General features: G+C 63.4%; 59 protein-coding genes (2 of these 59 running past the window's edge). 45 read left to right on the top strand and 14 right to left on the bottom strand.

Going from position 1 to position 54,519, the window contains the following annotated elements; translation table 11 throughout:
• Positions 1 to 336: the 3' end of a HAMP domain-containing methyl-accepting chemotaxis protein gene (locus tag H163_RS23515; RefSeq protein ID WP_019962789.1), read on the top strand. Its footprint begins 1,668 nt before the window's first position; only the last 336 of its 2,004 coding nucleotides appear in the window; its start codon lies beyond the left edge, outside the window; it ends in the stop codon at positions 334 to 336.
• Between the two features lie 61 nt (positions 337 to 397).
• Here H163_RS23515 and H163_RS0101605 read toward each other — a convergent pair whose 3' ends face one another.
• Complete coding sequence (locus H163_RS0101605) at positions 398 to 2,209, bottom strand: ABC-F family ATP-binding cassette domain-containing protein (protein ID WP_019962788.1); 1,812 nt, start codon at positions 2,207 to 2,209, stop codon at positions 398 to 400.
• A 406-nt stretch (positions 2,210 to 2,615) separates the two neighbouring features.
• Between H163_RS0101605 and H163_RS0101600 the strand changes: the two genes are divergently transcribed.
• The 4 genes from H163_RS0101600 to H163_RS0101585 all read left to right on the top strand — a co-directional run bounded on the left by H163_RS0101600 (position 2,616) and on the right by H163_RS0101585 (position 8,019).
• On the top strand, positions 2,616 to 4,202 hold the full coding sequence (locus H163_RS0101600; RefSeq protein ID WP_019962787.1) for a peptide ABC transporter substrate-binding protein: 1,587 nt from the start codon (positions 2,616 to 2,618) through the stop codon (positions 4,200 to 4,202).
• 129 nt (positions 4,203 to 4,331) lie between these two features.
• Positions 4,332 to 5,255 (top strand): oligopeptide ABC transporter permease OppB, encoded by a 924-nt coding sequence (oppB, locus tag H163_RS0101595; protein WP_019962786.1) that lies wholly within the window; start codon positions 4,332 to 4,334, stop codon positions 5,253 to 5,255.
• Between the two features lie 9 nt (positions 5,256 to 5,264).
• A complete protein-coding gene (locus H163_RS0101590) occupies positions 5,265 to 6,392 on the top strand; it encodes an ABC transporter permease subunit (protein WP_019962785.1) in 1,128 nt (375 codons plus the stop codon).
• A 1-nt stretch (position 6,393) separates the two neighbouring features.
• Complete coding sequence (locus H163_RS0101585; RefSeq protein ID WP_019962784.1) at positions 6,394 to 8,019, top strand: ABC transporter ATP-binding protein; 1,626 nt, start codon at positions 6,394 to 6,396, stop codon at positions 8,017 to 8,019.
• Positions 8,020 to 8,087: 68 nt separating this feature from the next.
• Here the strand turns inward: H163_RS0101585 and H163_RS0101580 are convergent, their stop codons facing one another.
• The gene (locus H163_RS0101580; protein ID WP_040677938.1) at positions 8,088 to 8,942 is read right to left on the bottom strand and encodes an SDR family oxidoreductase; all 855 of its coding nucleotides are present in this window, start codon (positions 8,940 to 8,942) and stop codon (positions 8,088 to 8,090) included.
• 216 nt (positions 8,943 to 9,158) lie between these two features.
• Here H163_RS0101580 and H163_RS0101575 point away from each other — a divergent pair, with 216 nt between their 5' ends.
• Positions 9,159 to 9,554, top strand: coding sequence for a winged helix-turn-helix transcriptional regulator (locus tag H163_RS0101575; RefSeq protein WP_019962782.1), 396 nt, complete (start codon positions 9,159 to 9,161; stop codon positions 9,552 to 9,554).
• Between the two features lie 164 nt (positions 9,555 to 9,718).
• A complete protein-coding gene (locus H163_RS23510) occupies positions 9,719 to 10,072 on the top strand; it encodes an NHLP leader peptide family RiPP precursor (protein WP_019962781.1) in 354 nt (117 codons plus the stop codon).
• 10 nt (positions 10,073 to 10,082) lie between these two features.
• Here H163_RS23510 and H163_RS21930 read toward each other — a convergent pair whose 3' ends face one another.
• Positions 10,083 to 10,664, bottom strand: a complete 582-nt coding sequence (locus H163_RS21930) for a thermonuclease family protein (RefSeq protein WP_147290402.1) — start codon at positions 10,662 to 10,664, stop codon at positions 10,083 to 10,085.
• A 473-nt stretch (positions 10,665 to 11,137) separates the two neighbouring features.
• On the opposite strand from H163_RS21930, the gene H163_RS0101560 reads away from it, so the two are divergent.
• From H163_RS0101560 to H163_RS21925, 12 genes are all read left to right on the top strand, one after another.
• Positions 11,138 to 11,740, top strand: coding sequence for a superoxide dismutase (locus H163_RS0101560; RefSeq protein ID WP_019962779.1), 603 nt, complete (start codon positions 11,138 to 11,140; stop codon positions 11,738 to 11,740).
• Between the two features lie 66 nt (positions 11,741 to 11,806).
• Positions 11,807 to 12,241: a DUF1284 domain-containing protein gene (locus H163_RS0101555; protein WP_019962778.1), complete on the top strand. Its 435-nt coding sequence runs from the start codon at positions 11,807 to 11,809 to the stop codon at positions 12,239 to 12,241.
• Between the two features lie 402 nt (positions 12,242 to 12,643).
• Positions 12,644 to 15,022, top strand: coding sequence for a putative monovalent cation/H+ antiporter subunit A (locus H163_RS0101550; RefSeq protein ID WP_019962777.1), 2,379 nt, complete (start codon positions 12,644 to 12,646; stop codon positions 15,020 to 15,022).
• The gene (locus H163_RS0101545; protein ID WP_019962776.1) at positions 15,022 to 15,441 is read left to right on the top strand and encodes a Na+/H+ antiporter subunit B; all 420 of its coding nucleotides are present in this window, start codon (positions 15,022 to 15,024) and stop codon (positions 15,439 to 15,441) included. Before H163_RS0101550 ends, H163_RS0101545 begins: the two co-directional genes overlap by 1 nt.
• Positions 15,441 to 15,818 (top strand): Na+/H+ antiporter subunit C, encoded by a 378-nt coding sequence (locus tag H163_RS0101540; RefSeq protein WP_019962775.1) that lies wholly within the window; start codon positions 15,441 to 15,443, stop codon positions 15,816 to 15,818. Before H163_RS0101545 ends, H163_RS0101540 begins: the two co-directional genes overlap by 1 nt.
• A gap of 3 nt (positions 15,819 to 15,821) precedes the next feature.
• Positions 15,822 to 17,426 carry a Na+/H+ antiporter subunit D gene (locus H163_RS0101535; RefSeq protein WP_026355334.1) on the top strand — a complete coding sequence of 535 codons (1,605 nt, stop codon included), beginning with the start codon at positions 15,822 to 15,824 and terminating at the stop codon, positions 17,424 to 17,426.
• Positions 17,423 to 17,899 (top strand): Na+/H+ antiporter subunit E, encoded by a 477-nt coding sequence (locus tag H163_RS0101530; protein ID WP_019962773.1) that lies wholly within the window; start codon positions 17,423 to 17,425, stop codon positions 17,897 to 17,899. Before H163_RS0101535 ends, H163_RS0101530 begins: the two co-directional genes overlap by 4 nt.
• Complete coding sequence (locus H163_RS0101525) at positions 17,896 to 18,252, top strand: cation:proton antiporter (protein WP_019962772.1); 357 nt, start codon at positions 17,896 to 17,898, stop codon at positions 18,250 to 18,252. Before H163_RS0101530 ends, H163_RS0101525 begins: the two co-directional genes overlap by 4 nt.
• A complete protein-coding gene (mnhG, locus tag H163_RS0101520) occupies positions 18,249 to 18,608 on the top strand; it encodes a monovalent cation/H(+) antiporter subunit G (RefSeq protein WP_019962771.1) in 360 nt (119 codons plus the stop codon). Before H163_RS0101525 ends, mnhG begins: the two co-directional genes overlap by 4 nt.
• Positions 18,609 to 19,056: 448 nt before the next feature.
• Complete coding sequence (locus tag H163_RS0101515; protein ID WP_019962770.1) at positions 19,057 to 19,473, top strand: Ros/MucR family transcriptional regulator; 417 nt, start codon at positions 19,057 to 19,059, stop codon at positions 19,471 to 19,473.
• Positions 19,474 to 20,289: 816 nt separating this feature from the next.
• Complete coding sequence (locus H163_RS0101510; protein ID WP_019962769.1) at positions 20,290 to 20,616, top strand: helix-turn-helix domain-containing protein; 327 nt, start codon at positions 20,290 to 20,292, stop codon at positions 20,614 to 20,616.
• Positions 20,613 to 21,455, top strand: a complete 843-nt coding sequence (locus H163_RS21925; RefSeq protein ID WP_019962768.1) for a DUF6456 domain-containing protein — start codon at positions 20,613 to 20,615, stop codon at positions 21,453 to 21,455. Before H163_RS0101510 ends, H163_RS21925 begins: the two co-directional genes overlap by 4 nt.
• Here the strand turns inward: H163_RS21925 and H163_RS0101495 are convergent.
• Together H163_RS0101495 and H163_RS0101485 are read right to left on the bottom strand one after the other, a co-directional pair.
• Positions 21,418 to 21,849 (bottom strand): SufE family protein, encoded by a 432-nt coding sequence (locus H163_RS0101495; protein ID WP_026355333.1) that lies wholly within the window; start codon positions 21,847 to 21,849, stop codon positions 21,418 to 21,420. The two genes, H163_RS21925 and H163_RS0101495, sit on opposite strands and share 38 nt — an antisense overlap.
• 264 nt (positions 21,850 to 22,113) lie before the next feature.
• Positions 22,114 to 22,596: a DUF5330 domain-containing protein gene (locus tag H163_RS0101485; RefSeq protein ID WP_019962766.1), complete on the bottom strand. Its 483-nt coding sequence runs from the start codon at positions 22,594 to 22,596 to the stop codon at positions 22,114 to 22,116.
• Between the two features lie 332 nt (positions 22,597 to 22,928).
• Between H163_RS0101485 and H163_RS0101480 the strand changes: the two genes are divergently transcribed.
• From H163_RS0101480 to H163_RS0101470, 3 genes are read left to right on the top strand one after another with little or no spacing between them, the layout of a single operon-like run.
• Positions 22,929 to 24,674, top strand: coding sequence for a sensor histidine kinase (locus H163_RS0101480; protein ID WP_019962765.1), 1,746 nt, complete (start codon positions 22,929 to 22,931; stop codon positions 24,672 to 24,674).
• Positions 24,675 to 24,704: 30 nt separating this feature from the next.
• On the top strand, positions 24,705 to 25,604 hold the full coding sequence (locus tag H163_RS24655) for a peptidoglycan-binding domain-containing protein (RefSeq protein WP_019962764.1): 900 nt from the start codon (positions 24,705 to 24,707) through the stop codon (positions 25,602 to 25,604).
• Between the two features lie 42 nt (positions 25,605 to 25,646).
• On the top strand, positions 25,647 to 25,994 hold the full coding sequence (locus H163_RS0101470) for a DUF1491 family protein (protein ID WP_115336543.1): 348 nt from the start codon (positions 25,647 to 25,649) through the stop codon (positions 25,992 to 25,994).
• Between the two features lie 39 nt (positions 25,995 to 26,033).
• On the opposite strand, the gene H163_RS0101465 is transcribed toward H163_RS0101470, so the two are convergent.
• Positions 26,034 to 26,927 (bottom strand): DMT family transporter, encoded by an 894-nt coding sequence (locus tag H163_RS0101465; RefSeq protein ID WP_019962762.1) that lies wholly within the window; start codon positions 26,925 to 26,927, stop codon positions 26,034 to 26,036.
• 118 nt (positions 26,928 to 27,045) lie between these two features.
• Between H163_RS0101465 and H163_RS0101460 the strand changes: the two genes are divergently transcribed.
• Complete coding sequence (locus H163_RS0101460) at positions 27,046 to 27,900, top strand: helix-turn-helix transcriptional regulator (protein ID WP_019962761.1); 855 nt, start codon at positions 27,046 to 27,048, stop codon at positions 27,898 to 27,900.
• Positions 27,901 to 27,915: 15 nt separating this feature from the next.
• On the opposite strand, the gene H163_RS0101455 is transcribed toward H163_RS0101460, so the two are convergent.
• Positions 27,916 to 29,091: a DUF2336 domain-containing protein gene (locus H163_RS0101455; protein WP_019962760.1), complete on the bottom strand. Its 1,176-nt coding sequence runs from the start codon at positions 29,089 to 29,091 to the stop codon at positions 27,916 to 27,918.
• 193 nt (positions 29,092 to 29,284) lie between these two features.
• On the opposite strand from H163_RS0101455, the gene H163_RS0101450 reads away from it, so the two are divergent.
• The gene (locus tag H163_RS0101450) at positions 29,285 to 29,482 is read left to right on the top strand and encodes a hypothetical protein (RefSeq protein ID WP_026355331.1); all 198 of its coding nucleotides are present in this window, start codon (positions 29,285 to 29,287) and stop codon (positions 29,480 to 29,482) included.
• A 45-nt stretch (positions 29,483 to 29,527) separates the two neighbouring features.
• The gene (locus H163_RS0101445) at positions 29,528 to 30,400 is read left to right on the top strand and encodes a hypothetical protein (RefSeq protein WP_026355330.1); all 873 of its coding nucleotides are present in this window, start codon (positions 29,528 to 29,530) and stop codon (positions 30,398 to 30,400) included.
• A gap of 22 nt (positions 30,401 to 30,422) precedes the next feature.
• Here H163_RS0101445 and H163_RS0101440 read toward each other — a convergent pair whose 3' ends face one another.
• From H163_RS0101440 to H163_RS0101430, 3 genes are all read right to left on the bottom strand, one after another.
• Positions 30,423 to 30,983, bottom strand: coding sequence for a DUF1254 domain-containing protein (locus tag H163_RS0101440; protein ID WP_040677759.1), 561 nt, complete (start codon positions 30,981 to 30,983; stop codon positions 30,423 to 30,425).
• Positions 30,984 to 31,051: 68 nt separating this feature from the next.
• Entirely contained in the window at positions 31,052 to 31,714 is a 663-nt protein-coding gene (locus H163_RS0101435) for a DUF1214 domain-containing protein (protein WP_019962756.1), read from the bottom strand.
• Entirely contained in the window at positions 31,711 to 33,807 is a 2,097-nt protein-coding gene (locus H163_RS0101430; RefSeq protein WP_081625955.1) for a transglycosylase domain-containing protein, read from the bottom strand. Before H163_RS0101430 ends, H163_RS0101435 begins: the two co-directional genes overlap by 4 nt.
• 324 nt (positions 33,808 to 34,131) lie before the next feature.
• Here H163_RS0101430 and H163_RS0101425 point away from each other — a divergent pair, with 324 nt between their 5' ends.
• On the top strand, positions 34,132 to 34,635 hold the full coding sequence (locus H163_RS0101425) for a YcgN family cysteine cluster protein (RefSeq protein ID WP_019962754.1): 504 nt from the start codon (positions 34,132 to 34,134) through the stop codon (positions 34,633 to 34,635).
• A 46-nt stretch (positions 34,636 to 34,681) separates the two neighbouring features.
• On the opposite strand, the gene H163_RS0101420 is transcribed toward H163_RS0101425, so the two are convergent.
• From H163_RS0101420 to H163_RS21920, 3 genes are all read right to left on the bottom strand, one after another.
• Positions 34,682 to 35,299, bottom strand: coding sequence for an alpha/beta hydrolase (locus H163_RS0101420; RefSeq protein ID WP_019962753.1), 618 nt, complete (start codon positions 35,297 to 35,299; stop codon positions 34,682 to 34,684).
• Between the two features lie 104 nt (positions 35,300 to 35,403).
• Complete coding sequence (locus tag H163_RS0101415) at positions 35,404 to 36,336, bottom strand: VOC family protein (RefSeq protein ID WP_019962752.1); 933 nt, start codon at positions 36,334 to 36,336, stop codon at positions 35,404 to 35,406.
• A 136-nt stretch (positions 36,337 to 36,472) separates the two neighbouring features.
• Positions 36,473 to 36,958: a DUF3833 family protein gene (locus H163_RS21920; RefSeq protein WP_081625937.1), complete on the bottom strand. Its 486-nt coding sequence runs from the start codon at positions 36,956 to 36,958 to the stop codon at positions 36,473 to 36,475.
• 283 nt (positions 36,959 to 37,241) lie between these two features.
• On the opposite strand from H163_RS21920, the gene H163_RS0101405 reads away from it, so the two are divergent.
• The 14 genes from H163_RS0101405 to H163_RS0101335 all read left to right on the top strand — a co-directional run bounded on the left by H163_RS0101405 (position 37,242) and on the right by H163_RS0101335 (position 47,619).
• The gene (locus H163_RS0101405; RefSeq protein WP_019962750.1) at positions 37,242 to 38,717 is read left to right on the top strand and encodes a methyl-accepting chemotaxis protein; all 1,476 of its coding nucleotides are present in this window, start codon (positions 37,242 to 37,244) and stop codon (positions 38,715 to 38,717) included.
• Positions 38,718 to 39,219: 502 nt separating this feature from the next.
• Positions 39,220 to 39,783 (top strand): hypothetical protein, encoded by a 564-nt coding sequence (locus H163_RS23505; protein ID WP_019962749.1) that lies wholly within the window; start codon positions 39,220 to 39,222, stop codon positions 39,781 to 39,783.
• Positions 39,764 to 41,008 (top strand): DNA-packaging protein, encoded by a 1,245-nt coding sequence (locus H163_RS0101395; protein ID WP_040677926.1) that lies wholly within the window; start codon positions 39,764 to 39,766, stop codon positions 41,006 to 41,008. The genes H163_RS23505 and H163_RS0101395 overlap by 20 nt, the downstream gene beginning before the upstream one ends.
• 87 nt (positions 41,009 to 41,095) lie before the next feature.
• A complete protein-coding gene (locus H163_RS0101390) occupies positions 41,096 to 42,289 on the top strand; it encodes a phage portal protein (RefSeq protein WP_019962747.1) in 1,194 nt (397 codons plus the stop codon).
• Entirely contained in the window at positions 42,286 to 42,480 is a 195-nt protein-coding gene (locus tag H163_RS0101385; protein ID WP_019962746.1) for a hypothetical protein, read from the top strand. Before H163_RS0101390 ends, H163_RS0101385 begins: the two co-directional genes overlap by 4 nt.
• Positions 42,481 to 42,812: 332 nt before the next feature.
• A complete protein-coding gene (locus H163_RS0101380) occupies positions 42,813 to 43,301 on the top strand; it encodes an HK97 family phage prohead protease (RefSeq protein WP_019962745.1) in 489 nt (162 codons plus the stop codon).
• A gap of 11 nt (positions 43,302 to 43,312) precedes the next feature.
• On the top strand, positions 43,313 to 44,599 hold the full coding sequence (locus tag H163_RS0101375; protein ID WP_244296063.1) for a phage major capsid protein: 1,287 nt from the start codon (positions 43,313 to 43,315) through the stop codon (positions 44,597 to 44,599).
• Between the two features lie 111 nt (positions 44,600 to 44,710).
• The gene (locus H163_RS0101370) at positions 44,711 to 45,277 is read left to right on the top strand and encodes a head-tail connector protein (protein ID WP_026355326.1); all 567 of its coding nucleotides are present in this window, start codon (positions 44,711 to 44,713) and stop codon (positions 45,275 to 45,277) included.
• Positions 45,274 to 45,597, top strand: coding sequence for a phage head closure protein (locus H163_RS21910; RefSeq protein WP_019962742.1), 324 nt, complete (start codon positions 45,274 to 45,276; stop codon positions 45,595 to 45,597). The genes H163_RS0101370 and H163_RS21910 overlap by 4 nt, the downstream gene beginning before the upstream one ends.
• A complete protein-coding gene (locus tag H163_RS23500; protein ID WP_019962741.1) occupies positions 45,594 to 46,001 on the top strand; it encodes a DUF3168 domain-containing protein in 408 nt (135 codons plus the stop codon). Before H163_RS21910 ends, H163_RS23500 begins: the two co-directional genes overlap by 4 nt.
• A gap of 31 nt (positions 46,002 to 46,032) precedes the next feature.
• Entirely contained in the window at positions 46,033 to 46,446 is a 414-nt protein-coding gene (locus H163_RS0101350) for a phage major tail protein, TP901-1 family (protein ID WP_019962740.1), read from the top strand.
• Positions 46,447 to 46,460: 14 nt separating this feature from the next.
• The gene (locus H163_RS0101345) at positions 46,461 to 46,811 is read left to right on the top strand and encodes a gene transfer agent family protein (protein ID WP_019962739.1); all 351 of its coding nucleotides are present in this window, start codon (positions 46,461 to 46,463) and stop codon (positions 46,809 to 46,811) included.
• An 8-nt stretch (positions 46,812 to 46,819) separates the two neighbouring features.
• Positions 46,820 to 47,056: a phage tail assembly chaperone gene (locus tag H163_RS23875; RefSeq protein WP_244296065.1), complete on the top strand. Its 237-nt coding sequence runs from the start codon at positions 46,820 to 46,822 to the stop codon at positions 47,054 to 47,056.
• Positions 47,038 to 47,619 (top strand): phage tail tape measure protein, encoded by a 582-nt coding sequence (locus H163_RS0101335; protein WP_019962737.1) that lies wholly within the window; start codon positions 47,038 to 47,040, stop codon positions 47,617 to 47,619. The genes H163_RS23875 and H163_RS0101335 overlap by 19 nt, the downstream gene beginning before the upstream one ends.
• A 102-nt stretch (positions 47,620 to 47,721) precedes the next feature.
• On the opposite strand, the gene H163_RS0101330 is transcribed toward H163_RS0101335, so the two are convergent.
• A complete protein-coding gene (locus tag H163_RS0101330) occupies positions 47,722 to 47,958 on the bottom strand; it encodes an HP1242/YdcH family protein (RefSeq protein WP_019962736.1) in 237 nt (78 codons plus the stop codon).
• 93 nt (positions 47,959 to 48,051) lie between these two features.
• Between H163_RS0101330 and H163_RS0101320 the strand changes: the two genes are divergently transcribed.
• The 5 genes in view from H163_RS0101320 to H163_RS0101300 are tightly spaced (at most 58 nt apart) and all read left to right on the top strand, a layout consistent with a single transcriptional unit that may run on beyond the window.
• Entirely contained in the window at positions 48,052 to 48,684 is a 633-nt protein-coding gene (locus H163_RS0101320; RefSeq protein WP_026355324.1) for a DUF2460 domain-containing protein, read from the top strand.
• A gap of 58 nt (positions 48,685 to 48,742) precedes the next feature.
• The gene (locus H163_RS0101315; protein WP_019962734.1) at positions 48,743 to 49,636 is read left to right on the top strand and encodes a DUF2163 domain-containing protein; all 894 of its coding nucleotides are present in this window, start codon (positions 48,743 to 48,745) and stop codon (positions 49,634 to 49,636) included.
• On the top strand, positions 49,626 to 50,081 hold the full coding sequence (locus H163_RS0101310; protein WP_019962733.1) for an NlpC/P60 family protein: 456 nt from the start codon (positions 49,626 to 49,628) through the stop codon (positions 50,079 to 50,081). The genes H163_RS0101315 and H163_RS0101310 overlap by 11 nt, the downstream gene beginning before the upstream one ends.
• On the top strand, positions 50,069 to 53,935 hold the full coding sequence (locus tag H163_RS0101305; RefSeq protein ID WP_019962732.1) for a baseplate multidomain protein megatron: 3,867 nt from the start codon (positions 50,069 to 50,071) through the stop codon (positions 53,933 to 53,935). Before H163_RS0101310 ends, H163_RS0101305 begins: the two co-directional genes overlap by 13 nt.
• Positions 53,928 to 54,519: the 5' portion of a DUF2793 domain-containing protein gene (locus H163_RS0101300; RefSeq protein WP_019962731.1), read on the top strand. It continues 134 nt past the right edge of the window; 592 of the gene's 726 nt are visible here — the first part of the coding sequence; its start codon is at positions 53,928 to 53,930; its stop codon lies off the right edge, out of view. Before H163_RS0101305 ends, H163_RS0101300 begins: the two co-directional genes overlap by 8 nt.

The raw sequence follows: 54,519 nt of genomic DNA, 5'->3' as shown, positions 1-54,519 counted from the left end.
GGCCAGATTGCCGAGATCCAGTCCGCGACCAATGCCTCGGTGGATGCGATCGAGAATGTCGGTGAAACCATCGCCAAGCTGAACGGCATCGCCTCGACGATTGCCGCTGCGGTGGAAGAGCAGAACGCAGCCACTTCGGAAATCGCCCGCAACGTGCAGCAGGCCTCGGCCGGCACGGTGGAAGTCTCCTCCAACATCACCGGCGTCAGCCGCGCGGCGGAAGAGACCGGGGCTGCCGCATCGCAGGTTCTGGGCTCGGCCGGTGGCCTTGCCAAGGACGCGGAGACGCTGAAGATGGAAGTCACCCGCTTCATCGCACAGGTGCGCGCGGCGTAAGTCTCAGGCGATCACGTCAAACAGCAAAGGCCGGGCAGCAATGCCCGGCCTTTGTGTCTTCTCAGCCTTCGGCTTCCTCGCGCAGCATTTCCAGTTCCAGCCACTGCTCTTCGGCCGCATCCCTTTCGCCAGTGAGGCGGGTGATTTCGGCGGAGAGCTTGGCGAAACGGTCCGGGTTCTTTGCGTAGAGGTTCGGATCGGCCATCTCGGCCTGCAGCTTTTCCAGCTTCTTCGTCAGGCTGTCGACAGTCTCCGGCAGGGTCTTGAGGAGATGCAGCTGGGTGAAGGAGAGCTTCACCTTTGACGAGGATTTGGCTTCGGTGGCAGCCGGGGCAGGGGCTTTTTCGGCCTTTGCTGCTTTCTCGGCCTTGCGGGCGGTCACGCCATCGCCGCGCTGTGCCACCATGTCGGAATAGCCGCCGGCATATTCCTGCCACTTGCCGTTGCCTTCCGAGACAATCACAGACGTGGCAACGCGGTCGAGGAAGTCACGGTCGTGCGAGACGAGGAGCACGGTGCCTTCGTAGTCGCTCAGCAGTTCCTGCAGGAGATCCAGCGTCTCAAGGTCGAGATCGTTGGTCGGCTCGTCGAGCACCATCAGATTGGACGGGCTGGCGAGGGCACGGGCAAGCATGGCACGGGCGCGCTCGCCGCCAGACAGGACACCGACCGGTGTGCGGGCCTGTTCGGGAGCGAAGAGGAAGTCCTTCATGTAGGACATGACGTGCTTCGTCTCGGTGCCCAGAACCACCGTATCGCCGCGCCCGCCGGTGAGGACGGTGGCCAGCGTGTCGAGCGGGTTGAGGTTCTCGCGCTTCTGGTCGAGGGTGACCATCTGCAGGTTGGTGCCAAGGCGCAAGGTGCCGCTGTCCGGCTCCAGCTCCCCGGTCAGCATCTTGAGAAGCGTGGTCTTGCCGGCACCATTGGCGCCGATGAGGCCGATGCGGTCGCCGCGCTGGACGCGGCTGGAGAAGTTCGAGACGATGGAGCGCTCGCCATATCCCTTGGAAATGGACTTGGCCTCGATCACCAGCTTGCCGGATGTCTCGCCTTCGGTGGCTGCCAGCTTGGCGGTGCCCTGCGGGCCACGGTGGTTGCGGGCCTTGTCGCGCAGGTCTGCCAGCTCGCGCACGCGGCGCATGTTGCGCTTGCGCCGGGCGGTGACGCCGTAGCGCATCCAGTGCTCTTCGCGCTTGATCTGCTGGGCGAGCTTCTGCTGGTCGCGTTCTTCCTGCTCGAAAAGCTCGTCGCGCCAGGCCTCGAAATGCTCGAAGCCCCGCTCCATCCGCCGCGACGTGCCCCGGTCGATCCAGACGGTGGCGCGGGAGAGATTCTCGAGGAAGCGCCGGTCGTGTGAAATGAGAACGATGGCAGATTTGAGGCTCTTCAGCTCCGTTTCCAGCCACTCGATGGCCGGAAGGTCAAGATGGTTGGTCGGCTCGTCGAGGAGAAGGATGTCCGGCTCCGGCGCCAGCGTGCGGGCGAGGGCCGCACGGCGTGCTTCACCGCCGGACAGGCTATTCGGGTTTTCCGTGCCGGTGAGGCCAAGGACTTCCAGCAGGTAGGGCGCGCGGTACGGATCATCACCGGGAGCAAGGCCTGCGGTCACATAGTCGAGCACCGTTTCATAGGCAGACAGATCCGGTTCCTGCGGCAGGTAACGGATGGTGCGGCCGGGCTGCACGAAAATCTCGCCGTTGTCGGCCTCGATCATGCCGGCTGCAATCTTCAGCAGGGTGGACTTGCCCGAACCGTTGCGCCCGACAAGGCAGAGCCGGTCGCCTTCCGAAACGCTGAGTTCGGCTCCGGTCAGGAGAGGTGTGGCGCCGAAAGTGAGATGAATGTCACGCAGGATGAGAAGCGGAGGGGCCATGTGGTCCTGTCAAACGTCGAGTGCCGGAACGCTGCCGGTTGATGGCGGCGTGAAAATACGGCGCAGAGGAACGCCATCTTGGCCCGCCATGCAAGAGGGAAACGGTCCAGGGGGCGAATCTCTGCCTTAAACCCAAGGTGTACCGTGAAAGGGTGCCCAAACGGCAGAAAACTGCCGGTAATGACCTGCTTTGAATGTAGGCATGGCGATTGTTTGAGCGGAATGCATAAATTTTCAGAGGGGGAAAAATTTTTCGGATGACTGGCGCTGCCGAAAAGAATCCGTTTTTTTACCCTCCTGCAACCTAGGTTCCCCTGTGGCAGGGTTGAACAGGGTGGGGCTGCATGGGAACGTGCCACCGCACCGGCACCAGGTGCTCTTCAAGTGTTGAAGAGGGGAGACTAAAATGTTCAAGTCCGCAAGGATGACTGCGCTCGCCGCCGCGCTTCTGGCTGCAACCTCCTTCTCTGCCATGGCGGAGATGGTCTATCACCGTGGCAATTCCGCTGATCCGGAAACGCTGGATCAGCACAAGACCTCGACGGTCTATGAAGGCAACATCATGCGCGACCTTTACGAGGGTCTTGTTGCCTACAGCGCTGCCGGCAAGATCATCCCGGGCGTTGCAGAGAGCTGGACCCAGTCTGAAGATGGCAAGACCTTCACATTCAAGCTGCGCGACAACGCCAAGTGGTCGAACGGCGATCCGGTCACGGCTGGCGATTTCGTGTTTTCGCTCCGCCGTATCATGAACCCGGAGACGGGCGCGAAATACGCGACCATCCTCTATCCGATCCTGAATGCCGAGGCGATCAACAAGGGCGAGAAGCAGGGTGAAGAGCTGGGTGTGAAGGCGGTTGATGACCACACGCTGGAAATCACGCTCGCTCAGGCGACACCTTACTTCGTCGATCTGCTGGCCCACCAGACCGGCCTGCCGGTGCATCCGGCCAGCGTCGAGAAGTTCGGCACCGACTTCGTGAAGGCAGGCAACATGGTGTCGAATGGCGCCTATACGCTGGCCGAGTTCACGCCGAACGCCCAGATCAAGATGGTGAAGAACCCGAACTTCCACGATGCTGCCAATGTGGCGATCGACACGGTGTTCTACTACCCGACGGAAGACCGTGGCGCGGCACTGCGCCGGTTCCAGGCGGGTGAACTGCATTCCAACGACGACGTGCCGACCGAGCAGATGGCTTTCATCAAGAAGGAACTGGCTGATCAGTTCAAGCCCGCTCCCTATCTGGGCACCTACTATTACGCCCTCAACATGAAGGATGAGGCGCTGGCCAAGCCGGAAGTGCGTCAGGCGCTGTCAATGGCCATCGACCGCGAGTTCCTTGCGGACGAGATCTGGGGCGGTACGATGATCGCGGGCTATTCGCTGGTTCCTCCGGGTATCAACAATTATGGCGAGCCGGCCTACGCGGACTACAAGGATCTGCCGCAGATCGACCGCGAAGAGAAGGCCATCGAGCTGATGAAGCAGGCGGGTTATGGCCCGGACAAGCCGCTGAAGCTGACGATCAACTACAACACCTCCGAGAACCACAAGAACACGGCTGTTGCCATTGCCGACATGTGGAAGCCGCTGGGTGTGGAAGTTTCGCTGGTGAACACGGACACCGCGACCCACTACGCCATGCTGCGTGACAAGAAGGACTTCGACGTCGCCCGTGCCGGCTGGATCGGCGACTATTCCGATCCGCAGAATTTCCTGTTCCTGGTTGAGTCCGGCAACGCCGGCTTCAACTACGCGAACTACGACAATCCGGACTATGACAAGCTGATGGACGAGGCTGCCGCCACGACGGACCTCGAAAAGCGCGCTGCCATCCTCAAGGAGGCAGAGACCATCTTCATGCGCGATCTGCCTTTCATCCCGATGCTCTACTATGCGTCCAAGAACCTCGTCTCGCCGAAGCTGAAGGGCTTCGAGACGAACCTCATGGATGTGCATCCGACCCGCTGGATGAGCATTTCCGAGTAAGACAGGACAAAGGCCAGCTGCAGTTCCCGCAAGGGGGGGCAGCTGGCCGCTTTGCGTCATGACGGGCGCTGCCCTGCAGCTTCAAGGCTGCCGGGCAGCGTTTCCCGCTGGCGAAGGAAAGGTCTGGGCATGTTGCGTTACGTGCTTGAACGGCTGCTGGGAGCAATCCCGACGCTCTTTTTCATTGTTACGATCTCCTTCTTCCTGATCCGCATCGCGCCGGGCGGGCCCTTCGATCTGGAGCGGCCGCTGGAAGCCAAGGTGATGGAGAACCTCAACCGGATCTATCATCTGAATGAACCGCTCTGGAACCAGTACCTGATCTATCTGAAGAATATCGCGGTTCTGGATTTCGGCCCCAGCTTCTACTTCCGTGATTTTTCGATCAACGAGCTGTTTGCAGCCAGTCTGCCGATCTCCATCCAGCTTGGCCTGAGCGCGCTGGTGCTGGCGCTGATCGTTGGCGGTGTGCTGGGTGTGATTGCGGCGCTGCGTCAGAACCACGGCCTTGATTATTCCGTGATGGCAGCCGCAACGCTGGGGGTGACCATTCCGAACTTCGTGGTGGCACCGGTGCTGCAGCTGGTGCTGGGCGTCAACTTCGGCTGGCTGCCGGTCGGAGGATGGGCGGCTGGCAACTACGTCTATGCAATCCTGCCCGTGGTGACACTGGCGCTGCCGCAGATTGCCGTGGTGGCGCGCCTGACGCGCGGCTCGATGATCGAGGCGCTGCGCTCCAACCATGTGCGCACGGCGCGGGCCTATGGACTGTCGGCCTATACGGTCATCGTGGTGCATGCCCTGCGCGGGGCACTGCTGCCGGTGGTTTCCTATCTCGGGCCGGCCGCCGCTGCGCTGCTGACCGGATCGGTGGTGGTGGAAACCATCTTCGGCATTCCCGGCATTGGCCGCTACTTCGTGCAAGGGGCACTCAACCGCGACTACACGCTCGTCATGGGCACCGTGGTCATCGTTGCCTGCTTCGTCATTCTTTTCAATCTCGTCGTGGATCTGCTCTATGCACTGCTTGATCCGCGCGTGCGTTTCGACTGAGGACCAGCCATGAGCCTGACTTCCTCTGCAAGCGGACCGCAGCCGGTGAAAGGCCGCTCCCTGTGGGATGACGCGCGTGACCGGCTGAAGGCCAACCGGGCGGCGGTTGCCAGCATGATCGTGCTGGCCGTGGTCACCCTTGTTTCCATCATCGGGCCTTATCTGTCGCCGCATGGCTTCGATCAGGTCTACCGTGACTTCGTGAAAGTGCCCGCGAGCCTTCAGTCCTATCCGCTGCCTGAACAGGTGGAGCCGGGGCTGATGAGCGTGCTGCGCCGGGCGCGGCTTCAAGCCGAGAACTATCAGCGGGATGGGGACACGGTGAGCGTGCGGCTGATCTCCTCGCGCGAGATCGATCCGCGCTCGGTGCAGTATGTGGACCGCAGCGATTACTTCCAGAATGCCCGTCTTGAGGACATGGCCGCCGATGGCAAGTCGGTGACGCTGAAGGCGGACGTGCGCAAGCTGCATTTCTACTTCGGCACGGACGCCAATGGCCGCGACCTGATGACCCGCACGATGATCGCAGGCCGCGTATCAATGACCATCGGCCTGCTGGCAACTGTGGTGGCCATCTCCATCGGCGTCATCTATGGCGCAACCTCCGGCTATCTGGGCGGCCGGGTGGACCAGGTGATGATGCGCATCGTCGATGTGCTCTATTCGCTGCCGTTCATCTTCTTCGTCATCATGCTGGTGGTGTTCTTCGGCCGGAACTTCGTGCTGATGTTCATTGCCGTGGGCGCGGTGGAGTGGCTGGACATGGCCCGCATCGTGCGCGGGCAGACGCTGACCATCAAGCGGCAGGAATATGTGCAGGCGGCCGAAGCCATGGGCGTTGGCAATGCCGGCATCCTGCGCCGCCATGTCATCCCCAACACGCTGGGGCCGGTGGTGGTCTACATGACGCTGCTGGTGCCGAAGGTGATCCTGCTGGAGAGTTTCCTCTCCTTCCTCGGCCTTGGCGTCCAGGAGCCGATGACGAGCTGGGGCGTGCTGATTTCGGAAGGCGCGCGCAACCTGCAGGGCGGCGTCTGGCTGCTGGTGTTCCCCTCGATCTTCCTGACCTCGACGCTGTTTGCGCTGAATTTCATCGGCGATGGCCTGCGCGATGCGCTTGATCCGAAGGACCGCTGACATGACGGGATCTGAGAACCAGAACGAAGCGGTGCTGAAGATCGAAGGCCTGACGGTCAACTTCCGCACCAACACAGGAATGGTCGAGGCCGTGCGGGGTGTCGACATCCACGTCAACCGCGGCGAAACGGTCGCCATCGTGGGCGAAAGCGGCTCGGGCAAGAGCCAGACCATGATGGCGGCCATGGGGCTGCTGGCGTCCAACGGCATCACCGGCGGGCGTGTGCTCTACCGGGACCGCAACATCCTCGGCCTGAAGACCGGCGAGTTGAACCAGGTGCGCGGCAAGAAGATCACCATGATCTTCCAGGAGCCGATGACCTCGCTTGATCCGCTCTACACCATCTCCCGCCAGCTATGCGAGCCGATGGTGGAGAATGGCGGCCTGAGCTGGGCCAAGGCGAAGGCGCGGGCGCTGGAGCTGCTCAAGCTCGTCAACATCCCCGAGCCTGAGCGCAAGCTGAAGTCCTATCCGTATGAGCTGTCCGGCGGGCAGCGCCAGCGCGTGATGATCGCCATGGCGCTGGCCAATGACCCGGACGTGCTGATCGCCGACGAGCCGACCACTGCGCTGGATGTGACGACGCAGGCGCAGATCCTCGATCTTCTTGCGGATCTGCAGAAGCGGCTGGGCATGGCGGTGGTGTTCATTACCCATGACCTGGGCATCGTGCGGCGGATTGCGGACCGCGTTTATGTGATGCGCAAGGGCGAGGTGGTGGAAGAGGGCGCTACGGCAAAGATCTTTGACACCCCCGCCCACGACTACACCCGCATGCTGCTGGACGCAGAGCCGGAAGGCACCAAGGCACCGGTAGATGCTTCGGCGCCGGTGGTGATCGAGGGGCAGAAGGTGTCGGTCGAGTTCGCCCTTGGCGGCGGGCTGCTGACGAAGCCTTTCATCCTGAAGGCGGTGAACGACATTTCGCTGACCGTGCGCAAGGGGCAGACGCTTGGCATCGTGGGCGAGAGCGGCTCGGGCAAATCGACGCTGGGCCGGGCGCTGCTGGGGCTGATGCCTTCTGATGGGCGTGTGTTCTTCAACGGCACGCGCATCTCGGACAAGAGCAAGGCGCAGATGCGGCCGCTGCGCAAGCATATGCAGCTGGTGTTCCAGGACCCGTTCGGCTCGCTGAGCCCGCGCATGACCGTGGGCCAGATCATCACCGAAGGGCTGCTGGTGCATGAGCCGGGCCTGAGCGCGGCCGAGCGCGATCGCAGGGCCTGTCAGGCACTGGAAGAGGTGTCACTCGATCCGGTGATGCGCAACCGCTATCCGCACGAGTTCTCCGGCGGCCAGCGCCAGCGTATCGCCATCGCCCGCGCCATGGTGCTGAAGCCGGATCTGATGGTGCTGGACGAGCCCACATCGGCGCTGGACCGGACGATCCAGAAGCAGATCGTGACGCTGCTGCGCGACCTGCAGAGTGCCCATGGTCTGACCTATCTGTTCATCAGCCATGATCTGGCGGTGGTGCGGGCCATGTCGGACACGGTGATGGTGATGCAGCACGGCAAGATCGTCGAGGCAGGGCCTGCGGCAGACGTGTTCGAGGCGCCGCGCGAGGAGTATACGCGCCGTCTGATTGCCGCAGCCATGCTGCCAACGGCGCATGCGGCTGTGTGATTGGCAAAGACAGGACCGCTCCCGGTGATTGCCGGGAGCGGTCCTGCAGCATGAAAGGCGGTTGGGGGTTATCCCTTCACGGCCTCTGCGACCATGACGGACAGCGGCGTTGTCGGCCGGCCTGTCAGGCTGGACAGGGTCTTGCTGTTGTCTTCCAGATCGCCTTTGGCGGTGCAGGTGTCGCAGTCGGCCAGAATGGCGGCAAAGCCTTCCGGCAGGCCGACCTGCACGAGAACGTCCTTGTAGGCTGCTTCCGGGAGATTGGTGTAGGTGACCGGCTTGCCGGAGGCGCGGGACAGCTCGGCGGCGTAGTCGGCCTTGCTGAAGGAGGTGTCGCCGGCCAGCTCATAGATGGTGCCGGACGGGGCGCCCTGGCGCAGGACCTCAGCGGCAGCCGCGGCATAGTCGGCGCGGGCTGCGCCGGAAATGCGGCCTTCTCCCGAGGCGCCAACGACACCATGGGCGATTTCGGCCTGCACGGCGGACAGGTAGTTCTCGATGTACCAGCCGTTACGCAGCAGAACATAATCGAGGCCCGATGCCTCGAGCATGTCTTCCGTAGCCTTGTGCTCACCGGCGAGGATCATGCCGGACTGCTGGGCGCGCAGGACACTGGTGTAGAGGACGAGGCCTACACCGGCTGCCTTCGCAGCCTCGATGACGGCCTTGTGCTGCGGCACGCGCTGGCCGACTTCGCTGCCGGAGATGAGCAGGAGACGGTCCACACCGGCAAGCGCCGGTGCGAGGGTTTCGGGCCTGGAATAGTCGAAGGCAGCCACTTCGGCGCCGCGTGCGGCAAGATCGGCAACCTTTTCCGGGGACCGGACGAGCAGGCGCAGCGAGGCTGCCGGTTCGGTGGCAAGCAGGGCTTCGGCAACGAGGCGGCCAAGCTGGCCGGAAGCGCCGGTGATGGCGAATTTCATATGCGGCTCCATCTGTTGAAGCGCTCCGGCGGGATCACCGGAGCGGTGCAATGGGGCAGATATGCGCTATGTACTTTCTTTTGGAAAGTACATACAATTTGGTAAGTTAGTGGAAGGGCGTGTCTGCCGGATGTGCTTTTCAGGAGAAAAGATATGGAAAACAGCGGGTTGGATAGAGATGAAAAAATCTCTTCCGAAGCCGGGTGTGTGGATGTCATGCCGGATCTGGTCACGGGGCAGCCGCTTTCGGAGCTGATGCGCCGGGGCGCACTGTTCAGCGTGGCCTGTCCGTCGCGGGAAATTCTCAATCACCTGACCAGCCGCTGGGGTGTGCTGATCCTGCTGGCGCTGCTGGAGGGCACGCACCGCTTCAGCGAGTTGCGCCGCAAGGTGGGCGGTGTAAGCGAGAAGATGCTGGCGCAGACGCTGCAGCAGCTGGAGGGAGATTGCATGATCGACCGGGTATCGCTGCCCGTGGTGCCGCCGCATGTGGAATACAGCCTGACGCCGCTGGGCCGCGAGGCAGCGGAGCGTGTACGGGCATTGGCAGACTGGCTGGAGGTCAACACCCCCAACATCATGGCGGCGAAGGCCGAGCGGACGAGCCGCTGAAGCAGGTTGATTCAGTGAAGAGGCAGGGGCCGGCACTTTTCGGGTCTTTTTCCGCTTCGTTGCCTCTGCGCACTAAGCTTTCCTGCTTCAAGCTGCTTCACGTTCGTTGAGCGGCCTTGGAGCAGTGGCTCTTCCGGTCGCTGCCGTCATCAGGAGGGAAACATATGTCCGTGGCAACTGCCAGCTCTCAGCCCGGTGAGATCGAGAGTGCACGCAAGGAGGTTGAGGCTGCTCTTGTGCAAAAGGCCCTGGAGGATGCGGACTTCCGGGGGCGCCTCGTTCGTGACCCGCAAGGCGCGCTGAAAGAGCTGCTGGGGTTCAATCCGGTTGCGGGTTACGCCATCCGGGTTATTGAAGAGCAGCCTGGAGAGGCCGTTCTTGTGCTGCCGCGCCCGTTGGAGATTGACGAGTTGCCGGATGAAATGCTCGATCTGGCAGCCGGGGGGATGGTTCCCGGCTTGACGATAAAAACGCTGGCGAGCACGGTTGCCATAGTTGCGAAGAAGTGTGAACGCTGAGGGCTGAGAGTCAGCTGCCGCGCGGTGCCCGCCAGCCCGCAGCAATGGCTTCGGCTTCCGAACAGAACCAGCGCTCGCCCTTGCTTTCGTTGATGCTGGTTTTGGCGTAGGAGGCTGACCAGGGCATATGGTAGATGCGTACGCCTTTGGAAATGTTGCCCTTGATCGGGCATTCCTTTTGCGCGTCTGCTGAGGCCTGCACCTGCCGTTGGGCGCTGGCGTTCTGCCACTTGGCTGCCCTGAAATCCCAGGGGGCTTCGGCTTTGCCTGCAAACATGCCCGCCTTGCCGGCGCGCGCACGGCTTTCTTCGGCAACGTAGCTTGAGGAATAGCGGATGAATGCGAAGGCGTGGCCACTCTCTACCATGGCCGCGTTCACGTTGAGCGCGCCGGAATAGCAGGTACCCAAACGGCGGCCGTAGTCATCAAGCGTGGCGCCCTTGCAAACCACCGGTCCGTTTGAAAGGAATGTTCTGAGTGCATCTGCCGCCTCTTTGCCGCAACGGTACTCCTGACCTGTTGGCGTCAGGCAGCGCTGTGCCATCTCGGGCGCGTCAATCCCTTCCAGGCGGATTTTTTCACCGTTCAGCACGATCGTATCGCCGTCCGTGACCTTCAGTGCCTGAAACGTGAGCGGGGCTGCGCCGCCGGCGATGCATGCGGCTAAAACCAGCGCGCCAAGCGGAAGACTGCTCCGGAGGGATGGCCGGACTGCGTGTGTTTTCAAGGCGGTAATCCCGGAATCAGGCGAGGCCTATGTGGCTTTGCGGGAAGTCTGGGGAGCAAGGGTTAACGGGCTGTTAAGATCTTGCTTCCGGTTTTAAGGACGCACGGATTTCGTCCTTGTGAGCGCGGGGAGGCGCAGAACGCTGCGCGCCTGAAATGGTTCCAGCTAATAAACCAAGAAAAATATTTTTTTATTTGCCCGGGTGCATTGCTCACGAGCGAGAAGACGCCTATTTTGCATCCCGGCGCGAGCTGCTTCCCCGCAGCTCCGGAAGGGCCGGGCCAGCATGATTGAATGCAGCCGGGCCGCACCACAGCTTTCCTGAAGGAGGATTTGCCATGTCTTTCGAACTTCCCGAACTGCCGTATGCCTATGACGCTCTTGGTCCCTACATGTCCAAGGAGACGCTTGAGTATCACCACGACAAGCACCATCAGGCCTATGTGACCAACGGCAACAACCTGCTGAAGGACAGCGGCCTCGAAGGCAAGACGCTGGAAGAGATCGTCAAGGAGAGCTTCGGCAAGAACGCCGGCCTCTTCAACAACGCAGGCCAGCACTACAACCACATCCATTTCTGGAAGTGGATGAAGCCGAATGGTGGCGGCAAGTCCATCCCGGGCGCTCTGGCCAAGGCCATCGACAGCGATCTGGGCGGCTATGACAAGTTCCGCGCCGACTTTATCGCTGCCGGCACCACCCAGTTCGGCTCCGGCTGGGCCTGGGTTGCCGTCAAGGATGGCAAGCTGATCATCTCCAAGACCGCCAACGGCGAAAGCCCGCTGGTGCAGGGCGCGTCCCCGATCCTCGGCGTCGACGTGTGGGAGCACTCCTACTACATCGACTACCGCAACGCCCGTCCGAAGTACCTCGAGGCCTTCGTCGACAATCTGATCAACTGGGACTACGTCCTGGAAATGTACGAAGCTGCAACCAAGTAAGCTTCCGTTTCGTTGAAAGGCCCGGCCCTGTGCCGGGCCTTTTGGCGTTCAAGGCGGGGAGAGGGCATGACCATCCGGCTTCGCGGGCATCATCTGCTGTGCATGCTGACCTTTGTGGGTGAGGGCTATTCCCCCCGCTTCGTCGCCAACTATGCGAAGGTGATCCGGCGGATGAGGGCGGGTGAGCCAGTGTTGATCGTGCAGGGGCCCGACGACATCTGTGCGCCGCTTCTGGATACAGACGCTCCCCATTGTCACCGTGACAGCGTTCTGGAGCGTGACCGGCTGGCTCTCGAGAGTGCCGGATCTCTTCTCGGGCGGCTGCTGGAGGCTGGCAGCGAGTTGATCGTGGACGAAGCGATGCTGAACCGGATGCAGGATGGCTTTGCTTCGGGCGAACTGCGCCCGGCCTGCAATGGCTGCGAATGGTCCGGCCTGTGCGACAAGGTTGCCGAGGCGGGGTTTGAAGGGACCCGGTTTATGGAAGGGACGGGGAACTGACGCGACGGCCTTCGATGCCAGCGCATCACGCTTCGAATTTGCTCAGCCGCTGCACGGGTTTGGCGAACTCCCGGCAAGTCAAACTCATCGGGAGTTGCTGCGACCCGGCAAGTGTTTGATTCGCCCCTTGTTTGTGAAGATAGAGTTCTGGTTGTGCGATGCAGTATAAAAGCACCGTACAAGTAGCATCTGCCGCCGTAAAAGCTCTGCTCAGCGCTCTCTCATTCCGCAGCGCAGCAAAGCAAGGGCGCGCGGTTTTGCGATTATGGCGAAAATTGGTCTCTGCTCCCTTGTGCAGAGCCCGGACAGAGCCTAACTCGATCAAAAATCTTAACTCTCGGCCGCTACACTGAGAGTCCCGATTTGCATGTATTGGCAATTTGCCCTAGCCGAAGAGTGAGCATGACACCCGCCGCACTCGACACGACCATCCTCGCCGTGCTTGCGCCCTTCGCGGCTGCAATCATCGCCCCAATCGCCACGAAAGTGCTGAAGCACAATGCGGCCTGGCTGCTTGCCCTTGTGCCGCTGCTGATCTTCCTGCACTTCACCCGCTTCGTGCCGGGTGTGTCCGAAGGCGAAGTCTATACCGTCGCTAAAGAATGGGTGCCCGCCTATGGCGTCACCCTTTCTTTTTATCTGGACGGGCTTTCGACCCTTTTTGCGATGCTGATCTCCGGTATTGGCACCTTCATCATTCTGTATGCGGGCGGCTATCTCAAGGGGCATCCGCAGCAGGGACGCTTCTTCTCGTTCCTGTTCATGTTCATGGGGGCGATGCTGGGGCTGGTGACCAGCGACAACCTTCTGTCGCTCTTCATCTTCTGGGAACTGACCTCGATCACCTCCTTCCTGCTGATCGGCTTTGACCATCTGAGGGCGGCCTCGCGCCGTGCTGCTCTGCAGGCGCTGCTGGTGACCGGTGGCGGCGGACTGGCGCTGCTGGCCGGTTTCCTGCTGATCATGCAGGTGACCGGCGTGTCGCAGATGTCGCAGGTGCTGGCGGGCGGCGATGTGCTGCGCAACAGCGGCCTCTATCTGCCGATCCTGATCCTCGTTCTGGGCGGCGCCTTCACCAAGTCGGCGCAGTTCCCGTTCCATTTCTGGCTTCCCAATGCCATGGAAGCGCCGACGCCGGTGTCGGCCTTCCTGCACTCGGCCACCATGGTCAAGGCTGGTGTCTACCTGCTGATGCGCATGCATCCGGCTCTGGGCGGCACCGAAGTCTGGATGACCGTGCTGCCGCTGTTTGGCGGAATCACACTGCTGGTGGGCACGATCCTGGCGGTGCGCCAGACCGACCTGAAGCTGATGCTGGCCTATACGACGGTTGCCTCGCTCGGGCTTCTCGTAATGCTGACGGGCACCAGCTCGCAGAAGGCGCTGGAAGGGGCTGTGCTCTATCTGCTGGCGCACTCGCTGTTCAAGGGCGCTCTGTTCATGGTGGCCGGTATCATCGACCATGAGACGGGTACGCGCGATGTGACGAAGCTGGGCGGGTTGCGCAAGGCGATGCCCATCACCTTTGCGGCTGCCGCGCTCGCAGGGCTTTCCATGGCGGGCCTGCCGCCCTTCATCGGCTTCATCGCCAAGGAAGTGCTGTATTACGGCACCTGGGGGCTCTCCAGTGGCGCTCTGCTGATCACCGCCGTGGCGGTGGTGGGCAATGCGCTGATGCTGGTGATTGCGGCAGCTGTCGCCATCAAGCCGTTCTTCGGACCCGAGGTGCATACGCCCAAACATGCCCATGAAGGTCCCGCATTGCTGTGGGCCGGACCTGTCGTGCTGTCGCTGACCGGTCTTGCCGCCGCTCTGCTGGCCCATTCGACGGGCGAATTGTTCATCGGGCCGATGCTGTCCTCCCTGATGGGCGCGCAGACAGCCGTGGAACTGCATCTCATCCCCGGCTACATCTCCGCACCGCTGATCCTGTCGATCATCACCGTCGCTCTGGGGATCGGGCTGTTCCTGATGCTGGGCCGCCTGCGTACGGCGGTGGCCGGTGTCCTCAAGGCCATCGGCTGGGGACCGGACAAGGGCTTCGACCAGTTTGTGGCTGCCATCGTCAGGCTCTCCACCGGCATCACCCGCCTGCTGCAGGGCGGTTCGATGCAGACCTATATGGCCGTCGTCTTCCTCGCCACGGGGGCAGCGCTGCTGTTGCCGGCAATCTTTGCCAATGGCATGCCGCAGGTGCCGGAATGGCCCGAGTTCCGCTTCTATGAATGGGCTGTGATCCTGATCGCTGTGGCTGGCCTGGGGGCGGTTCTGTTCGCCAACACCCGCCTGACGGCCATCGTGACCCTCGGCATCCAGGGCTTCGCGGTGGCGCTGATCTTCATGCTGTTTGGTGCTCCGGATCTCAGCTTCACCCAGTTCATGGTGGAAACCCTGTCCGTGGTGATCCTTGCCCTTGTCATGACCCGGCTCAATCTTTCGCCCCGCGACCATCGCCCGATGCTTGCGCGGATCGTCAGCCTTTGCATCGCGGTCGCCGTCGGCCTTGGGTTCACGCTTGTGCTTCTGGCCATCACGCAGCAGCCGTTCGATGCGCGTCTGTCTGACTTCTTCAGCCAGTACAGCCGCGTGATTGCCCATGGCCGCAACATCGTCAACGTGATCATCGTCGACTTCCGCGGTTTTGATACGCTGGGCGAGATCGCGGTGGTGGTCCTTACCGGGCTTGCCGTTCTGGCGCTGATCCGTGTCCGCACCAAGCCGGAACCCGAGACGGGCAAGGGCGGCAAGACCACGAAGTCCAAGCCTGCGGAGGCACGCTGATGCGCACGATCATCTTCCGCACCTTTGCGCCCTATATCGCGGCTCTGATGGTGCTGTTCTCCATTTTCGTGCTGCTGCGCGGCCACAATGAGCCTGGCGGCGGCTTCATCGGCGGCCTGATCGCGGCCTCAGCCCTGGCGATCTATGGCATCGCCTGCGGTGTCGAAGGTGTCCGCAGGGCCATCGGCGTGCATCCGATGAGCCTTGCGGCTTTCGGTCTGCTGCTGGCTGCCGTTGCCGGACTGCTGTCGGCTTTTATGGGACAAGCCTACATGACGAGCCAGTGGGCTGCCGTGCATATCTTCGGCACGGACGTGGATCTGTCCACGCCGATGTTCTTCGACATTGGCGTTTATCTCGTCGTGGTGGGAGCCTTCGGCTCCATCGCGCTCGCGCTTGAGGAAAGGGAGAGCGACTGATGGAAGCCGGACTGTCTATCCTCATCGGCCTGTTCTTCACCGTGGCCGTCTATCTGATGCTGTCGCGCATGTTTGTGCGGATGCTGATCGGCATCGTGATCCTCGGCAATGCGGTCAACATGCTGATCTTCGTCAATGGCCGCCTGACCCGCGAAGTGCCGCCGCTGATCCCGCTGGATCAGGCGACCGTCACTCAGGCGACCGCCAATCCGCTGCCGCAGGCCCTCGTGCTGACGGCCATCGTGATTTCCTTCTCCTTCTTCGCCTTCCTGCTGGTGCTGGCCTACCGCACCTATCAGGAACTGGGCACCGATGACGTGAACGACATGCGCGTTGCCGAGCCCAAGGGTGAAGCCGGTCCTCCGCAGGGGTACTGATCCATGGCCGGACCTTCCTATTCGGTTGATATTTCTCAGGCTATGACCACCGCGCCGGTGACGGCGGCGGACTGGCTCATCGTCGCTCCCTCAATTCTCACCATCATCGGCGGCTCACTCTGCCTGCTGCTGCGCAAGAACACATCGCTGCAGCCGAAGCTGGCGCTGTTCTTTCTCGGTCTCCTGGTCCTGACTACAGGCGCGCTGCTGGCCCATGTGCTGAGGGCGGGTGTCGTGACCATGGTGATGGGCAACTGGCTGCCGCCCTTCGGCATTGCTTTCACGGCCGATCCTCTGGGGGCAACCCTTGCCTTCATCGCCTCTGTCGTGGCGTTTTGCGCGGGCATCTATGGGGCAGGGACCATCGACACCTCCGGGCGGCGCTACGGGTTCTTTCCGTTCCTGCTGTTCCTGATGACCGGTGCCTGCGGCGCCTTTCTGACCGGCGACATTTTCAACATGTATGTCTGGTTCGAGGTGCTGCTGATCTCGTCCTACGGTCTTCTCGTGCTGGGCAATGGCAGGGCGCAGCTGGACGGCGCCGTGAAATACGGTGTGCTGAACCTGATCGGCACCAACCTGTTCCTGATTGCCACCGGCCTGCTTTATGGACATCTGGGCACGCTGAACATGGCCGATGTCAGCATGAAGCTGGCGGATGCTGAGCCTTCCGGCCCGGTGATGACCATCGGCGCCCTGTATTTCCTGGCCTTTGCCATGAAGGCAGCTGCCTTCCCGGTGAACGCCTGGCTGCCGGCATCCTACCATACCCCCAGTGTCGCAGTTTCGGCGATATTCGCCGGTCTTCTGACCAAGGTCGGCATTTATGCGCTGCTGCGCGTCATGGTGATGCTGATGCCGGCGGTTCGCGCCGACATGAGTGACGTGATTGCCTGGGTGGCGGCTCTGACGATGCTGGTGGGTGTTATCGGTGCGCTGGCCCAGTCTGATGTGCGGCGTCTGCTGGGCTATCTGGTCATTTCCGGCATTGGCTCGATGCTGGCGGGCCTTGCCATGGGCACGCCTGCGGCCATCTCCGGAAGCATCTTCTATGCAGTGCATTCGATCATCGTCATGACGGCGCTCTATCTGGCCGCCGGTGTGATGGCGTCGATGTGCGGCAGCAATGATCTGCGCAAGCTGGGCGGCCTTTACGGCGAGAGCCCGGCCCTTGCGGCCGTGTTCCTGATCCTTGCCTTTGCCGTGGCCGGCCTGCCGCCCTTCTCGGGCTTCTGGCCCAAGCTGATCCTTGTCGATGCCGCGCTTGAAACCGGCTGGTCCTGGCTGGCAGCCGCCATCCTCGTGACCGGGTTCCTGACCTCGATGGCCGTGGGCCGTGTGTGGATCTATGCGTTCTGGCGCGGCGGGCCTGAGGGAACGGGTGACGGCACCCGGGTGGCCCTTCACAGCGGTGGAACCGCCGTGGTTGCTGGACAGGCTTCCGGTCTTGGCTCTCCGGCGCTCTGGATCCCGATTGGCGCACTTACGGCGCTGGTTGTCCTGTTCGGACTTGCGCCGGAATGGCTGATGAACATCGCCATGCGCGGTGCCGGCGGCCTGATCGATCCGGCCGGTTACTTCCTGTCTGTCTTTGGAGGTGCAGCATGAGCGGCCTGTTCCTCGTCAATATCCTGCTGGCTGCCGCATGGGGGGCGGTGACCGGCTCCTTCTCGGTGGTCAATCTCGCCTTCGGCTATGTGCTAGGGCTGGGGGCTCTCTACCTGATCCGCGAGCAGATCAACACGGGCGGATATTTCCGCCGTGCTTCGCGCGTCATAGGGCTGATCCTGCTTTTCCTCTATGAACTGGTCATGTCGGCTTGGCGCGTCCTGCGGATTGTGACCCGGCCGAAACTTGACCTTAATCCGGGGTTCATTGCGTTTCCCCTGAGGGTCGAAAGCGACTTCGAGATAGCGCTTCTGGCCAATCTGATCACACTGACGCCGGGAACGCTGTCCGTGGATGTCTCCGAGGACCGGAAGGTACTCTACATTCACTGCATCGACGTTCCTGATCCGGAAGGGACCATTGCGGACATCCGCAACGGTTTTGAACGCAAGATCATGGAGGCCTTCCGTTGAGTCCGCTTGACCTTTTTGCCGAAAACTTCCTCGCGGTCTGCATCCAGATCTCGCTGGCGCTTCTGGTTTTCACCTTTGCCGTTACGGTGGTGCGCACTGTGCTCGGCCCGAGCCTTCCGGACCGGGTTGTCGCCCTCGACATGCTGGTGGCGACCGCGATAGGCTTCATTGCCGTGATCGGCATTGCGACCGAATTCTATCTTTACGTGGACATTGCCATCACGCTTGGCCTTGTCGGTTTCCTCAGCACGGTGGCGCTGGCGCGCTTCATCCTGAACCGGGGGCAGGTCGGTGATCCCACCATCTCCGCAGAGGTGAAGGAAAATCTCGCCCGCAGAAAGGCTGGAAAATGAACGCTGCAATCGAAATCGCAAGTGGCCTCCTCATGGTCGCCGGAGCGCTGTTTGCGGCAGCTGCGGCACTTGGCCTCATCCGCTTTCCCGACGTGTTCTCGCGCATGCATGCCGCGTCAAAGGCCGGGACCCTGGGGTCCGGGCTGATGCTGATCGCGCTGGCCCTGCACGCCAGGGAACTCGATGTAATCACCAGAGCCATCGCGGGTGTTGTCTTCTTTCTGCTGACGGCTCCGATTTCCGCGCATCTGGTGGCCAAGGCGGCTCTCGCAGCCGGATACCGGCCCTGCGCGGTGACAAAAATGGACGTCCTCGCTCCGCTTCTTGATCAGAAAAAGAAGCAGCAGAAAACCTGACGTGCGGGCCCGCAGGGCAGGAGAGGCAAGTGCTTGTTGCAAGGCCCGGTGTTATGCGCCGGGCCTTACTTTTTGCAGGGAAGTGTCAGCCTGCTCAAAGCTAGCAAAACCAGTCTGGATGCAACCAAAGGCTGGCCCTGCCTTGAATGCGGGAATGCCGCTGTTGGACGGCTCTACTGCGGGTTTTTACCACAATATGGACAAATTTGGACTACAGATAACGAAGGCGTTTCGTTGAAAACAGGCCGTTTTACTTTTTTCTTGTTTGTTAGGGCTTGTCCAATGAATGAAGCATCTATATAAGCTCGAATACGTTGCCTCTGCATAAGAATCAAAATTTTCTCGTCGCGCTTCCCAAGTAAGCTTGTGCTGTAAAGCGTCGATTGTTGAAGACCTTGGGTTTGTGCAGGAATGCGAACACGCGACAAATTTACGAGATGGGTGAGAAATGACTGACACGCCGGTAGATGCAAACCTGATCGACCTGACCGCTGAGATTGTTTCCGCTTACGTGAGCAATAATACCGTAGCGGCAACTGAGCTTCCGAGCCTGATCAACGAAGTTTACGGTGCATTGCAGCGCACGTCTGGCGCCCAGGTCGAGCCGGAGCCGGAGCCGCTGAAGCCGGCCGTTCCGGTCAAGAAGTCCGTGATGCCGGACTACATCATCTGCCTGGAAGACGGCAAGAAGTTCAAGTCGCTGAAGCGTCACCTGCGCACGCACTACGACATGACCCCGGAAGAATACCGCGAGAAGTGGGACCTGCCGGCCGACTATCCGATGGTTGCTCCGAACTACGCCGCTGCACGTTCTGAACTGGCCAAGAAGATGGGTCTGGGTCAGCAGCGCAAGCGCGTCAAGTAATTGTCAGCCCTGCACTGCAGGGATGAATTCGAGGCCGCTGCGGGAAACCGCAGCGGCCTTTTGCATTTTTTGGGGCCGGTATCCTTGAAGCTTCAGGCGCGGCACTGAAAGAGATGGCGGTGAGAGTGCTGTCTCTTTGGCGTGAAGCCATTTGAGATGAAAAGCTGGCTCCCCTGTCTGTTCGAATTGCTTGAGATGAGCCGCCGGCAGGGCAAACTCAGCGGCGGCAAGAGTGGCGCAGGGGCCACAATGTGCGGAAGGAAGAGCGCAGTCCGGCAAGGCGGTTGATGTCGCCTGTCCAGTGCCCTTGACGGCACCTTGCCCGCTCTGCCCGCATGGCACGTATCAGGCGGAGCAGCAGGACCGGAAGACCATTGGCTGCTGCCCTTTGCTCCGGCAGCCCTGTTCCAAGCCCAAGACGCTCAAGGCGCATCCAGAACACTTTGTCCGGCACTGGCGGTTCATGCATCCGGGCTCCCTTCACGCCTAAAGGAGCTGCCAAGGCTTCGATGCTGACGTCTCAGACATCAAAGAGGCTCAGGCTCCGGTGTCCTGTCTGGGGTGCCAGTCAGGAATTTATCCATCATCACCTGGCCGGGAGGCGTGGGGAGAAATGGCGGATATCTGCGCGCCCTTAAAGGTTGCTAGGAAACTTATCCCTCACCCCGGATTGCTGACGTATTATGTAGGAATATAAGCCTAACGGGGAAGCCCACGGGGAGATTGGTGATGGAGTGCGTAGCGAGGACTTCTATCCGGCAGCAGCGTCAGGGTGGTGACGGGGGACAGGCGGGAGAAGTGAGGAACAGAACCGTCATGGCCCGGCTTCTGCTGATCGAAGGATTGGTCGCCGAAGTCTATGGCATCAGTCCGCCGGAGCTGCTCAGTCAGCGCCGCGGCGTCCGGCTGATTGCCGATGCCCGGCAGCTGGTGATGTATCTGGCTCATGTTGCCCTTGGCCTCTCCTGTGCCGAGGTCGGCGACTACTACGGCCGGGACCGGTCCACGGTGGCTTACGCCTGCCGCAAATGGGAGGACCGGCGCGATGATCCTCATGTCGACGGCGTTCTCCTGAAAATCGAGCAGCTGATTGCTGGTGGCATGACGGTTTATGGACTGGCCCGCTGGGAGGGATTCCGATGAGCAGAACGTTGACAGACGAAGGACGCAAGGTTCTCAAGTTTCTGGCCGCGACAGGGGCGGTCATTGTGTCCGGCAGCGGTCAGGAAGAGGCTCCGGTACGGCTTGAGGGACGCCAGGACACCGGGGGCAAGCGCCGGCAGATGATTGTGACGGTGCGGGTGCTCCTGGACCTGAAGCATCTGGGCCTGACGCGGGAGGCGCCGGATGGCGCATTGAGGCTCTCGACTGAAGGCCGCCTGCATGTGCGCAGGATGCTGAGCGGCGGCGGCGACGGCTTTCAGCTGCAGCATCAGGTCCGCGAGCCGGTCATGCTGCAAACAGGCGATGGCAGCCCGATCCGGGTGACGGTCAATCTGGCGGAGAGCCCTCTTGCCTGGCTGGCGCGGCGAAAGGACGGCCAAGGCAAGGCGATGCTGACGGCAGCGCAGGTCGAGGCAGGTGAACGCCTGCGGGAAGACTTTACATTTGCGGCAATGATGCCGGGCCTTTCCGGCGGCTGGCGCACGGAAGCCGGCGGCGGGCGCAATACGGGCCGTGGCCCGGCCGGGGCGGACATGAGCGACAATGTGATGGCGGCAAGGCTCCGGGTGGAACGGGCGCTGGATGCCGCCGGCCGGGGCCTTGGCGGCGTGCTGGTGGATGTCTGCTGCCTGCTCAAGGGGCTGGAGACCGTCGAGCGGGAAAGGGGCTGGCCTGCCCGCTCTGCAAAGGTGGTGCTGGGGATCGGCCTGTCTGCCCTGGCGTCCCACTACGGCATGGCGGAAGCGAAAAAGGCGCTCCGGAAATGCCGCGGCCCGGCTGTCACACCCCAGCCAGAGCCGAGGCCGCGTCGTCCTTGATGCGCTGGACCATGGACTTCAGGCCGTTGGAGCGCTGCGGCGTGAGATGATCCTTGAGACCGATGCGGGCAAAGATCGCGTCCACATCGGTCGCAAGAATGTCTTTGGCTGAATGGCCCGAGAAGACGGCAAGCACGATGGCGACAAGACCCTGCACGATCAGGGCATCGCTGTCGCCAAGGAAGGTAAGAATGGCACTGCCATCCTCGCCGCGCGTGACCTGGGTCACCAGCCAGACCTGGGACACGCAGCCGCGCACCTTGTTGTCTTCCGTGCGCTGGTCATCAGGAAAGGCGGGCAGGGCGCGGCCCAGTTCGATGACATACTTGTAGCGGTCTTCCCAGTCATCGATGAATTCAAAGTTCTCGAGGATTTCGTCAAGACTGGCGGTCATGTGCCGGGGTTCCGCTTTCTGGAGCACGTCAGGTGCGCAGATATAGACGTTGCGGCCCGTCAGGCAAGGGTGCCCGGCATGGCGGCGGGAAAAAAGACGCCGCAAGTGGAAGGGGCAGCAATCCACTTGCGGCGCGGCGGCATGGCCACCGAGTTTTTCCGTCTCTCCAGTCCGGCCCCGGGTCAGGACGGGGGACCGGTCTGGTCATGCGGGCGCAAACCACTGCGGTCCGGAATGACAGGCCCGGTGCCGCAGCAGGGTCGGTCAGACCCGGGGGACTGACCTGGGATTGGGCCGTGGCACCGGCCCAAAGGAAGCCTCCGGAACGGAGGAATTCTGCTGTGCGATCTCCGGCGCAGGCAGATGCCACGACGGGATGCTGAGTTCACCACCGGATGTGCCATCCGTGGCTGGAATGGAGCTGGTGACGTCGCCGGGGGCAGGCTGCGCTGCCAGCGCCGGATCGTCTGTTCCACTTCCTGCCTCTGCGCCGTCGAAATACTGGTAGACCAGCTTTGCGCCGTCGCGGGCATTGGCGCCGATGGCCGCAAGGGCCTCGCCGCCGGTTTCGCAGGCCTGCGGATTGCGGCCGCAGAAGCCTGTCAGATCACTTACGGTTGCCTGAGCAGCCATGAAAGCCGCCACAGGGTCGACGTTGAAGCCGCCTGCCTGATCCTTGCCGGCGAAGAACGGCACCATCGCCAGCACCAAGACAAGCCAGAGGGCTTTCCTGACGAGGAAGAACATTGCGCTACCCTTCAGTTTTCCGGTTCCGCCAGTCTCCGTGCCATGGGCTGACGGTTTTGTTATGGCACGACATTAACCGGTACATCCAAAAGCGGCGTTTCTCTGCGGAGGGTGATTTTCTTCAAAGAAAACAGAATGTTGAATATATTTTTCGGCAAACTTGATTCAAATTTGAGCGGATTGGAGCCAAGGGGCTGCGCGGGATTGGTGTTTTTTTGCCGGGGCTTTTGAGGAGTTTCCATCCGCCTTCAACGTTCCTTAAGTGATCCGCGCGAAAAATCGGGTAACGAGAAACTGGAGGTACCGGGCTTACCGGTCCCGTGGTGAGTGTGTTGCGTAGCGTATCCAGGTTCCTAACCATCTATGGCCAGCCCATAGCCCGTTTTGTCGAGGGACTGGTACATCCGTCCGTCGAAGGGGATGAGCTGCGCGCGCCGCGCCACAAGGCCTTTATCACGGCCAATCTGGTGACAGGCTCGGCCGCTCTGCTTCTGTTTCCGCTGCATCTCGCCGTTGCCGGGCCTGCCTCGCTGCCCCTGACGCTGATTCTCGGCTGGGCTCTGGCTCAGTGGCCGCTGGCACTGTTCCTGTCGCGCACGGGCAATCTGACGGTGGCACAGGCCGCTTCTGCGGGGGTCTTTGCGCTGTTCATTGGCGGCATTGCGGCCATAACGGGCGGGATCGCTTCCTTTGCCCTGATCTGGCTGATTCTGGCGCCCGTCGAGGCAGCCTTGACCGCAGACAGGCGCGCGATTCTCTACGTGACGGCGCTTTGTATTGCCGAAGTTGGGCTGCTGGCCCTGCTGGGAGCCGTGGCGCCCGTTTATGCGCTGTCCGGCAGCCCGGAAGCGGCGCTGGCCATTTCCTCTGGCGGTGCTCTCGCCTATGCCATGATGATGGGCGTCAAGATTGCGCAAGAGCAGCAGCGCGGCGAGGGCCTGTTCCGCCATCTGGAAAGCCGCCTGAAGATGGTCAATGACGAGGCCAGCGGCATGGTTGCATTGCTGGGCGAAGGCGGTGACGTGATTTCCATCGGCGGATCCTGCGAGGCATTGCTTGGCGCCAGCGCACGGCAGGTCCAGCGGGAAGGGCTGTTCCAGCGGCTGCATGTGGCGGACCGGCCGGCCTTCCTGAAGATGGTGTCGGATGTGGAGCGCGACCGTTGCGCCATGAGCCTTGATGTGCGGCTGCGGCAGGGACGGAACCGGCCGGGTGAGGCGGGAACGGCCGATTACCGCAGCGTTCTGATCGAATGCCGCCCGGCTTCGCGCACGGATGCGAGAGACAGGTCGGGCCGCGTGCTTGCAGTGCTGCGGGAAGCGGCGGGCCATAGCAATGCGGGATCTGCCGAAGAGAATGTGTCGCGGACGGTTGCTGAGGCCGGGCATGAACTGCGTGCGCCCCTGACCGCGATTGCCGGTTTTTCCGATGTGTTGCGGGAACGGCCAGACAGCCTGAGCGATGCTGCCCGCAGGCGCGAATATGCTGACCTGATCCATGCGTCGAGCACCCATCTGCTGGACGTGGTGGACGGGATGATATCCGGGCAGCACAAGCCGGCCATTCCTCTCAAGCCCGGAAGCCGGGCTGAGGCGGATCTGGTTGCCTGCCTGCAGGAGTGTGTGCGGGTGGCGGCAGATGAGGCGCGGCTGCGCAATGCTGCGCTGGTCAGCGAAATCGATCCGGCGCTGGGAAGTTTTCCGGCGGACGAGGTTGCTTGCCGCCAGATCGTGATCAATCTGCTGTCCAATGCCGTGAAGTCGGCACAAGCGGGTGGGCGGGTCGAGCTTCTGGCCCGGCATCTTGGCAATGGTGCGGAGTTCCGCGTGACGGCGACAGGGATGCTGCCGGATGCAGGCGCAGCCTCGCGGCGCGGGCAGCCGGAGCCGCTGCCTGGTGCTGAGATCGGTCTTGCCCTCGTGAGAGGCCTTGCCGAGCTGCATGGGGGCAGCTTCCGTGTTGATGCGACACGGGGCAACGGGACAAGCATGACGGTTCTTCTGCCGCCCTCTGCGGCAGGAGCAAAAACAAATTCACCGCGCAAGGCAGGTCATCTGCCGGTGCGAACGGTGGCCTGAGGCCGGAAAGCGGAGAGCGGACTGGAGCGCATGGCACGCAAGCGAGTTGACCCTGAACCGCCGCCCCGCGAGGGGCTGGTTGCCCGCATGGGCACGGCTGCGATGGACAATCCCGTCGCGGCCGGTGGTTCCATCGTCATGGCGCTGACCGGATGCCTGATCATTGCCAACGCTGTTGGGCTTCAGCCAGGCCGCCATCCTGCACCGCTTGTCGTGACGCGCGAGCGGCACAGCGAAGTGGTGCCCCAGGAAAACCGTGCGGTGATGCCGCAGGCGGTTTCAACGCTGGTTCTGGACGTGCAGACCGAATTGCGCCGCCTCGGCCTTTACGAGGGGCTGCTGGACGGCATGGTGGGCCCGGCAACGGAAAGATCCGTCCGCCGTTATGAGATCCTTGCAGGTCTGCCGGAAAGCGGCGAGGTGAACAGCGCCCTGCTTGCGCGTCTGCTCATGGAGACCGAAGGGCTGGTGGAGCGTGCTGCTGCCAGCGGTGGCGCCGGGGCGGTGCCCTTGCCGAGACCTTCACCTTTCGCCAGCCCGGCACATCGCAACAGCGCAGCTGCAGCGAGCCCGGCCGCAGCCGTGGCGCAGTCTGCTGCCCCGGCAACGATTGCAGCCCTTGTCGAACAGGCACAGCCCGTGCGCCAGGTGCCGCTTCCCACCGCAACAGGCACAGTGCCTGTGCCCCCTCAGGAAGTGGGGCGCAGCGCGCAGGTGGCGGAGAATGGCGGCGGGCAGCTGGCCAAGGTGCAGCGGTTACTCTCGGAACTTGGCTATGGCCCCTTGCGGGCAGACGGCATGATGAGCGACAACACCGCCAACGCGATTCAGCGCTTCGAGCTGGACCGGGGGCTCGCCATCACCGGACAGGTGTCGCCCTCGCTCATTCGTGAGCTCGAAGAATTCACAGGGATTCCGTTCGAGGGATAACCGGGCCTGCCTTGCGGGCTGGCCCGCAGGAAGGAAATGCGCATGCCGCGGCTTACATCCAGATTTTTCGTCAGCGCGCTGGTGCGGCAGGTCTTTACGGCCGGTAGCTTTGCCGCGACCACCCGCAAGGGTGCGGAAGAAGCCGGGGTCGTTTTCGTGCTGGTGGACCGGATGGACGGCACTGTTGATCTCTATGGTCCCGCGCCACAGGCCTTCATGGATACGGCGGCCGATGACCGGGCTTTCGAACTGCTGATCTTTCAAGGCACGCGCGAGGAGGCTCAGGCGCGTCTTGAAAGCGAAAAGCGGATGGACCCGGATTTCTGGGTCGTCGAAATCGAGAGCAAGGGCGGTACAGATCTGCTGCAGGTGGTTGATACGGATGCCTGACCGCAAGGCGGCGGGGAGAGAGTCAGACGCCCGTTGCGTTCATGCCGCGGCTCTGGCCGGACGGAAGCTGACCTTCGTGAACATCACCAGATTGCCCAGACCGGTCAGCGCCAGTCCGGCGATGGCCTCGGGCGTCCACTGATAGCCTTCAAACAGGCTGGAGGCGGCAAGGGCGATGACTGGAAACAGCACCGTGGCGTAGCCTGCCTTGGCCGAACCGATGCGTGCGACAAGCATCAGATAAGCCGTGAAACCTGCCACAGAGCCGAAGACGGCGAGGTATCCGGCGGCGAGCCAATAGGTCGAAGAGGGCGGGGTCACCAGGGTGTTGCCGGTGGCGTAGATGATCGCCAGCAAGGCAATGGCGCCAAAGCTCATGCCCCAGGCATTGGCCGTGGCTGGGGGAACGCCTTCTGCAGTGTTGCGCCGCGAGGCCATGTTGCCGAGCGAAAAGAAGCAGGTGCCGAGTGCCGCCCAGCCGATGCCCTTCAGCACGGAAATGTCGAAGTCGACCGTCAGATCGTGCCAGAACAGCAGCAGCAGCCCGCAGGCCCCGAGGGCTGCGGCAACAAGCGTGCGCGGCGTGATCCTGTCGCCGAAGAAGATCCGCGCATTCACCGCGTTGAAGAGCGAGGCCAGCGAGAAGATCACCGAAACGAGGCCGGAAGGGATGAGCGTTGTGGCCGTGTAAAGCGCGATGAAGTTGCAGCAGAACAGGCAAAGCGCCTGCGCGAACACAAAACGCCAGACACGGGGGCGGCGCAGGCGGCCCATGAGCGCCAGCCCTGCGACCATGACAAGGGCTGCCAGCGCAAAGCGGTGGAAGATGGAGACGAAGACCGGGACAGGCGCAGCCTCAATCTGGAAGGCAATGGCGATCCAGGTGGTGCCCCAGAGCAGGACGGTGGAAGCGAAAAGCAGAATGTTGGTCATGGGCAGGCTCCTTGCCTGCCGGTGTTACGCTGTCTCTTGAATGCAAGGCTTGCACGATCTTGCGGTATTCTCCGTCCAGCCTCTGCCTTGCAGGCCGTCAATGATGTAGAAAGTGGTCATGCGCCCGACCGTTCACGACTTTCTCAGTCAGTCTGCCACCGCCTTTGCGGCCGCCCATCTCGGCATGGGGGCTGAACGTTCGGTGACGGTCTGGGAAAACCATGACGACGAAGTGTCCTACGAAGCGCCGGAGCGGCATACGTTCAGCCTCTATCTTCAGGGTGGAACCGGCACCTCACGGCTCGACAAGGGCGCCTTGGCCGGCTGGCAGGGGGCCGTCTGCGTGATGCCGGAGGGGGAGGCATCCGACTGGAAGATCACCGAGCCCTTCCGCTTCGTGCATCTCTATGTCAGCGACAAGGCGCTGCGTGCAGCCTTCGCCGAGGTGCATGACTGCGACGCACGGCGGCTGGACCTGCGGGATGAAACCTTTGTGGCGGCGCCTTCCATCGCTCTGCCGTTGTTCCGGATCGCCGAGGCGGCCATGGTTCAAGATGCTCTCAAGGCAGATGAGGCCTTTGCCGTGATGGTGGCGCATCTCACGCGTGGTGCACCGGTGCTGAAAGGCGGGCTCAGCCCGCATCAGCTGCGGCGGGTGGATGAGTGGGTGCGGGCCCATATGGACGGCGTGATCCATCTGGAGGACCTTGCCGCGCTGACGGGCCTTTCCGTGTTTCATTTCCACCGCATGTTCAAGCTGGCGCGCGGCATGGCGCCCAGCGAATGGGTGATGATGCAGCGGATCAATCTGGCCAAGCAGCTGCTGAGGGCAGGGGAAACGGCGGCAGGGGTTTCGGCTGCCTGCGGCTTTGCCAACCAGAGCCACATGACGCGGGCCTTCCGCAAGCAGACGGGCATGACACCAGGACGCTACCGGGAGCTTGCCGCAGGAGCCGCCGGGCAACTGCGATAGATGTCCGTGCTGCCGTCAGACGCTGGTGATGCGGCGGGTTGACGGAACCGTGCGCGGTGCGGGCCTGTGGGTGGGCAGCGGGCGTTCGCCGGGGCGGGCAATGTCCTGCGGGCGCTGGCCGGCGCGGGCGCCTCCCGGCTGCTGAAGCCGGGCGGCAGCGGCCTGCTGAATCTCGCCGTCGATGATTTCACTTCTGTGGCGCCAGCTGGTCAGCAGGCAATCAGCCGCATCGAGGGACATGTTCTCGAACAGGTGCTGAAGCTTGCGCAGGCGTGCAAGATCCAGCGTGACGCCGCCAAGGCGCACCAGCATTGCGGTTGCACTCTCGCTGTCAAAGCCGAGTACCTTCAGGCAGACAGTCAGGGCTTCGCCCTGTTCGTCTGCGGCCAGATGCAGGGCAAGTCCGGCATCTAGCCCCAGTGCATAGGCAATGCCTTCCGCAAATGCCTTGTGGCCACCGGACAGTGCAGTCTCACGCAGCCGCTGCAGCAAGGCGGGCTTGAAAGCCGGGCGGGGCGGGCGCTTGCCGCCCTGCCGGGTCAAGTTGCCAAGGGCGCGCAGTTCCGCAGCGCCAATGGCCAGCAGACGGTTTGCATGATCCAGAAACGGGAAGTTGGCGAGCAGAAGCGGGGACGGCAGCAGGGCGCGTGCGGCCAGATCCGGCCCGATCACGGCCATGACATCGGCGCGCTCGCTGAGCGCTGCGAGGATTTCGGGCCGGGTCGCCAGATCAATACGGGGCAGAAGCTGCTGAAGCGATTGGGCATCGGCGTTGCGGGCGAGCACGGTCTGGGCGGCAGGAACGAGATCTTCACGGCGGATCAAGGCCCGGCGCAGGCTCTCCGGTCCGCGCTCTGCAATGAGAAGCTGCGCCTGCGTGCTGATCATGGCCGCATGGAGGACAATCGGATAGGCGACGAGTGCGTCTGCGTCGCGGGCGAGAAGATCGAGAAACTCGGCCGGAATATCGCTGGCGCGGGCGGCAAGGCAGGCGATGCGGCGCCGGTCGGCTACATCGGTTCCTTCATATAGATTGATGGCCAGTTCGCCAAAGGCGCGGATTTCCTGCCGGTCGTGGCGTTCACGGGCCACGAACAGCTCCGTAGCCGCCAGTAGCAAGCGTTCGCGCCGGGTGAGATCCGGATTGCCGCTCAGGAAGTTGGGACCGCGACCAGGCGGAACTGATGACATGATACGCGCCGCTACAGCCAGATACTCAATACAAGGACGGACAGGCTACCCCCAGTCCAGTGGCTAAAATTAGACATAAAGCGTTAGCAGCCTGTTAACCCTGCAGGGGCGTTACTCTGAAAACCAGCGTAAGTGTCCACAGTCCTGAAACCGCCCGAGCCATTTGCCGGAGCAGCTGCTGATGGAGGAAGCGATGGGTTACGTGCTTGATTTCCGCATGGCACCAAGGCGGCCGCAGCGCAAAGCAGCGGGCGGGCTGGGGCCTGTTTCACAGGAAGACGTGGTCGTTCTGTTCCCCGGAGTGCGTATCGAGCGGGAAGCGCTTGATCTTGCCGCCCGAATCGGGACCATCGGAACACCAGCCGGACAGGCTGCGCCCGAGGCGGAGTGACGCATAAGGCGTGCCTGCCGCCACCCATGGCCAGGGAACGCCAGCATGACCACTACCAGGGCAAACAATGCCCGGCCGGCCTGTGTTGCGATCCGGCCTTCGCGAACGACACGCGGCGCTCTGAGTGCAGCCGCTCTGCCGCTGATGTGCTGCGCCGTGCTGATTGCAGGGTGCAGCCGGCCAACGGGTGATTTCGGCCGGGCGCAGCCGTCCGTCATCCATGACACGATCATGCCCGAAGCCGGGAAGCTTGCGGCACGGGTGCGCGGTGAGCCGGTGTCGGAGTTTATTCTCACGGATGATGAAAAGCTGCTGCGGGATCTTGGCTGGGGGCTGATCCGCCCGCCCTGGGCGAAGGACTGGATCGGCGGCACCAAGGTGGAGCTGGCCCGCACACGGCTGTTGCCTGAAAAGGACGGCAAGGTTCCGGTAACGCTCTATTCTGTGTTCCTCGGGTCCGAAAAATTCAATTCCAGCGAGGCGCGGTTTGACCGGATCTCTGCGGATGCGCGGGGAGATGCCAAGCTGGTGCCGCCGTTCTGTGAGGTGGCAGCGCGCGTGGAGGCGGCCGACCGGGAGCGGCTGGCGGCGGTGTCGCGCCGGGATATCCTGACGCAGGATACGTTCGAGGGCGCCAATGCCCGTGTGTGGGAAAACCGTGCCTACATCGGCTGGGTGGCACAGGCGCTGCGTTTCCGCATCCAGGCCTATCAGACGGCAACTGACCACTTCGAAATCGAGACGCCATCCGGCTCGCGGCTTTGGGATACGAACCGGGCGATCAAGGAGCTGGAGGAGGTGGTCCGTCTGACGGAGACCGGCTGCGCGGCGGAGAACCGGTTCGATACACCTGAGGATCTGAAGCGCTCGCGCATCTACAACAACTGGGGGCTGGAGCGTCCCGCAGATCAAAAGTGAGCCATTTCCGGCGCTAGTGAAGTTATTTATCAGGCGTGGAGAGGTCCATGCATTTGGCCGCGCCCAGCTCATCAGCGAGGACCGGATCTGCAGCAGAATCCGGCACGAAGGCACGCAAGAGGGCAAAGCCTTCGTTCTGATCGGTCTCGATCACGATCATCTCATCCAGATTCTCCGGCGGATTCTCGCGCAGGATCGACAGCTGACTCGAGGTGAGAACCAGCATGGCCAAGGCGCCTGAGCCGGAGGTGCGGTTGTTGAGGCTGTAGACCACCTCTCCACGCCCGTTGAACAGGGCCATGGACCAGAAGGGTGAGTCCACATTGGCTGCCAGCGCGAGAGGGCCATCCTCCAGGCGGAACCAGCAGACGGCATGGCGCATGGCCGGGTCCAGCATGGGGGCGAGTTCCGCCCCGCCGGTAATGGGCGGCAGGACGTGAAAAATGCGGTCCGGGCCCAGTTGACGCAACTCGGCAAATGCCTTGGCGCGGACGTGGCCGGGAACAGTCAGAACCACGAAGATATGAATGATGCCGCCGATCAGCAGCATTGCGAACAGCCAGAGCAGAAACCGGGGCAGCATGGCCCGGAGCCGCCGCCACGCACGGCTTACGAGGCGGGTCAAACGCAGAGATCCGGTCAAGGCGGCGCTCATGGGCACGAGACCTCGGTGATCGCCGGCATGGTCAGTCCGGCGAGGGACGAGCCCGTTGTGATGGGGGCGTCATAGAGGCGCAGGATGAAGGAAAGCCCCGGGCCCTTTCCTGTCGGCAGCCAGTTTCCAGGCGCCGGGCGGGCGGAGGCCGTGATGTCGAAGGAGCCGTCCGGCTTGCGCAGGATCTGGTTGCTGTCGAGATAGAGCCGGTCCATCGGTACCGGGACGAGACGGGCCTCTCCGTCAGCAGAGGTCAGCGTCCACAGGCGCGCAGAAGGCGTGAGGCCAGAAATCAGATAGGTGCAGCCCGGGCGGAGCGGGCGGCCCGCTGATGTTTCCCGGGCGATGAAGGCCACTCCCTCGCCGGAGGCCAGCGGAACCCGGCCCAGCCGTGCAAAAATGGCGGCAGAATAGGGATCGGCCTCTGGCGTGCCTGCCAGCGGATGAGCGCCCCAGACACCAATGCGCACGCTCTGAAAAAGATCTTCCCGGCTGAGAGCGAGATAGGCTGATCCAACGCCAATGATGAGAGCGCCGGCAAAGAGCAGGGTGATGGTGAAGGCCCGCCAGAGCGGGTGCGGCTTGCGGCGCGACAGGACAGCCGGTGTTTCCAGCTCCTTCCAATTCAAGTCCGGGCCAGCTTCGAAACGGGCGTTCATGGCTGGACCGCTCCGCTGCTGTCCATGCTTGCCGCGCTGGCTGTCTGGCCAATGGCGGTGAGTGCATCACCGATCTGTGTGATGACCGCCAGCGAGCGGCTGTTGAGAATGCGCGGCTGGCTGCCGGTGCCTGCCACTTCCGGTCTTGCAGCCAGCTGCTTGGCAGGCTTGATCTTGGTGGCATCCACGCCGGGAATGGGCTGGATTTCGATGCCTTCATGAGCATAGGCCATGAACCGCTGCCAGATCATGGCCGGAAGCGTGCCGCCGGTGACGTTGTTTGTGCCGGTGAAATCGTCATTCCCCACCCAGACGGCGGCGGTGAAGTTTCCAGTGTAGCCAACGAACCATGCGTCACGGTAGGCGGAAGTGGTGCCGGTCTTGCCTGCTGCCACGACCCCTTCCAGCAGCGCGCGCCTTCCGGTGCCGCGCTCCACCACGTTGACGAGAATGTCGTTCATCTCGAACACCTTCTCTTCCGGCAGGATGCGCTGAGGGGCAGGCTCGTTCCGGGCGCGGTCATAGATGACGGTGCCGCCGGAGCTGCGGACGTCCAGAATGGTGTAGGGCGTTGCCTTGTAGCCGCCGTTGGCGAAGACCGAGTAGCCCGCAGCCATGTCGATGACCGAGACATCCGAAGAGCCGAGCGCCAGAGAGGTGGAGTTCTGCAGCTCGTGACTGATGCCCATGAGATAGGACATTTCGATGATTTTGGGACGGCCGAGAGCAATGGACAGGCGGACAGGGATCGTGTTGATCGAGCGTGTGAGGGCTTCTTTCAAGGTGATTGCACCGGCATAGCCGCGCGAGTAATTGCGCGGGCTCCAGTTTCCGATGGAAACGGGGGCATCCGGAACGATGCTGTCCTTGGAGTAGCCATTCATGAAAGCCGTCATGTAGACGAAAGGCTTGAAAGAAGAGCCGGGCTGGCGAAGGGCGTCCACGGCGCGGTTGAACTGGCTGGCGCCGTAGTCCCTGCCACCGACCATGGCGCGCACGGCGCCATCGGGCACCATGGCTACGATGGCCGCCTCGCGGGCGCGGCGTTCTTCCGAGAACTGGCGCATGATCGCATCGACGGACTGCTCAGCCTCTCTTTGCAGGGCAGGGTCCAGTGTGGTGCGGACGGTGACGATACGGTCGCGCGCCAGTGCCGGATGGCGGCGGGCGAGGCGCTTGACCTCGTTGAAAGCCCAGTCGAGGTAAAAGTCCGGCGCCTGATCCTGTGACCTGTCAACGGCCACCGCAGGATTGCGGCGGGCTCCGATGACCTGGCCTTCGGTCATGAAGCCGGCCTGCACGATGTTGCTCAGCACCTCGTTGGCGCGGGCGCGGGCAGCGGGCAGGTTGATGTGCGGCGCGTATTTGGTCGGAGCCTTGTAAAGGCCTGCCAGCATGGCGGCCTCAGCCAGCGTCAGCTCGCGCACGTTCTTGCGGAAATAGAATTCGGACGCCGCCGTGACGCCGAAAACGCCGCCACCCATATAGGCGCGGTCGAGGTAGAGCTTCAGGATCTCGCGCTTGGAGAGATTGGCCTCCAGCCAGAAGGCCAGGAAGGCCTCCTTGATCTTGCGCTCGAGTGTGCGCTCATTGGAAAGAAAGAGGTTCTTTGCAAGCTGCTGGGTCAGCGAGGAGCCGCCTTGCACAACGGTGCGGGCGCGCAGGTTCTCGACCATGGCGCGGGCGGTGCCCAGGACGTCAATGCCGAAATGCTCGAAGAAACGGCGGTCTTCGGTTGCAAGGGTTGCCTTGATCAGGATGTCGGGGATCTCATCGAGAGGCACCGTGTCATTGAGAACGATGCCGCGCCGGCCGACTTCCTTGCCGAAGCGGTCGAGGAAGGTGACGGCGAAGTCGTCCGTCGTGCGCCAGTCCGCCACGCGTGTCGCCTCAAATGCCGGCTGGGCGAAAGTGAGCAGGATGATGAAGCCGAGAAGGCCGAAGGTGAAGCCATCCGAGCCAAGCTCTGCAAGGCCGCGCCAGATGCCGCGTGCGCGGAAACGGCGCAGGAACCGGGAATAAGCATCCCAGCCGTCCGTGATGGCCTGCCAACTGCGCCACAGGGCCGTATCCAGCCAGGCGTCGATCGACATGAGAAGGGCCGGCAGCGACCGGCGCGGACGGGTGGCAAACGGCTGCCGGGGTTTTTCCTCAGGAGGTGATGGCACGGAATGGACTTCAGCCTCGGGCTGCGCGTGAGTTTCAGCGCGCACCGCATCCTGCTGGCCAGCCTCCGCCGCTGCAGCCTCAGAAGGGCTGTCCAAATCCGGTTTGCTGCCGTTCTCCGGCGGGCTTCCGTTGCCGTTGTGCTGGTCCGACGTCACCGCAAGCTACCTGTGCCCTGCAGATGGTGATAAGGAAACTATCGAGTGACATACCCTGTCCCGCAAGGGAAGCCGAAAGCGAACATGAATTCAATGACCGAAGCGGAAAACCCGGGAAATGCGCCCTTCTGGAAGACAAAAACACTGGAGGAAATGACGCAGACCGAATGGGAATCGCTGTGCGACGGCTGTGCCCGCTGCTGCCTCAACAAGCTGGAAGACTGGGACACGGGGGCGATTGTCTGGACGGACGTGGCCTGCGAGCTGCTGGATGGCACGACCTGCCGCTGCCGCGACTATGCGAACCGGACCAAAACGGTGCCCGATTGCATCCAGCTGACGCCGGCTGAAGTGCGGACGCTGACATGGCTGCCGCCAACCTGTGCCTACCGCCTGGTGCGGGACGGGGAGGATCTGGCCTGGTGGCATCCGCTGATCTCGGGCTCGCCGGAGACGGTGCATCTGGCAGGCATTTCCGTATCCGGGCGCACGGTGACGGAAGCGGGGATCGAGATCGAGGATTACGAGAACCACGTGGTCAGCTGGCCGGAGGAATGGCCGGAAGAGGCGCTGGAAAAGCCTTCACAAGAGGCCTGAAAAACGCCGCCGGACAGCATCTTGCGATGCAGCCCGGCGGGTCTGGTCAGAGATTGGAGCTGGCGAAGGCGGCGAGCGCCTGTATTTCGCCTTGCCGCAGCTCGTGGCCGCCATCGTGCCAGACCAGTTCCACATCCGCCTTCTGGCCCGTGAACCAGTCCGCCAGCGACTGTGTGAGAGGCGCGGGACAGATCGGGTCACGCCGCCCGGCGGTGATCAGGACCGGCAGGCCGGAGAGGCCCGCATTCTCCTGCGGTGTGAAGGGAATGAGCGGATGCAGAAGCGCAATGGCGCTGAACAGATCCGGCCGCTGGAACGCAACACTCGCCAGAATGTTCGCGCCGTTGGAATAGCCATAGGCGAAGACCCTGGGTGGTGCGAGACGCGCCGTCTGGTCGGCGATGAAGGCTGCCATGCGATCTGTGCGGGCCGCAAGGTCCACCATGTCATAGACGCCTTCGCCGGTGCGGCGGAAGAAGCGCAGGGCGCCGCCTTCCGAGACATCGCCTCTGGGGTTGAGGAGCGTGGCCTGCGGGAAAAGCTCCGCCGAAAGCCCCGCGAACTGGTGCTCATCCCCGCCCGTACCGTGAAAGGCGAGGACGAGGGGAGCAGGCGCCCCGCCGGGGGCTGGGCGCTCGTATGTGGTGTAGGACGCTGTGGTCATGTCATACCAAGTCTTTCGATGCTGACGGATCAAGCCTTAAATAGGCTCAGACGCCGCAGGGGCTTGGTCCTTTCCCGGTGAGACGTGCCCACCGGGAGAGAACTTCAGCCTTCCAGTGAAACCAGCTGCTTTTCCAGATAGGGGCGCAGGTGGGCATGCTGGGTGGGAAGCTTGAGTGCTTCGCCCAGATGGGCCGTGTCCTCATCCCGGTTGAAGCCCGGTTCATTGGTTGCGATCTCGAACAGCACGCCGCCGGGCGTGCGGAAATAGATCGCATAGAAGTAGTCGCGGTTGATCACCGGGGTGACCTGATAGCCCGTGTCCATGAGGGCCTTGCGGACCTCAAGCTGGGCGGCCCTGTCCTCCACCGCGAAGGCGATGTGGTGGACGGAACCGGCGCCAGAGACGGCCGGGGCAATCGAGGGCATGGTTTCCACATCAATGACATGGGCGCCATTGCCGCCGGGCACCGCGAAACGCTTCACGCCCTCGGCGGAGTCTGCCAGTTCATAACCCATGAAGCCGAGCAGTTCCGCCGTTGCACCATCATCGCGAAGGCGCAGGCTGGTGGAGTGGAAGCCGCGGATAGCCGCGTCCTCCGTGACGCCGCCGGCAGTCCAGGGCGCGCGGGCATCGACATCGACTTCAACAAGCGCGAATGCATCGTTGTCGGGGCCGAAGAAATGCAGGCGCTTCTGGCCGAAGGCCGTGTCTTCGACCAGTCCGGCAACCCCGGCGTCAGCGAGCCGCTGCTGCCAGAAGCCGAGCGAGCCTTTCGGGACCGAGAAAAGCGTGGTGCCAACCTCCCCCGTGCCCGGGCGTCCTTGACGGGCGCCGGGGAAGGGGAAATAGGTCATCACCGTGCCAGCCGAACCGGTCTCGTCACCATAGTAGAGGTGATAGACATCGGGGGCGTCGAAGTTGACAGTCTTCTTCACGCGGCGCAGGCCGAGCACGCGGGTGAAGAAAGCATTATTCGCCACGGCATCGTCAGCAATCGACGTGACATGGTGCAGGCCTTTGATCTGCGTGATCATTTTCTATCTCCTGATCTGGCGCGGCGGTGCCGCGCCCTCGTTCTGGAGTGAACATAGGTGGTGATCCGCGATCTGATTAGCCGGTCTTGGCCTCGACTGATGTTCAATGTGTGTGAACAGTCAGCGGCTGCCGGACTTACTTCGTGAAAGTCAGGTCAACAGTCCCCACGGTGATGCCGTATTTCATGACGGTGGCCGTGTTGCGCACGGTGCGAGGGCCGGTCTGGGTGAGCGTGTCGTAGAAGCGCAGAGCGACACTGCCGTCCTTCAAGGGCACTTCGACCGGATAGGTGAAGACGATGCTGTCGCCCTGATAGCCGATGTTGACCGGGGTCAGCACATCGGAGCGCTGGCCGATGTAGCGGTCTTCTGCGACTTTCTGGAAAAACCAGATCTTGGTGTCCTTCTCGCCGTCATCGTAGACGAAATCCTCGCGCAGGCGGAGGGTGAACGTCCTGGGATCCCATGTGCCGGTGAGCTTGACGGTGAACTCGCGCCGCACGCCTGCGATCTTGCTTTCGAACACTCCCCGGGCGGTCGTGGTGCCCCGGAAGTAATCTTCAAGAACGAGGCGTTGCCCTGCGCTTTCGCTATTTGCCCATGAGGTAGTTGAAATTATCATAGTTAAAATTATCAGTAGTATCTTTTTAAGTTTACTAAACATAAATAACTCAACCTTCAAATTCATGATTGCTCCTCCTTTTTCAGGGGAACTACGTTGGGATTTTGAGTTTGGATCTCAGATTTGTGCGTTTTCTTGAAAAAATACGTGTTAGTACTGACTTCATTCTATTTGATGTTCAGGGCTTCGTTAAGTTTTTAAGGGGAATTTCGTATGAGGCAACAGCCCTTGCAACCGATCCATATACTGCAGGCTGAGCCGCCGCTTTTTTGAGGTGTTCTCGATGTTTACGCTTATCTCTCTTTCAAGATCCAAGCTCGACGCAATCGGGCGTTCGCAGGCGATCATCGAGTTTGACCCCGAGGGGCTGATCGTGTCGGCAAACCAGAATTTTCTGGATGTCATGGGCTACAAGCTGAGCGAAATCACCGGGAAGCATCACAGCCTTTTCGTTCCGGCCGAAGAGGTGAATACGCCAGCTTACAAGGAGTTCTGGCGGGATCTGGCGGCTGGAAAATGGTCTTCTCGGGAGTTCCGGCGCATCGCCAAGGGGGCGCGCGATGTGTGGATCCAGGCATCCTACAACCCGATTGTCGGCCGGGGCGGCAGAGTAACCGGTGTCATCAAGGTGGCGGCGGATGTCACTGCCGCAAAACGCGCGGCGCTGGAGACCGGAAGCAAGCTCTCCGCCATCAACCGCTCGAATGCCATCATTGAGTTTGAGCCGGATGGCACGATCGTCGAGGCCAACGAGAACTTCCTGAAAACGGTTGGCTACCGCCTGGATGAGATCAAGGGGCGCCATCACAGCATGTTCATGCCTCCGGAAGGGGCGAAGAGTGCAGACTACCGGGCATTCTGGGAGAACCTGCGTCAGGGAAAGTTTCAGGCTGGTGACTTTCACCGTCTGGGTAAGGGGGGCGTGGATGTCTACATCGCTGCAAGTTACAACCCCGTGTTCGATGAGGGCGGACGCGTCGTGAAGGTCGTCAAGTTTGCGGTCGACCGGACGGAATCTGTGCGCCAGAGAATGGTGCGTGAGGAGATTCAGAGGCAGATTGTTGCAGAGCTGGCGAGTATCGCGGGTGAAGTGGATATCGCCAACAGTCAGATCCGCGAGGTTTCGGCTGCGTCATCCAACGCATCGGGTAATGTTCAGACTGTTGCCGCGGCGTCCGAGGAACTGGTGGCTTCGATTGCCGAAATCAGCCGGCAGGTGAACCAGGCCAGCGGAATTTCCGCGCAGGCGGCCGAAGAGGCGGCCCAGTCCCGCCAGATCATGGAAGGGCTGAATGCCAACTCGCAGAAGATCGGCGAAGTGCTGGAACTGATCGAAGCCATTGCCGGTCAGACCAACCTTTTGGCCCTCAACGCCACCATTGAAGCGGCGCGCGCCGGTGAAGCAGGCAAGGGCTTTGCGGTGGTGGCGTCGGAAGTGAAGAACCTTGCGTCCCAGACCAGCAAGGCGACGGAGGACATTGCGGCACAGATTGCCTCGGTGCAAAGCTCTGCAGACCGCGCGGGGCAGGCGATTGGTTCCATCCTTGCAACAATCGAGAGCATCAGGAATATTTCGTCCACGATCGCGGCGGCGGTTGAGGAGCAGACGGCTGTTACGCGGGATATTTCGCACAACATGCAGGCGGCCTCCACGGGAGTGCAGTCGATCACATCGAGCATGGGCGATATCAGCAGTTCCTCGGAGCGTATTGCGCAGGCGACGTCTGAAGTGCGGGAAATGTCGCGCAGGATTGCCTGAGGCGGAAAGATGTGAAACCGGCCCGGACCATTGCTGACAAACCATAGACCTCTCCTTCGTCATCCTCGGCCTTGTGCAGAGGATCTATACAAATCAATGACTTGCAGATGGTCGGGACAAGCCCGACCATGACGAAAGAAAGAAAGCCCGTTTGTCATAACCTCGCCGGCCCGAAGCTGGGCCGGTATTCTTGCAACGGAATAGGAAAATAATCCTTGACACCCGCGCGCTGTCTGGGTATGGTTTTGTCATGATCCGAAAAGTGCGGCTGCGGCGCGCATCTGGTTCCGGCGGCGGTTTAGTCTGACATGGACCGGTGAGGGATAGAATTCGGATGACGATTTTGGCGGGCGCCAGCGAGGGCTGGTTGGCCCGTTTTTTGTTTGAGCTGTAATGAGCCCGGGCCAGCGGTTTGCGCCGGTTGGTGAGGCTTATGAGACTGGCGCAGGTGGTTTGCCTGTGAGCGCGGCACGCGCGTTTTGAACACTCCGGAGACGGCGGGATGACAGGGGATGCAACGGCGGAAGGGCCGGGCAGGGACGGGACACGTGTGCCTGCAGCGCTCAAGGGCACGCGCAGCCGCAAGGTGGCAGCTTCTCCAGCCGCGGCAGGCGGAGAAGGGCTGAAAGCTGAGGCGGTGCCCAAGGCGCCGGTGCGGCGCAGGCGGACGGCGAAGGGCGCGGCGGAGACTGCGGTGCCTTCGCTGGATGCGGCAGCCTTTGCGGCGGCGGGGCCGGAAGCGCGTGGCGTGATGGTGGTCCGGCTTTACCGGGCCTTCGAGGCGCAGGTGGCGCAGCTGGAAGAGCGGCTGGCGGGACTGGCCAAGGGCGAGCTGAAGCTGACCGAGATGGATCAGGGGGCCAAGACACTGGCGAGCCTGGCCCGCACGCTCGACACGCTGCTGGAATTGCACAGGGACCAGAGCGGGGAGGCGGATGAAACAGGCGATCCCGAACAGATGCGCGAGGAACTTGCGCGCCGCCTTGGCAGCCTGCCGGACGGCGGGGCGGATCGGCACGGTGCTGGACAGCCTGACCCCGGCGGAGATGGCGTTTCTGCTGCATGACTGGCCGACCTTCGCCCATGAGCACCAGCTGCCGCCCGACGGGGACTGGGGCATCTGGCTGATGATGGGCGGACGCGGGGCGGGCAAGACGCGGGCCGGGGCCGAATGGGTGCGGGCGATGGCACTGGGCCACCGCTGGTGCGCGCCGCATGGACCTGCCGGCCGGATCGCGCTGGTGGGGGAAACCTATGGCGACGTGCGGGAGGTGATGATCGAGGGCGTCTCGGGCCTGCTCGCCATTCACCCCAAGGCGGAGCGGCCGCAGTGGAACGCCAGCCGCAGGCGGCTGGAGTGGCCGAATGGCTCCATTGCACAGGCCTTTTCCTCGGAAGATCCGGAGGCCCTGCGCGGGCCACAATTTGACATCGCCTGGGCCGATGAACTGGCCAAGTGGCGCCACGGCGAGGAGACTTTCGACATGCTGCAATTCGGACTGAGACTGGGGTTGCGGCCCCGGCAGCTGGTGACGACGACACCGCGTGCGGTGCCGCTGCTGAAGCGCATCATGGAGATGCCGGCAACGGTGCTGAGCCGGGCGGGGACGCGGGACAATGCGCTGTTTCTGGCGCCGGGATTTCTGGAACAGGTGGTGGCGCGCTATGCGGGCACACGGCTGGGGCGGCAGGAGCTGGACGGTGAGCTGATCGAGGACCGGCCCGGTGCGCTGTGGCGGCGGGACCTGCTGGAGGCCTGCCGGGTGAGCCGGGCGCCGGAGAGTTTCGCCCGCATCGTCATTGCCATCGACCCGCCTGCCAGTGCGACCAAGCGGTCGGACGCCTGTGGACTGGTGGTGGCGGGGATCACGGAGGCCGGGCAGGCCTATGTGCTGGGCGACCACAGCATGGCACAGGCGCGCCCTTCCGACTGGGCGGCGAAGGCGGTGGCGCTGTGGCATCACCACGAGGCGGACTGCCTTGTGGCGGAGGTGAACCAGGGCGGTGACATGGTGCGGGAGGTGATCCATGCGGCAGATCCCACCGTGCCGGTGAAGTCTGTCCGCGCGAGCCGGGGCAAGTTTGCGCGGGCCGAGCCGGTGGCGCTTTTCTATGAGCAAGGCCGGGTGCATCACGTTGGCACCATGCCGGAGCTGGAAGACGAGATGGCCGACTTCGGGCCTTCGGGTCTTTCCAGCGGCCGTTCGCCGGACCGGATGGATGCGCTTGTCTGGGCGTTGACGGAGCTGCTGATGGGCGGGCGGGCAGAGCCGCGCCTGCGCCAGCTTTAATCCTCCGCCCGAATTCTCCTGCACTGAATCACAGTCTCAAGACGCTGATTCACCACGTGAAGACGGCGTAAAAAGGAGTCTGAAATCATGAACTTGGGACGGCTTCTGGACTCTTTTCGCAAGGCGCCTGCGGTTGAAGAGAAAGCTTCAAGAACGGCGCCGGTGATCGCCTGGCAGACGGCGGGGCGGCCCGTCTGGAGCCCGCGTGACTATGGCGCCCTGTCGCGGGAGGGGTATTGCCGCAACCCGGTTGTCTACCGGGTGATCCGCATGGTGAGCGAGGCAGCGGCAAGTGTGCCGCTGCTGCTGTTCGAGGGGGAAGAGGAGCTGGTGCGCCATCCGCTGCTCGCGCTGCTGGGGCGGCCCAATCCGGGACAGAGCGGACCGGATTTCCTCGAACAGGTCTATGGCCATCTGCTGACGGCGGGCAATGCCTATGTGGAGCAGGTGCCGCTGGACGGCAGCCCCCGTGAGCTGCATGCGCTGCGCCCGGACCGGGTGAAGGTGGTGCCGGGGGCAGATGGCTGGCCGGCGGCCTTCGACTACAGCAACGGGGCGAAGACCGTGCGCCTGTCCGGAGAGGCAGGGAATGCGGGAGAGCCGGCGCAGGTGCGGCAGCTGAAGCTGTTCCATCCGCTGTCGGACCATTACGGCTTTGCCCCCATCGAGGCGGCGCAGGTGAGCCTCGACATCCACAATGCGGCGTCGGGCTGGAACAAGGCGCTGCTGGACAATGCGGCGCGGCCCTCCGGTGCGCTGGTCTATGGGGCGGGGGAGGGAGTGAACCTCTCGGCAGACCAGTTCGAGCGGCTGAAGGCGGAGCTGGAGGCGGGCTATCAGGGGGCGCGCAATGCGGGGCGGCCGCTGCTTCTGGAAGGGGGGCTGGACTGGCGGCCCATGGGGCTGACGCCGAAGGACATGGACTTCATCGAGGCCAAGCGCGAGGCGGCGCGGGAGATCGCGCTGGCCTTCGGCGTGCCACCGATGCTGATCGGCATTCCGGGCGACAACACCTTCGCCAACTATCAGGAAGCCAACCGGGCCTTCTGGCGGCAGAGCGTGCTGCCGATGGTGCGCAGGACCGCACTGAGCCTTTCAGCCTGGCTGGCGCCTGCCTTCGGCGAGGGACTGAAGCTGGAGCCGGATCTGGATGTCATCGATGCCTTGTCCACCGAGCGCGAGGCGCTGTGGCGGCGGGTGGGGGAGGCGGATTTCCTGAGCCGGGACGAGAAACGGCAGGCGGTAGGCTATGGCACCGAAGACGATGAGGCCGGGGAATGAGTGGTGTGACGCAGGCCGTCATCGAACGGGGCGACCTGGCGCATCTGGCACTGTTCCTGTGGGCCGCTTCCGCATCGGCGCTGGCTGTTGCACTGCTGAAGGAGCTTGCGGCCTGCAACCGGCGCTTCGGCGACTTCGTGGATGAGATTGACCGTCTGAATCAGATCTTCAACGACCGTGATGCGGGTTGAGAGGATGCAGGCAGCGCGTTGGAATGACTCATGAATCGGGCTGCATTCTGACGCTAGGTGAAATTGGCTGACGCGGCATTCCGGACTCAGGATGTGAAGCTTCTGACGTACGTCAGAAAAGCCTCGTCCGGAATCAAACCGGACAAAAGAGGAAAGAACCTCATGACATTGCTGGGATTTTTGCGAGGGCGGGCGCCGGATGCCCGCCGCGAGGGCTCAGGCTTGCCCAAACACACGGGTAACCGCTGCCATCGCTTTGTTTTTGCAGCCTTTGTCTGCCGTCTGGCGCAGCTGGCCGGGGCTGGTGAGCGGACCGGTGACGGGAGGGCCTCATGAAGGCTGGCGTCAAGCGCCTGGCGGCCGCTTCTGCCGGTGAGCCCGCGTTGCGGATCGCGGGCTATGCCAGCCTGTTCAACCTGAGTGATGGCGGCGGCGATGTGGTGGCCAAGGGGGCGTTCCGGACCGCGCTGGGCCGCCGGGGCGCCTCCGGCGTCCGCATGCTCTGGCAGCATGACCCGTCGCGCCCCATCGGCATCTGGGACCGGATCGAGGAGGACCAGCTGGGCCTTTATGTGGCCGGGCGGCTGCTGACCGGGCTGGAGCTTGGGCGGGAGGCGGCGCTGCTGATCACGGCGGGGGCTCTGGACGGCCTCTCCATCGGGTTCCGGGCGATCAAGGCTCAGAAAATGGCAGGCAGCGCGCTGCGGCGGCTGGCCGAGATCGATCTTTGGGAAGTGTCGCTGGTGACCTTTCCGCTGCTGGATGCGGCGCGGCTGAAGCCCGTGCCGTCTCTGTCCTCTTCTGCAACTGGAGACGCATGATGGATTGCGAGATGAACGGCATGACGGTGGATCACGGCCTTGAGACCAAGAGCGTGCCGCCCTACGAGACCAAGGCGGGCGCTGCTCCGTCCGTTTCCGGCGAGCATCCGCTGAACGAGATGTATGCGGCCTTTGCGGCCTACCGCGAGGCCAATGAGGAGCGGCTTTCGGATATCGAGCGGCGCGGTTCGGCCGATGTGCTGACGCTGGAGCGGCTGGACCGGCTGGATACGGCGCTGGACGCCACCCGCCGCCGCCTCGACGAACTGTCACTGAAGAGCCGCCGCCCTGAGCTGAGCCACCGGATGGTTGAGGGCAATGCGGCAGCGCTGGAGCACAAGACCGCCTTTGAAGGCTACATGCGCTCCGGCCGTGATGAGGGCCTGAGGCCGCTGGAGGTGAAGGCCATGTCCATCGGCTCTGATCCCGATGGCGGCTATCTGGTGCCGGAGGAGACCGAGGCCGGTATTCTCGGGCGCCTTGCTGCGGTTTCTCCAATCCGTGCGATTGCGGGGAACCGGCAGGTGTCGTCGAGCGTGTTCAAGAAGCCCTTCGCCATCTCCGGCCCGCAGACCGGCTGGGTGGGGGAGACTTCGGCGCGGCCGCAGACCTCTGCGCCGTCGCTGGCGGAACTGACCTTCCCGGCGATGGAACTCTACGCGATGCCGGCGGCAACCGCCTCGCTGCTGGAAGATGCGGCGGTGAATGTGGATGAGTGGCTTGCGGAGGAGGTGGAGACGGCCTTTGCCGAGCAGGAGGGCGCGGCCTTTGTCAATGGCGACGGGGTGAACAAGCCGGTTGGCTTCCTGTCGGTGCCGCGCCTTGCGGACAATGCCTGGGCCTGGGGCTCGCTCGGGACGCTCAACACGGGTGTCAATGCCGCCTTTGCCGCCACCAACCCGGCGGACAAACTGATCGACCTCGTCTATGCGCTGAAGAGCGGCTACCGCCAGAACGGGCGTTTCGTCATGAACCGGCGCACGCAGGCGGCGGTGCGCAAAATGAAGGATGGTGAGGGCAATTATCTCTGGCAGCCGCCAGTGAGTTCCGATGCGCCGGCGACCCTGCTGAACTTCCCGGTCAGCGAGGCGGAGGCGATGCCGGATATTGCCACGGGTGCTGCGGCAATTGCCTTTGGTGATTTCCGCCGCGGCTATCTGGTGGTGGACCGCACGGGCGTGCGCATCCTGCGGGATCCCTACTCGGCCAAGCCCTATGTGCTGTTCTACACGACCAAGCGCGTCGGTGGCGGCGTGCAGGACTTCGCGGCCATCAAGCTGCTGGTGTTCTCCGCCTGAGGGCAGGCTGAGCCGATGAGATGAAGATGGGCCGTCCCGGCTGACCGGGGCGGCCTTTTTTCTGCCCGTCTTTTTCTGGCCGCGCGGGTGGCGTGATTTTCCGAGGACAAGATGACCCATATGGTGACGAGCCCGCCAGCGGTGGAGCCGGTGAGCGTGGCCGAACTGCGGGCGCAGGTGCGCCTTGTTCACATGCAGGAAGATGCCCTGCTGGAACATTACATCAAGGCGGCGCGCCAGCATGTGGAGGGCCTGACGCGGCGGGCGCTGATTACCCAGACGCTCCGCGTAATCCTGGATGCCTGGCCTGCTGGGCGGGCGGTGCGCCTGCCGGTGGGGCCGGTGCAGGACGTGCTGGCGGTGAACCTAGTGGACGGGGACGGGGTGCCGCAGCCTCTGCCGTCTTCTGCCTGGCGGTTCTACAGGGGCTCGGAGCCGGGAAGCCTCAGGGCGGCGCCGGGAATTGGGCCGGTTGAGCCGGTGAACGGGATCCAGATCGAGTTCATTGCCGGATACGGGCCAAATGGTTCGTCGGTGCCGGAGCCTTTGCGGCAGGCAATCCTGCTGCTGGCGGCGCATTGGTACGAGAACCGGGAGGCCTCCGTCGAATTCGGCAACGGCACCATGCCGCAGGCGCTGGACCGGCTGCTTTCCACCTATCGTCTGGTGCTGCTGTGAGCGGGGCGGGGGATCTGCGCCGTCTGGTGCGGCTGTGGAAGCCGGAGCGGACGGCGGATGCCGGGGGCGCGGCGCAGACAAGCTTTGAGGACATGGGCGCCGACCATGCGGCGGTGCGGCTGCGCAGCCAGGCCGAGCGGGCGAGTGATACCCGTGCCGACGGGGTGGCAACACACGAAATCCGCGTGCGGCACCGGGAAGACATCGCGGGTGGATGGCGGATTGCGGATGGGGCGAAGAGCTATCGCGTTCTGGCCGCTGCGGACCCGGATGGGCGGAGGCGCTGGACCCAGTGCCTGTGCGAGGAGGAAGAGGCATGACCGGCGAAATGGCGCTGCGCGACGCGCTGATTGCCCGGCTTTCCACTGACGCTGACCTGACGCTGATTCTCGGCGCGGGGCACGTGCACGACGGGGCGCCGCGCAGTGCGGCGCATCCCTATCTGACGCTGGAGAGCATCACGTCCCGGCCTTTGGCCGGTGAGCCGGACGAGGGCATGGAGCATCAGGTGGTGCTGGCGCTCTATTCCCGCGCGGACAGCCGCGATGAGGCGGTGAAGGGCGTTATGGCGGCGGCAGCGGCGCTCTTCGGTTCCGGCCTCAGTCTGAACGGCTGGCATCTGGCTGACCTGCGGGCCGTCGAGACTTCCAGCGAACGGCTGAGGGACGGGCGGAGCTGGCGGGCGGCACTGCGCCTGCGCGCCGTGACCGGCCCGGAAGACTGACTGCAACACATCAAACGGCAAGGAGCGCGCAATGGCGGCGCAGCGTGGACGTGACCTTTTGCTGAAGCTCGGCACGGGCAGCGGCAATTCCTTTGTGACACTGGCGGGGCTTCGGGCCCGCAGGATCGCGCTCAATGCAGCAACGGTGGACATCACCAATGCGGACAGTGCCGGGCGCTGGCGGGAATTGCTGGCCGGGGCTGGCACCCGCAGTGCCAGCATCTCGGGCTCCGGCCTTTTCCGTGATGCCAGTGCGGACGAGACAGCGCGGGCGCTGTTTTTCAGTGGCGAGATCAGGGCCTTTCAGGTGGTGATCCCGGATTTCGGCACGCTTCAGGGGCCGTTCCAGATCACGGCGCTGGAATATGCGGGGCAGCATGACGGGGAGGTGACCTATGAGATCGCTCTCGAGTCCGCCGGCGAACTGGCCTTCACGGCGCTTTGAGGGGAGCGGCAGGGATGACGAACCGGCTGAGAGGCGAAATCAGCGCCATGCTGGACGGGCGGGAATGGACGCTGGTGCTGACGCTTGGCGCGCTGGCGGAACTGGAGAGCGCCTTTGCCTGCGAGGATCTGCAGGGGCTGGTGGAGCGCTTTGCCAGCGGGCGGCTGGCGGCGCGGGACATCATCCGCGTCCTTGGTGCGGGGCTGCGCGGGGCGGGCAACAGCGTTTCCGACGAGCAGGTGGCGATGATGCGGGCGCCCGGCGGCGTGGCCGGTTTCGCGGCGATTGCGGCGGATCTGCTGCGGATCACCTTTGGTGCAGCTGATGAGACAGCGGAGGCAGCCATGGGCCCCACGCGCCCTTGAGAGGCGGCGTGGGGGATAGGGCTGCGGCGGGCGGGGCCGGGGCGTTTCCATGGGAGGCGGTGCTTCATGCCGCCATGGGGCGCCTCGGCTGGAGCCCGGCTGGAACCTGGGCCGCGACGCCGCGTGAACTGGCCTTCGCGCTGGGCCTCCGGCGGGGAGCGGGCGCTCTCAACCGCCGGGGGCTGGAGGCGCTGATGCAGCGTTTTCCGGATGAAGGAGAAACGGGATGGCAGATGACAGCCTGATTGGCGCGGGGGGCGCGGACCTCGACCGCATGGCGCAGCAGATGCAGGACATGCAGAAGACGGCGGGCGACTTCTCCCGCGTGCTGAATGCCGGGCTTCGAACGGCGGTGGTCAGTGGCAAATCGCTGGACAGCGTGATGAAATCGATGGTGCTGAGCCTGTCTTCGCGGACGCTTTCCAGCGCGCTGGCGCCGCTGACAAACCTGGCGGGAAATGCGGTGAGCAGCCTGCTGGGTTCGGCAGCCTCAAGCGTTGCAAGCGGTGTGTCCGGGCTGTTCAGCTCCGGCGTGTCGCTGTTTGCGGATGGCGGCGTGGTGTCGTCGCCGACCTTCTTCGGCCATGGCAGCGGGTTGGGGCTGATGGGGGAGGCGGGAGCGGAAGCCATTCTACCCCTGCAGCGCGGTGCCGATGGGCGGCTGGGTGTGGCGGGGCCGGGTGGTAGTGTCGGGGGAACCGTGGTCGTCAACGTGACCACGCCGGATGCGCCCAGTTTTCGCAGGTCGGAAGCGCAGGTCTCGGCAATGGTGGCCCGCGCCGTCGGACGGGGACGGCGCGGGCTCTAACACCGGCTTGAAGAGGAGGGGCTCAATGGCCGGTGTTCCCGGGAAGCGCTGACCGGCTGAGTGAAATCACGTCAGCCGGTCAGTAGCTTGCATTTCGATGTTTCAGGCAGCCAGCATGGCCGCAATCTGGTCCTTCAGGTGAAGCCGTTTCTTCTTGAGGTCTTCCGTGGCTTCATCGGACGCAGGCGCAATGCCTGTCTCAATGCGGTGAAGCTCGCGATTCACTTCGTGATACTCGTCAGCGAGCTTGGCGAAATGGGCATTGGACAGCTTCAAGGCATGCAGCGCCTCGGCAGCCTGCGGAAATTCTTCGTGAAGCTCGTGTGCAACGTGACTCATGCAGGTCCTCCTTGATGGGCAGACCATGGCGGGGCTGCTTCCGGCAGTCCTTGAGCAAGATCAAAAAACAGCAAGAACACGGGAGAGCATGCCGTGACAGGATTCCTCGACGAGAGCTTTCCGCTGCCAGTGGCCTTTGGCGCCAGAGGAGGCCCGGAGCGGCGGACCGAAGTGGTGCAGCTGGCTAGCGGCCAGGAAGCACGTAATGCACGGTGGGCTGACAGCCGCAGGCGCTATGATGCGGGCTCCGGCGTGCGGTCTCTGATGGACCTGCGGGCGGTGGCGGGGCTCTTCGAGCGGGCACGGGGGCGGCTTTACGGGTTCCGGTTCCGCGACCCGTTTGACAGCAGCACAGCCCTGGCCGGAGGAGCATCGGGAGCAGGAGACAGCCTGCTTGGTCTGGGAGACGGGCAGCGGACACGCTTTCTGCTGGTCAAGACCTATGGCGCAGGGATTCTTTCCTATGCCCGCAGCATTACACTGCCTGTTGCCGGGAGCCTGCGGGTGAGTTCTGGGGGCGTGGAACTTGCTGCAACGGACTTTGCGTTTGATGCGGGCTCGGGCGAGGTAGTGCTGGCTGTGGCGCCTGCCCAGGATGCCGAGGTGCGGGCAGGGTTTCTGTTTGATGTACCAGTGCGGTTCGACACCGATACGCTGGATTTCAGCCTGACGCACTTTGAGGCGGGCGAGGCACCGGCCATCCCGCTGGTGGAGATCCGGCTTTAGGAAACTTTGCCTGATCCGGTGAAAAGTATCCGCACTGGACGAAGCAGGAAAATCATCCATGAAAACAATCGACGAGGCACTGGCCGCCCACCTGGCGGGCCGGATCACGACGCTTTGCGCCTGCTGGCTGGTGACGCGGAACGACGGGATCACACTCGGGTTCACCGATCACGACCGCGCTCTGACGGTGCAGGGCGTGACTTGCAATCCAGCCAATGGACTGGAGCGCAGCGCGGTGACGGAAGGGGCAGGGCTTGCGGTTGGCGGCGGCGAGGTCAGCGGCAGCCTGACGAGCGAGGGCCTGAGCGACGCCGAACTGGAGGCGGGGCTGTGGGATGGGGCCGAAGTACGGGCCTATCTTGTGAACTGGGCGGATCCCTCCCAGGCGCTCCTGGAGCGGCGGGCGACGATCGGCGAGGTGACACGGGCCGGGCTTGTGTTCCGGGCCGAGCTGCGCGGCCTTTCGCAGGCGCTGGAGGCGCGCCGTGGGCGGGTGTTCTCCGGCCAGTGCGACGCGGATCTTGGGGATGGGCGCTGTGGCGTGGATCTGGCCTCGGTTACCTTTCGGGGGACGGGAACGGTGCTCCTCTCGCATGACACAAGGCGGCTGCGGGTTTCAGGACTTCATTCCTACACAAGCGGCTGGTTTGACGGCGGGCGTCTGGTGGTGACGACTGGTGCGCTGTCCGGCTTTGCCTGTGAGGTGGCCCGGCATGACCGCACGGATGAGGGGGCAGAGCTGGTTCTGTGGCTGGCGGCGCCGCAGATGCTGGCGCCAAGGACCGGCATCACGGTGACGGCTGGCTGTGACAAGCGTTTTGCCACCTGTCAGGCGAAATTCGCCAATGGGCTGAACTTTCGGGGCTTTCCGCATATGCCGGGCACGGATTTCGTCCTGTCCTACCCGTCCCGCAATTCAGGCCAGAACGATGGAGGGGCGATTGTCTCCTGACGGGATTTCGCGGGCTGATCTGCTCGCCGGAGCACGCAACTGGGTCGGTACACCTTACCGGCATCAGGCCTCGCTGAAGGGCGTGGGGTGCGACTGCCTCGGACTTGTCCGTGGGCTGTGGCGCCAGTTCGTGGGGCCGGAGCCTGTGCCGCTGCCTGCCTATTCACCGCAATGGGCGGAGGCAGGCAGCGGCGGTGAGAGCCTGCTTCAGGCAGCCGGAACCTGGCTTGTGCCGGTGGTGGGGACAGGTGCGCCGGGCGATGTGGTGCTGTTCCGCTGGCGTGACGGAGCGCCGGTGAAACATGCAGGTCTCCTGAGTGAAACGGGCGGCCTGATCCACGCCTATGAGCGGGCAGGCGTGATCGAAAGCCCGCTGGTGCCAGCGTGGTCGCGGCGCATTTCGCATGTGTTTTCCTTTCCCGGAGTTTTGCCATGGCAACCCTGATCCTTGCAGCGGCCGGTCAGGCCCTTGGCAACATGGCTGGAATTGGAGCCATCGGGGGTATTCTGGGGCGCGCGGCGGGCGCTGTGGCCGGGAGCCTGATCGACAACTCCCTGTTCGGCAGCAGCCGGACGGTGGAGTTCGGCCGGCTGGCTGATCTTTCGGTCCAGTCCTCCGCCGAGGGCGCCTCCCTGCCACGGCTCTATGGCCGGGTGCGGCTGGCGGGGCAGGTGATCTGGGCGACACGTTTCGAGGAAGAAGTCAGCGAAGAGAGCGCAGGCGGGAAAGCGGGCGGCGGCTCCGGTACGACTGTGCGCAGCTACAGCTATTACGGCAATTTCGCCGTGGCCCTGTGCGAAGGGCCGGTGGCGCGGATCGGGCGCGTGTGGGCGGATGGCAAGCTGCTGGATCTCTCCGGAATCAACTACCGCATCTACCTGGGCACGAGAACGCAAGCGGCTGATCCTCTGATTGCAGCGGTGCAGGGAACTGCGCCAGCCTATCGCGGAACAGCTTATGTGGTGTTCGAGCGACTGCCGCTGGAGGGCTTCGGCAATCGTCTGCCGCAGCTGTCCTTCGAGGTGGTGCGGGTGGTGGAGCGGCTGGAGCCGATGGTGAAGGCCGTGACGCTGATCCCCGGTGCGGGCGAGTTTGTCTATGCTCCCACCAAGGTTACGGACGAGCCCTCCACCGGCACGACGGTGGTGGTGAACCGGCACACGTCCATCGCCGCCAGCGACTGGCACGCGGCACTGGACGAATTGCAGGCGCTGTGTCCGGCTCTGGAAAGCGTGGCACTCGTTGTGGCCTGGTTCGGGGATGACCTGCGGGCCGGACAGTGCTCCATCCGGCCGAAGGTGGAGACAGCGAGCCGCAACACTTCCGGCATGACCTGGCAGGTGGGCCCGGTGACGCGGGAGGGCGCGCAGCTTGTTTCGCAGATTGACGGGCGGCCAGCCTTTGGCGGCACACCCTGTGATGCGAGTGTGATCGCTGCAATCCGCGACCTGAAGGCGCGGGGGCTGAGGGTGGTGCTCTATCCCTTCATCCTCATGGATATCCCGGCTGGCAACAGCCTGCCTGCGCCTGAGGGAGGCGCGTCGCAGCCGGTCTATCCCTGGCGCGGACGGATCGTGCCCTCGGGGAGTGTTGCGGCAGATGTGGCGGCCTTCATGGGAAGCGCGATGCCCGCTCATTTCAGTGTGAGCGGCGAGGCAATCGCGTTCAGCGGCAATGCGGAGGACTGGGGTTACCGGCGTTTCATCCTGCATCTGGCGCATCTGGCGGAAGCGGCGGGCGGTGTTGATGCTTTTCTGACCGGATCGGAAATGCGCGGGCTGACAAGGGCAAGTGCTGGAGGTGGCAGCTATCCCTTCGTGACGGCACTGAGAGCGCTGACCGCAGAGGTGCGCGGTGTGCTGAGGGCCGGGACGAAGATTTCCTATGCGGCGGACTGGTCCGAATATGGCGCGCATCAGCCGCAGGAGGGGGAGGTGCGGTTTCCGCTGGATCCGCTGTGGGCTGACCCCGCGGTGGATTTCGTCGGTATCGACAATTATCTGCCGCTGACGGACCTGAAGGGTGCAGACGATGAGGCACCCTACGATCTTGAAGCCTTGCGGGCCGGAGTGGCGGGCGGGGAGTATTTCGACTGGTATTACCGCTCGGATGCGGAGCGGCGGGCGGGACAGCGCACGCCGATCACCGATGGGGCCTATGGCAAGCCGTTCGTCTACCGGGCCAAGGATATCCGGGGCTGGTGGGAAAACCCGCATGTGGAGCGGGTGGGCGGGGTGGAGCTGGGTGCGGCGACGGCCTGGGTGCCCATGTCCAAGCCCATCTGGTTCACCGAGCTGGGCATTCCGGCGATTGACCGGGGGGCGAACCAGCCGAATGTGTTCGTCGATCCGAAATCGTCGGAATCCACCCCGCCGCATTTTTCCAGCGGCACCCGCGATGACGCCATGCAGCGGATGGGGCTGGAGGCGGTGCTGAGCTACTGGGGCGGCAGTCATCCGGAGCTGGCGCGCGGGGACAATCCGGTCTCACCCGTCTATGGCGGGCGGATGGTGGATGAGGCCAATCTGCATCTTTGGACCTATGACGCGCGGCCCTTTCCGGCCTTTCCGGTCTATGGCGACGTCTGGTCGGACGGGGGCAACTGGGAGGTTGGGCACTGGCTGAACGGGCGGCTTGGCTCAGTGAGTATTGCCGGATTGATCCGGCAGATGCTGGAGGATTTCGGCATCGATGGTGAGGCTTGCGAAGTGCTGGGGCCAGCCGCAGTTGTCGAGGGGATGACGCTGGCGGGGCCGGTTTCATTGCGAGATGCCATCGAACCGCTGCTGGAGGCCTTTGGCGGGCAGGCGCTGGATCTGGGGGACCGGCTGCGCTTTGCCATTGCCGGAGCAGGACGGGTGCATGCGCTGGACGGGCACCTGCTGGCAGAAGAGGCGGAAGACGAGCCGCTGCTGAGCCGTGTGCGGGCGCAGAATGCCGAGCTGACGAGCGAGATCCGGCTGTCGGGCGAAGACCCGCAGCAGGATTTCCGCCGTCAGGTGGTGGCAAGCCGCCGCCTGGAAGGGGGAAGCCGGACGGTGAGGTCGCAGGATCTGGCCGTGACCGTCAATCCGGTGGTTCTGATGCAGGCGGCGGATGCCAGGCTGCAGCGGGTCTGGGCGGAGCGGGAGCGGGTGGAATTTTCCCTGCCGCCCACTGACGCCAGATTTGAGGTGGGCGATCTGGTTGAGATTGCGGAAACGCCGGATCAGGTGTTTTCGCCTGCGCTGCGTCTGCGGATCGAGCGGATCGAGACTGCACAGACGCGGAAGATCGAAGCAGTTCGCAGCGCGCCGGTTCTGGCGGTGGCCCGTACGCCGCAGAGCCGGGCGTCTGTCTGGCAGGATACGGAAGCGGGGCCGCCGCATGTGGTTATGATGAACCTGCCGCTCCTGCAGGACACGGATGGTGCCTTCTCGCCCGTGGTTGCGGCCTTTGCCCGGCCCTGGCCGGGGGAACTGGCGGTGCTGCGCGGCCGGACGGGCGACAGCTTCGAAGACGTGGCGCGGCTGGAGCGGCCGGCCACGACGGGCACGCTGAAGGCGGATCTGCCGCCGGGGCCGGTGTGGCGGTGGGATGAGGCCTCCGTCTGCGAGGTGGAGATCCATGGCGGGTTGATGCAGAGCCGCAGTTTGGAAGCTGTGCTTTCCGGTGCCAATGCGTTGGCTGTACTGAGCCGGACGGGTGGATATGAACTGCTGCAGTTCCGTCATGCGGAGCTGACGGGCACGCGGCGGTACCGTCTGACGGGGCTGCTGCGCGGGCAGAAGGGCAGCGAGGCAGAGGCGGCGGCTGGAGCTGCGGCCGGGGCGGCCATCGTTCTGCTGGATGGCACTCATGCCGTCCTCCCGCTGGAGGCGGATCTGCTGGGGCGGGTGCTGACCTATCGAATCCTGCCCGCCGGTGCGGCTCTGGACACGGCAGCCCGCAGGGATGTGGTCTTTGCGGCGAGCGGCCGGGCGGCCTTGCCGCTGGCGCCGGTGCATCTGAGGGCATCACGGGAGAGCGGAGCCATCCGCCTGTCGTGGATCCGGCGGACCCGAAAGGGCGGCGACAGCTGGGACCTTGCGGAGGTGCCGCTGGGCGAGACGGCGGAAGTCTACCGTGTGGACATTCTGTCCGCCCCGGGCGGGAGCGTTCTGCGGTCGCTGACCAGCACGGCCACCAGCCTGGTTTATCCGGCAGCGGATGAAGCTGCCGACTTTGGCGGGCCGGTGGCGAGCCTTGCGGTGCGGGTCTGCCAGATTTCGCCCGAGGCAGGGCCGGGCGCATTCCTGAAAGAGGTGTTGAATGTCTGAGACAGCAAGGCTGGGCCTGCCGCTGATTGCGGCAGCGCAGGCGCAGAAACACGTGACCCACAACGAGGCGCTGGTGCGGCTGGATGCGCTGGCGCACTTGCGGCTGATCGAGGAGCGGCAGGCGCCGCCTGCCGTTGCCGGAGAGGGCGATAGCTTTCTGGTCGCATCCGGTGCCTGGGGCGCTTTTGCCGGGCACGAGGGCAAAGCAGCGCATTACAGCGGCGGGGCCTGGGTGTTCTATCCGGGCTTTGAGGGGCTGCGGGCGTTTCTTGCGTCCGAGGGCAGGCTGCTGGTGTTTTCAGGCGGGGGCTGGCGGGACTATGCCGCACTGCTCGGGCCGCAGATGGTGCTGGCCCGCAGCAGCGGCGGAGCGACGGCAGGTCTCTCCGTGCTGGAGGCGACACTCTCCGGGATGAGCGGGGCTTATGTGGAGGCGCCGGGGCTGATCCCGAACAGGGCGGTGGTCTTTGCCGTCTCCTGCCGGACACTCACAACAATCACAGGTGCTGCGTCCTATGACTGCGGACTTTCTTCCGAAAGGTCGAAGTTTGGCGGGGCTTTGGGCATCACCGCCGGAGGGCAGA

Origin of the sequence: Pannonibacter phragmitetus DSM 14782, from assembly GCF_000382365.1 — a bacterium.
GTDB lineage: Bacteria > Pseudomonadota > Alphaproteobacteria > Rhizobiales > Stappiaceae > Pannonibacter > Pannonibacter phragmitetus.
The sequence above is the reverse complement of the archived record's forward strand: the minus strand, read 5'-3'. Positions and strand labels throughout refer to the sequence as shown.

Excerpts from the sequence above, each read along its gene's own strand:
- H163_RS0101485 (WP_019962766.1), bottom strand. The coding sequence starts at position 22,596 with ATGTTCTTCCTCGTCAGGAAAGCCCTCTGGCTTGTCTTGGTGCTGGCG.
- mnhG (WP_019962771.1), top strand. The coding sequence starts at position 18,249 with ATGAACGCTGCAATCGAAATCGCAAGTGGCCTCCTCATGGTCGCCGGA.
- H163_RS0101430 (WP_081625955.1), bottom strand. The coding sequence starts at position 33,807 with ATGTCGATCGACGCCTGGCTGGATACGGCCCTGTGGCGCAGTTGGCAG.
- H163_RS0101380 (WP_019962745.1), top strand. The coding sequence starts at position 42,813 with ATGAAGGCTGGCGTCAAGCGCCTGGCGGCCGCTTCTGCCGGTGAGCCC.
- H163_RS0101415 (WP_019962752.1), bottom strand. The coding sequence starts at position 36,336 with ATGATCACGCAGATCAAAGGCCTGCACCATGTCACGTCGATTGCTGAC.
- H163_RS0101460 (WP_019962761.1), top strand. The coding sequence starts at position 27,046 with ATGCGCCCGACCGTTCACGACTTTCTCAGTCAGTCTGCCACCGCCTTT.
- H163_RS0101515 (WP_019962770.1), top strand. The coding sequence starts at position 19,057 with ATGACTGACACGCCGGTAGATGCAAACCTGATCGACCTGACCGCTGAG.
- H163_RS0101335 (WP_019962737.1), top strand. The coding sequence starts at position 47,038 with ATGGCAGATGACAGCCTGATTGGCGCGGGGGGCGCGGACCTCGACCGC.
- H163_RS0101605 (WP_019962788.1), bottom strand. The coding sequence starts at position 2,209 with ATGGCCCCTCCGCTTCTCATCCTGCGTGACATTCATCTCACTTTCGGC.
- H163_RS0101390 (WP_019962747.1), top strand. The coding sequence starts at position 41,096 with ATGAACTTGGGACGGCTTCTGGACTCTTTTCGCAAGGCGCCTGCGGTT.
- H163_RS0101575 (WP_019962782.1), top strand. The coding sequence starts at position 9,159 with ATGCCGGATCTGGTCACGGGGCAGCCGCTTTCGGAGCTGATGCGCCGG.
- H163_RS0101370 (WP_026355326.1), top strand. The coding sequence starts at position 44,711 with ATGACCCATATGGTGACGAGCCCGCCAGCGGTGGAGCCGGTGAGCGTG.
- H163_RS0101315 (WP_019962734.1), top strand. The coding sequence starts at position 48,743 with ATGAAAACAATCGACGAGGCACTGGCCGCCCACCTGGCGGGCCGGATC.
- H163_RS21920 (WP_081625937.1), bottom strand. The coding sequence starts at position 36,958 with ATGATAATTTCAACTACCTCATGGGCAAATAGCGAAAGCGCAGGGCAA.
- H163_RS0101530 (WP_019962773.1), top strand. The coding sequence starts at position 17,423 with ATGAGCGGCCTGTTCCTCGTCAATATCCTGCTGGCTGCCGCATGGGGG.
- H163_RS0101385 (WP_019962746.1), top strand. The coding sequence starts at position 42,286 with ATGAGTGGTGTGACGCAGGCCGTCATCGAACGGGGCGACCTGGCGCAT.
- H163_RS0101590 (WP_019962785.1), top strand. The coding sequence starts at position 5,265 with ATGAGCCTGACTTCCTCTGCAAGCGGACCGCAGCCGGTGAAAGGCCGC.
- H163_RS0101510 (WP_019962769.1), top strand. The coding sequence starts at position 20,290 with ATGGCCCGGCTTCTGCTGATCGAAGGATTGGTCGCCGAAGTCTATGGC.
- H163_RS0101435 (WP_019962756.1), bottom strand. The coding sequence starts at position 31,714 with ATGAACGCCCGTTTCGAAGCTGGCCCGGACTTGAATTGGAAGGAGCTG.
- H163_RS0101345 (WP_019962739.1), top strand. The coding sequence starts at position 46,461 with ATGACGAACCGGCTGAGAGGCGAAATCAGCGCCATGCTGGACGGGCGG.
- H163_RS0101550 (WP_019962777.1), top strand. The coding sequence starts at position 12,644 with ATGACACCCGCCGCACTCGACACGACCATCCTCGCCGTGCTTGCGCCC.
- H163_RS0101450 (WP_026355331.1), top strand. The coding sequence starts at position 29,285 with ATGGGTTACGTGCTTGATTTCCGCATGGCACCAAGGCGGCCGCAGCGC.
- H163_RS0101305 (WP_019962732.1), top strand. The coding sequence starts at position 50,069 with ATGGCAACCCTGATCCTTGCAGCGGCCGGTCAGGCCCTTGGCAACATG.
- H163_RS0101330 (WP_019962736.1), bottom strand. The coding sequence starts at position 47,958 with ATGAGTCACGTTGCACACGAGCTTCACGAAGAATTTCCGCAGGCTGCC.
- H163_RS0101555 (WP_019962778.1), top strand. The coding sequence starts at position 11,807 with ATGACCATCCGGCTTCGCGGGCATCATCTGCTGTGCATGCTGACCTTT.
- H163_RS23500 (WP_019962741.1), top strand. The coding sequence starts at position 45,594 with ATGACCGGCGAAATGGCGCTGCGCGACGCGCTGATTGCCCGGCTTTCC.
- H163_RS0101470 (WP_115336543.1), top strand. The coding sequence starts at position 25,647 with ATGCCGCGGCTTACATCCAGATTTTTCGTCAGCGCGCTGGTGCGGCAG.
- H163_RS23505 (WP_019962749.1), top strand. The coding sequence starts at position 39,220 with ATGACAGGGGATGCAACGGCGGAAGGGCCGGGCAGGGACGGGACACGT.
- oppB (WP_019962786.1), top strand. The coding sequence starts at position 4,332 with ATGTTGCGTTACGTGCTTGAACGGCTGCTGGGAGCAATCCCGACGCTC.
- H163_RS0101405 (WP_019962750.1), top strand. The coding sequence starts at position 37,242 with ATGTTTACGCTTATCTCTCTTTCAAGATCCAAGCTCGACGCAATCGGG.
- H163_RS0101420 (WP_019962753.1), bottom strand. The coding sequence starts at position 35,299 with ATGACCACAGCGTCCTACACCACATACGAGCGCCCAGCCCCCGGCGGG.
- H163_RS0101395 (WP_040677926.1), top strand. The coding sequence starts at position 39,764 with ATGGCGTTTCTGCTGCATGACTGGCCGACCTTCGCCCATGAGCACCAG.
- H163_RS0101445 (WP_026355330.1), top strand. The coding sequence starts at position 29,528 with ATGACCACTACCAGGGCAAACAATGCCCGGCCGGCCTGTGTTGCGATC.
- H163_RS0101495 (WP_026355333.1), bottom strand. The coding sequence starts at position 21,849 with ATGACCGCCAGTCTTGACGAAATCCTCGAGAACTTTGAATTCATCGAT.
- H163_RS21925 (WP_019962768.1), top strand. The coding sequence starts at position 20,613 with ATGAGCAGAACGTTGACAGACGAAGGACGCAAGGTTCTCAAGTTTCTG.
- H163_RS24655 (WP_019962764.1), top strand. The coding sequence starts at position 24,705 with ATGGCACGCAAGCGAGTTGACCCTGAACCGCCGCCCCGCGAGGGGCTG.
- H163_RS0101535 (WP_026355334.1), top strand. The coding sequence starts at position 15,822 with ATGGCCGGACCTTCCTATTCGGTTGATATTTCTCAGGCTATGACCACC.
- H163_RS0101440 (WP_040677759.1), bottom strand. The coding sequence starts at position 30,983 with ATGCTGCCCCGGTTTCTGCTCTGGCTGTTCGCAATGCTGCTGATCGGC.
- H163_RS0101465 (WP_019962762.1), bottom strand. The coding sequence starts at position 26,927 with ATGACCAACATTCTGCTTTTCGCTTCCACCGTCCTGCTCTGGGGCACC.
- H163_RS0101375 (WP_244296063.1), top strand. The coding sequence starts at position 43,313 with ATGAACGGCATGACGGTGGATCACGGCCTTGAGACCAAGAGCGTGCCG.
- H163_RS0101540 (WP_019962775.1), top strand. The coding sequence starts at position 15,441 with ATGGAAGCCGGACTGTCTATCCTCATCGGCCTGTTCTTCACCGTGGCC.
- H163_RS0101600 (WP_019962787.1), top strand. The coding sequence starts at position 2,616 with ATGTTCAAGTCCGCAAGGATGACTGCGCTCGCCGCCGCGCTTCTGGCT.
- H163_RS23510 (WP_019962781.1), top strand. The coding sequence starts at position 9,719 with ATGTCCGTGGCAACTGCCAGCTCTCAGCCCGGTGAGATCGAGAGTGCA.
- H163_RS0101585 (WP_019962784.1), top strand. The coding sequence starts at position 6,394 with ATGACGGGATCTGAGAACCAGAACGAAGCGGTGCTGAAGATCGAAGGC.
- H163_RS0101455 (WP_019962760.1), bottom strand. The coding sequence starts at position 29,091 with ATGTCATCAGTTCCGCCTGGTCGCGGTCCCAACTTCCTGAGCGGCAAT.
- H163_RS0101580 (WP_040677938.1), bottom strand. The coding sequence starts at position 8,942 with ATGAAATTCGCCATCACCGGCGCTTCCGGCCAGCTTGGCCGCCTCGTT.
- H163_RS0101560 (WP_019962779.1), top strand. The coding sequence starts at position 11,138 with ATGTCTTTCGAACTTCCCGAACTGCCGTATGCCTATGACGCTCTTGGT.
- H163_RS0101350 (WP_019962740.1), top strand. The coding sequence starts at position 46,033 with ATGGCGGCGCAGCGTGGACGTGACCTTTTGCTGAAGCTCGGCACGGGC.
- H163_RS0101545 (WP_019962776.1), top strand. The coding sequence starts at position 15,022 with ATGCGCACGATCATCTTCCGCACCTTTGCGCCCTATATCGCGGCTCTG.
- H163_RS0101425 (WP_019962754.1), top strand. The coding sequence starts at position 34,132 with ATGACCGAAGCGGAAAACCCGGGAAATGCGCCCTTCTGGAAGACAAAA.